Annotated in this window: 48 protein-coding genes (2 of these 48 only partly in view); 30 read left to right on the top strand and 18 right to left on the bottom strand. The window is 74.5% G+C overall.

Annotated elements, in window-relative coordinates:
- The 8 genes from GA0070610_RS10090 to GA0070610_RS10125 form a co-directional block, all read right to left on the bottom strand.
- Positions 1-861, bottom strand: the 5' portion of a protein-coding gene (locus GA0070610_RS10090) for an STM4011 family radical SAM protein (RefSeq protein ID WP_088999784.1). The gene continues 66 nt to the left of window position 1, outside the view; the window shows 861 of its 927 coding nt (coding positions 1-861); it begins with the start codon at positions 859-861; its stop codon lies off the left edge, out of view.
- Entirely contained in the window at positions 858-2,180 is a 1,323-nt protein-coding gene (locus tag GA0070610_RS10095) for an STM4012 family radical SAM protein (RefSeq protein WP_231926037.1), read from the bottom strand. Before GA0070610_RS10095 ends, GA0070610_RS10090 begins: the two co-directional genes overlap by 4 nt.
- On the bottom strand, positions 2,177-2,980 hold the full coding sequence (locus tag GA0070610_RS10100) for an STM4013/SEN3800 family hydrolase (RefSeq protein WP_088999786.1): 804 nt from the start codon (positions 2,978-2,980) through the stop codon (positions 2,177-2,179). Before GA0070610_RS10100 ends, GA0070610_RS10095 begins: the two co-directional genes overlap by 4 nt.
- Positions 2,968-4,101, bottom strand: a complete 1,134-nt coding sequence (locus GA0070610_RS10105; protein WP_172896510.1) for an STM4014 family protein — start codon at positions 4,099-4,101, stop codon at positions 2,968-2,970. Before GA0070610_RS10105 ends, GA0070610_RS10100 begins: the two co-directional genes overlap by 13 nt.
- Before the next feature lies 1 nt (position 4,102).
- Positions 4,103-5,053, bottom strand: a complete 951-nt coding sequence (locus tag GA0070610_RS10110; protein ID WP_088999787.1) for an STM4015 family protein — start codon at positions 5,051-5,053, stop codon at positions 4,103-4,105.
- A 6-nt stretch (positions 5,054-5,059) separates the two neighbouring features.
- Complete coding sequence (locus GA0070610_RS10115) at positions 5,060-5,932, bottom strand: STM4015 family protein (protein ID WP_172896511.1); 873 nt, start codon at positions 5,930-5,932, stop codon at positions 5,060-5,062.
- Between the two features lie 223 nt (positions 5,933-6,155).
- On the bottom strand, positions 6,156-6,947 hold the full coding sequence (locus GA0070610_RS10120; protein WP_088999789.1) for a shikimate dehydrogenase family protein: 792 nt from the start codon (positions 6,945-6,947) through the stop codon (positions 6,156-6,158).
- Between the two features lie 147 nt (positions 6,948-7,094).
- Complete coding sequence (locus tag GA0070610_RS10125; protein WP_088999790.1) at positions 7,095-7,568, bottom strand: aromatic ring-opening dioxygenase LigA; 474 nt, start codon at positions 7,566-7,568, stop codon at positions 7,095-7,097.
- 214 nt (positions 7,569-7,782) lie between these two features.
- Here GA0070610_RS10125 and GA0070610_RS10130 point away from each other — a divergent pair, with 214 nt between their 5' ends.
- From GA0070610_RS10130 to GA0070610_RS10155, 6 genes are all read left to right on the top strand, one after another.
- Positions 7,783-8,682 carry an alpha/beta hydrolase family protein gene (locus tag GA0070610_RS10130; protein WP_089003395.1) on the top strand — a complete coding sequence of 300 codons (900 nt, stop codon included), beginning with the start codon at positions 7,783-7,785 and terminating at the stop codon, positions 8,680-8,682.
- Positions 8,683-8,878: 196 nt separating this feature from the next.
- Positions 8,879-9,664, top strand: a complete 786-nt coding sequence (locus tag GA0070610_RS10135) for an ABC transporter ATP-binding protein (protein WP_088999791.1) — start codon at positions 8,879-8,881, stop codon at positions 9,662-9,664.
- Positions 9,661-10,383, top strand: coding sequence for an ABC transporter ATP-binding protein (locus GA0070610_RS10140; RefSeq protein ID WP_088999792.1), 723 nt, complete (start codon positions 9,661-9,663; stop codon positions 10,381-10,383). The genes GA0070610_RS10135 and GA0070610_RS10140 overlap by 4 nt, the downstream gene beginning before the upstream one ends.
- A gap of 26 nt (positions 10,384-10,409) precedes the next feature.
- Positions 10,410-11,288 carry a branched-chain amino acid ABC transporter permease gene (locus GA0070610_RS10145; protein WP_088999793.1) on the top strand — a complete coding sequence of 293 codons (879 nt, stop codon included), beginning with the start codon at positions 10,410-10,412 and terminating at the stop codon, positions 11,286-11,288.
- Entirely contained in the window at positions 11,285-12,400 is a 1,116-nt protein-coding gene (locus GA0070610_RS10150; RefSeq protein ID WP_088999794.1) for a branched-chain amino acid ABC transporter permease, read from the top strand. Before GA0070610_RS10145 ends, GA0070610_RS10150 begins: the two co-directional genes overlap by 4 nt.
- Positions 12,401-12,488: 88 nt before the next feature.
- Positions 12,489-13,769, top strand: coding sequence for an ABC transporter substrate-binding protein (locus GA0070610_RS10155; protein WP_088999795.1), 1,281 nt, complete (start codon positions 12,489-12,491; stop codon positions 13,767-13,769).
- Positions 13,770-13,868: 99 nt separating this feature from the next.
- Here the strand turns inward: GA0070610_RS10155 and GA0070610_RS10160 are convergent, their stop codons facing one another.
- Complete coding sequence (locus tag GA0070610_RS10160) at positions 13,869-15,089, bottom strand: acetyl-CoA C-acetyltransferase (protein WP_088999796.1); 1,221 nt, start codon at positions 15,087-15,089, stop codon at positions 13,869-13,871.
- Between the two features lie 133 nt (positions 15,090-15,222).
- Here GA0070610_RS10160 and GA0070610_RS10165 point away from each other — a divergent pair, with 133 nt between their 5' ends.
- The 3 genes from GA0070610_RS10165 (at position 15,223) to GA0070610_RS10175 (ending at position 19,573) form a co-directional block, all read left to right on the top strand.
- Entirely contained in the window at positions 15,223-15,990 is a 768-nt protein-coding gene (locus GA0070610_RS10165; protein WP_231926038.1) for an SDR family oxidoreductase, read from the top strand.
- A 97-nt stretch (positions 15,991-16,087) separates the two neighbouring features.
- Positions 16,088-16,699: a TetR/AcrR family transcriptional regulator gene (locus GA0070610_RS10170; protein WP_088999798.1), complete on the top strand. Its 612-nt coding sequence runs from the start codon at positions 16,088-16,090 to the stop codon at positions 16,697-16,699.
- Positions 16,700-16,786: 87 nt separating this feature from the next.
- Complete coding sequence (locus GA0070610_RS10175; protein WP_231926039.1) at positions 16,787-19,573, top strand: helix-turn-helix transcriptional regulator; 2,787 nt, start codon at positions 16,787-16,789, stop codon at positions 19,571-19,573.
- A gap of 124 nt (positions 19,574-19,697) precedes the next feature.
- Here the strand turns inward: GA0070610_RS10175 and GA0070610_RS10180 are convergent, their stop codons facing one another.
- The 3 genes from GA0070610_RS10180 to GA0070610_RS10190 are packed head-to-tail and all read right to left on the bottom strand — an operon-like array spanning position 19,698 to position 22,900.
- Complete coding sequence (locus GA0070610_RS10180) at positions 19,698-20,771, bottom strand: alcohol dehydrogenase catalytic domain-containing protein (RefSeq protein WP_088999800.1); 1,074 nt, start codon at positions 20,769-20,771, stop codon at positions 19,698-19,700.
- Complete coding sequence (locus GA0070610_RS10185; RefSeq protein ID WP_088999801.1) at positions 20,768-22,186, bottom strand: aldehyde dehydrogenase family protein; 1,419 nt, start codon at positions 22,184-22,186, stop codon at positions 20,768-20,770. Before GA0070610_RS10185 ends, GA0070610_RS10180 begins: the two co-directional genes overlap by 4 nt.
- 48 nt (positions 22,187-22,234) lie before the next feature.
- Positions 22,235-22,900, bottom strand: a complete 666-nt coding sequence (locus GA0070610_RS10190) for a TetR/AcrR family transcriptional regulator (RefSeq protein WP_088999802.1) — start codon at positions 22,898-22,900, stop codon at positions 22,235-22,237.
- An 89-nt stretch (positions 22,901-22,989) separates the two neighbouring features.
- Here GA0070610_RS10190 and GA0070610_RS10195 point away from each other — a divergent pair, with 89 nt between their 5' ends.
- The 10 genes from GA0070610_RS10195 to GA0070610_RS10240 all read left to right on the top strand — a co-directional run bounded on the left by GA0070610_RS10195 (position 22,990) and on the right by GA0070610_RS10240 (position 33,864).
- Positions 22,990-24,138: an acyl-CoA dehydrogenase family protein gene (locus GA0070610_RS10195; RefSeq protein ID WP_088999803.1), complete on the top strand. Its 1,149-nt coding sequence runs from the start codon at positions 22,990-22,992 to the stop codon at positions 24,136-24,138.
- A gap of 16 nt (positions 24,139-24,154) precedes the next feature.
- On the top strand, positions 24,155-24,913 hold the full coding sequence (gene fabG / locus GA0070610_RS10200; protein ID WP_088999804.1) for a 3-oxoacyl-ACP reductase FabG: 759 nt from the start codon (positions 24,155-24,157) through the stop codon (positions 24,911-24,913).
- Positions 24,914-24,947: 34 nt separating this feature from the next.
- A complete protein-coding gene (locus GA0070610_RS10205; RefSeq protein ID WP_088999805.1) occupies positions 24,948-26,120 on the top strand; it encodes an acyl-CoA dehydrogenase family protein in 1,173 nt (390 codons plus the stop codon).
- Complete coding sequence (locus GA0070610_RS10210; RefSeq protein WP_088999806.1) at positions 26,117-26,584, top strand: MaoC family dehydratase; 468 nt, start codon at positions 26,117-26,119, stop codon at positions 26,582-26,584. The genes GA0070610_RS10205 and GA0070610_RS10210 overlap by 4 nt, the downstream gene beginning before the upstream one ends.
- Before the next feature lie 180 nt (positions 26,585-26,764).
- Entirely contained in the window at positions 26,765-27,577 is an 813-nt protein-coding gene (locus GA0070610_RS10215; RefSeq protein WP_088999807.1) for a SigB/SigF/SigG family RNA polymerase sigma factor, read from the top strand.
- Between the two features lie 214 nt (positions 27,578-27,791).
- A complete protein-coding gene (locus GA0070610_RS10220; RefSeq protein ID WP_089003396.1) occupies positions 27,792-29,018 on the top strand; it encodes a M20/M25/M40 family metallo-hydrolase in 1,227 nt (408 codons plus the stop codon).
- Between the two features lie 155 nt (positions 29,019-29,173).
- Positions 29,174-29,773 (top strand): nitroreductase family protein, encoded by a 600-nt coding sequence (locus GA0070610_RS10225; protein WP_172896661.1) that lies wholly within the window; start codon positions 29,174-29,176, stop codon positions 29,771-29,773.
- Positions 29,774-29,996: 223 nt separating this feature from the next.
- The gene (locus GA0070610_RS10230) at positions 29,997-30,800 is read left to right on the top strand and encodes a TIGR03084 family metal-binding protein (RefSeq protein WP_088999809.1); all 804 of its coding nucleotides are present in this window, start codon (positions 29,997-29,999) and stop codon (positions 30,798-30,800) included.
- 267 nt (positions 30,801-31,067) lie between these two features.
- Complete coding sequence (locus GA0070610_RS10235; RefSeq protein WP_088999810.1) at positions 31,068-32,645, top strand: GMC family oxidoreductase; 1,578 nt, start codon at positions 31,068-31,070, stop codon at positions 32,643-32,645.
- A gap of 34 nt (positions 32,646-32,679) precedes the next feature.
- The gene (locus GA0070610_RS10240; protein WP_088999811.1) at positions 32,680-33,864 is read left to right on the top strand and encodes an acyl-CoA dehydrogenase family protein; all 1,185 of its coding nucleotides are present in this window, start codon (positions 32,680-32,682) and stop codon (positions 33,862-33,864) included.
- Between the two features lie 513 nt (positions 33,865-34,377).
- Here GA0070610_RS10240 and GA0070610_RS10245 read toward each other — a convergent pair.
- The 5 genes from GA0070610_RS10245 to GA0070610_RS10265 form a co-directional block, all read right to left on the bottom strand.
- Positions 34,378-36,009 (bottom strand): DHA2 family efflux MFS transporter permease subunit, encoded by a 1,632-nt coding sequence (locus tag GA0070610_RS10245; protein ID WP_157747116.1) that lies wholly within the window; start codon positions 36,007-36,009, stop codon positions 34,378-34,380.
- The gene (locus tag GA0070610_RS10250) at positions 35,993-37,084 is read right to left on the bottom strand and encodes a carboxymuconolactone decarboxylase family protein (protein WP_157747292.1); all 1,092 of its coding nucleotides are present in this window, start codon (positions 37,082-37,084) and stop codon (positions 35,993-35,995) included. The genes GA0070610_RS10245 and GA0070610_RS10250 overlap by 17 nt, the downstream gene beginning before the upstream one ends.
- A 174-nt stretch (positions 37,085-37,258) precedes the next feature.
- Positions 37,259-38,893, bottom strand: a complete 1,635-nt coding sequence (locus tag GA0070610_RS10255; protein WP_088999813.1) for an FAD-dependent oxidoreductase — start codon at positions 38,891-38,893, stop codon at positions 37,259-37,261.
- Positions 38,890-39,459, bottom strand: a complete 570-nt coding sequence (locus tag GA0070610_RS10260; protein WP_088999814.1) for a DUF5987 family protein — start codon at positions 39,457-39,459, stop codon at positions 38,890-38,892. The genes GA0070610_RS10255 and GA0070610_RS10260 overlap by 4 nt, the downstream gene beginning before the upstream one ends.
- Before the next feature lie 329 nt (positions 39,460-39,788).
- Positions 39,789-40,850, bottom strand: coding sequence for an NAD-dependent epimerase/dehydratase family protein (locus GA0070610_RS10265; RefSeq protein WP_088999815.1), 1,062 nt, complete (start codon positions 40,848-40,850; stop codon positions 39,789-39,791).
- 190 nt (positions 40,851-41,040) lie between these two features.
- Here GA0070610_RS10265 and GA0070610_RS10270 point away from each other — a divergent pair, with 190 nt between their 5' ends.
- From GA0070610_RS10270 to GA0070610_RS10310, 9 genes are all read left to right on the top strand, one after another.
- The gene (locus tag GA0070610_RS10270) at positions 41,041-42,114 is read left to right on the top strand and encodes a carboxymuconolactone decarboxylase family protein (protein WP_088999816.1); all 1,074 of its coding nucleotides are present in this window, start codon (positions 41,041-41,043) and stop codon (positions 42,112-42,114) included.
- A gap of 112 nt (positions 42,115-42,226) precedes the next feature.
- On the top strand, positions 42,227-42,805 hold the full coding sequence (locus GA0070610_RS10275; RefSeq protein WP_231926041.1) for a hypothetical protein: 579 nt from the start codon (positions 42,227-42,229) through the stop codon (positions 42,803-42,805).
- Entirely contained in the window at positions 42,763-43,401 is a 639-nt protein-coding gene (locus GA0070610_RS10280; protein ID WP_088999817.1) for a copper resistance CopC family protein, read from the top strand. Before GA0070610_RS10275 ends, GA0070610_RS10280 begins: the two co-directional genes overlap by 43 nt.
- A gap of 117 nt (positions 43,402-43,518) precedes the next feature.
- Positions 43,519-44,514 carry a DUF1702 family protein gene (locus GA0070610_RS10285; protein ID WP_088999818.1) on the top strand — a complete coding sequence of 332 codons (996 nt, stop codon included), beginning with the start codon at positions 43,519-43,521 and terminating at the stop codon, positions 44,512-44,514.
- A 208-nt stretch (positions 44,515-44,722) separates the two neighbouring features.
- A complete protein-coding gene (locus GA0070610_RS10290) occupies positions 44,723-45,685 on the top strand; it encodes a DUF1702 family protein (RefSeq protein WP_088999819.1) in 963 nt (320 codons plus the stop codon).
- A 73-nt stretch (positions 45,686-45,758) separates the two neighbouring features.
- Entirely contained in the window at positions 45,759-51,581 is a 5,823-nt protein-coding gene (locus GA0070610_RS10295; RefSeq protein WP_088999820.1) for a type I polyketide synthase, read from the top strand.
- 3 nt (positions 51,582-51,584) lie between these two features.
- Entirely contained in the window at positions 51,585-52,025 is a 441-nt protein-coding gene (locus tag GA0070610_RS10300; protein ID WP_088999821.1) for an acyl-CoA thioesterase, read from the top strand.
- A 20-nt stretch (positions 52,026-52,045) separates the two neighbouring features.
- The gene (locus GA0070610_RS10305) at positions 52,046-52,579 is read left to right on the top strand and encodes a flavin reductase family protein (RefSeq protein ID WP_088999822.1); all 534 of its coding nucleotides are present in this window, start codon (positions 52,046-52,048) and stop codon (positions 52,577-52,579) included.
- Positions 52,576-53,937, top strand: a complete 1,362-nt coding sequence (locus GA0070610_RS10310; RefSeq protein WP_088999823.1) for a cytochrome P450 — start codon at positions 52,576-52,578, stop codon at positions 53,935-53,937. Before GA0070610_RS10305 ends, GA0070610_RS10310 begins: the two co-directional genes overlap by 4 nt.
- A 262-nt stretch (positions 53,938-54,199) precedes the next feature.
- Here the strand turns inward: GA0070610_RS10310 and GA0070610_RS10315 are convergent, their stop codons facing one another.
- Complete coding sequence (locus tag GA0070610_RS10315; protein ID WP_088999824.1) at positions 54,200-54,976, bottom strand: helix-turn-helix domain-containing protein; 777 nt, start codon at positions 54,974-54,976, stop codon at positions 54,200-54,202.
- Positions 54,977-55,377: 401 nt separating this feature from the next.
- Between GA0070610_RS10315 and GA0070610_RS10320 the strand changes: the two genes are divergently transcribed.
- Entirely contained in the window at positions 55,378-56,073 is a 696-nt protein-coding gene (locus GA0070610_RS10320; RefSeq protein WP_269458870.1) for a MerR family transcriptional regulator, read from the top strand.
- A gap of 449 nt (positions 56,074-56,522) precedes the next feature.
- Positions 56,523-57,671 carry the 5' portion of a CRTAC1 family protein gene (locus tag GA0070610_RS10325; RefSeq protein ID WP_088999826.1) on the top strand. It continues 756 nt past the right edge of the window, so the window shows 1,149 of its 1,905 coding nt (coding positions 1-1,149); it begins with the start codon at positions 56,523-56,525; its stop codon lies beyond the right edge, outside the window.

The following is a 57,671-nucleotide window of genomic DNA, read 5'->3' on the forward strand; positions in this document are numbered from 1 at the left end:
CGGCCGGCGTACGGGCGGCCAGGCCGCCGGGATGCGCTCCAGCACCCCGCCGGCGAAGACGTCGCGCAGGCCGAGCGGCTTGAGGTGGACGTACCCGATGTGGCAGTCGCAGACCGCGTTGCCGCACGGCCGCGGCCGCAGGGCCGTGCGCCACGACCCGTCGTAGAGGTTGCCGATCGGCTCGTCGATGAAGTGGCAGCGGCGCACCGTGCCGTCGCCGCGCACCGAGATCGCCGTCTCGCCCGCATGGCACGGACGGTCGAGCGACACGTGCGGGCGCGCGCTGTAGCCGAACAGCGGATCCAGCTCCGTCCAGGTCGCCTCCTCGGCGGCGTCGTAGCGCCGGCCCTCGGCGGCGTTGACCCACAGGTAGACCTCGGCGGGCAGGGCGGCCCGCAGCGCCCGCGCCTCGGCGAGGTGCTCCGGCAGGCCGACCACCCCCACCGAGTAGCGCACGCCCAGCTCGGTCAGCCGGGCACACCGGCTCAGGAAGCGGTCCCGGTCGACCTGGCCGGGGTGGTAGGTGCTCCACAGGGCGACGGCGCGCGGGTCCGCGTCGGCCAGCCAGTCCACCCGGGCGGCGAGGTTGGTCTGGATGACCACCCGCTCGACGTGCGGCAGGTGCGACAGCGACACCATCGCGTCGCGGTACCAGTTGCGGGTCAGCCCCTCGCCCCACGGGGTGAACAGCACCGACAGCCGTACGTCGCCGGTGGCCGCCACCCAGCCGGCGAACCGCGCGAGCGCCGCCCGGTCGGCGCGCAGCAGCTCCGGCGGGTCACGCCGCTTGGCGAACGGGCAGTACGGGCAGTCGTAGTTGCAGCTCGCCAGGGGCCCCCGGTAGAGGATCGCGAGGTTCACCTCGGCACGTACCCGGTCATCGCGTCGCGGACCCGGGCCGAGGTCAGCCACGGGCCGATCGCGTCGGAGCGGGCCAGCCCGGCCGGCGTCAGCCGCAGCCCGCCGTCGCCGGCCCAGCCCCGCTCGGCCAGCCGGCCCAGCTCGGGAAAGTCGTCGCCCGGAAGCGCGCCGAAGCGGGCCCGGTAGGCCGCCGCGTCGACCCCCTCGGCGCGCAGCAACGACTTGAGCAGCCACCGGCGGCGCTGCTCCGCGCCGTCGAGGGCGAACCCGAACTCGGCGAAGCGGAAGTCGTCGGCCGGGCGGGCCAGGTAGTCGTCGAGCACCGCGCGCACCTGCGACACCCCGACCGCGTAGTCGAACGAGTAGTGCAGGGACGTGGTGTAGGAGCGGGCGCCGCAGCCCAGGCCCACCATGCCGTCGTCCTGGCAGCAGTAGTCCGGCCCGTCGGGGGTGGGCGCGTCGGAGCGGCGGAACTGGCGCATCGACTCCTGCCGGTAGCCGGCCGCGCCCAGCGTCGCCACCGCCTGCTCGTAGAGGGCGAGCCGCTGGGCGTCCCAGTCCGCCCGGGCGTGCGCCCGCCGCCCGAGCCCGGTCAGCGGGCGCACGTACAGCGGGTAGAGGTACAGCTCCTCCGGGCGCCACGCCAGGGCCGCGTCGAGGCTCTGCCGCCAGGTGTCGGCGCTCTGCCCGTCGATGCCGTAGATCAGGTCGATGTTGAGCACGGGGATGCGGGCGTCGCGGATCGCGGCCAGGGCCGCCTCCACCTCCGCGCGCCGCTGCGGGCGGCCGGCGGCCCGGGCCTCGGCGTCGAGGAAGCTCTGCACGCCGATGCTCACCCGGGTGGTGCCGTGCGCGGCGAGCACCGCGAGCCGCTCCGGCGTCGCGGTCGCCGGCGAGGTCTCCACCGACAGCGGTACGCCCGGCAGCCGGGCCCCCATCGCGGTGGCGACGGCGAACAGCTCGGTCAGCTCGTCGGCGGTCAGGTAGGTGGGGGTGCCACCGCCGAGCGCCGCGCGGGCGTAGCCGGCGGCGTCGCCCAGCGCGTCGGCGACCCGGCCTGCCTGCCGGCGCAGCTGCCGCAGGTACGCCGTCACCTGCTCGGCGGGCGCGTTGGCGCGGGTGAACAGGTTGCAGAACCCGCAGCGCATCTCGCAGAACGGCAGGTGCACGTAGAGGAAGAGCGCCTCGCGCGCCTCGGCCCGCCACACGTCCGCCAGCAGCGGGCGCGGGCGCAGCGGCCGGTAGGAGGTCTTGTGCGGGTACGCGTAGAGGTACTGCTGGTACGGCGAGCCGTCGAGGCCCGTGTCGGTGCTGGTCACCATTCCCCCGGTCGCAGGACGAAGTGGGCGTACGGGACCGTCCACACCACGTCGTGGCCGATCCGGTGGCCGGTGTGGCCGTCCTCGCCGTACGCGGTGCCGTGGTCGGAGCAGACGATCGCGAACACCGGCCGGCCCCGCCCGGTGAGCAGGGCGAAGAGCCGGTCGATCCGGCCGTCGACGTACTCCAGGGCGGCGGCGTGGCTGGCCAGGTCGTCGACCTGCGCGCCGGGCAGGTGGTGCCGGTTGGGCTGGTGCAGGGCGGCGACGTTGAGGAACGTGAACAGCGGCTGCCGCGCCGGCACCCGGGGCAGCACCTCGGCCAGCCGGTCGAGTTGGGCGTCCAGGCAGGTGGGGGAGGTGACCCCGAACCCGGGCTCCCAGTGCGCCTCGGCGAACAGGCCCGGCAGCACCGCCCCGAGCGGGCTGCGCCGGTTGAAGAACCCGACGCCGCCCAGGCAGAGCGTGTGGTAGCCGACGTCGGCGAGCGCCGTGGGCAGGTCGGGGGCGTCGAACACCCAGGTGTCGGCGCCGGCCGTCTCGCTGCCGGGGAACGCCGCCGCGTACAGCCGCTCGTGCCGGCCCGGGGTGACCGGGGTGGGCAGGAAACCGGCGAAGAACGCGTGGTGCGCGGCGTAGGTGAAGCTGGCGGGGGAGTGCCGGCGCTCCCACCGCCCGCCGGGCAGGGCCCGCGCCAGGTGCGGCGTGCGCCCGCGCGCGGCCAGGTCGGCGGCGACGTCGTGGCGCAGCGTGTCGAGGGTGAGCAGGAGCAGGTCGTGGCTGCCGATCAGACTGCGCACGTGAGCACCTCCCGCCCCGCCGACGGCTCCCGCACCGCAGCGTCCCCGCGCGACGGCCCGGCCGCCGACAGCCAGCGCGTCCACCGGCCGTCGGTCAGGGCGCGCACCTGCTCGGCGTACGTGTCCCGGCCGTCGGCGAGCACCCCCGGCAGCAGGTCGCCGAAGGCGTTGACCTCGGCCACCGCGTGCCGCCGCCAGCCGAGCAGGAACATCAGGTCGATGCCGACCTGGAGGGTGCGGGGGAAACACCGGGCCACCCGCTCGCAGGTCTCCATCGCCGCCGCCCACGCCGCCGGCCCGGCCGCCGCGCGCAGCTCGGCGAGGTCCCCGCGCGCGTTGCCCAGGTGCAGGTTGGTCAGCGGCCCCCGGGCGGCGCGCACCACGGCGTGGGTGGGCCGCCCCGCGACCGCCACCACCCGCAGGTCGACCACCCGGTCGCCGAGCCCCGCCTTGGGCAGCCACCGCTCCACGTGCAGGCCGTCGGCGGCGATCCGGTCGACGATGGCGGCGACCTCGGCCTCGTCGGTGTAGCGGCGCGGGCGCAGCGAGTTGAACAGCCCGTCCGGGGTCGCCTCGACCGTGGTGACCGCCTGCACCCGCCCCCTGGCCACGGCCAGCGCGACGACCCCGGCGGCCGACGAGCCGTGTGCGGGCTTGACGAACACGCGGCTCCAGCGGGCCGCCGCCATCGCCGACCGCAGCTGCGCCCACCCGTGCACCGGAGGCAGCGCGGCCGGCACCGGCACCCCGGCGGCCGACAGCCGGGCGTGGCAGCGCCGCTTGTCGCACAGCACCGCGACGTCCGCCGGGTCGTTGAGCAGTTCCGCGCCGCCGGCGGCGACCCGGTCCAGGCCCCGCAGCAGCCCGGCGTACGTGTCGGCCAGGCCGACCAGCTCGCCGTGCCGCGCCGGCGAGGCGGACCGGCGCAGCAGCCGGTCCACCTCGGCGTCCTCCCCGGGCGAGTCGATCCGCACCACCGCGTCGGCCCCGGGCGACGCCGCGCCGGTCAGCACGTCGGCCCAGGGCAGCACCTGCGGCCGGGGCAGGCCGGCGGCGAGGACCGCCCGGGTGAACAGGGCGACCCGACGGTTGCCGGGGTTGCCGACGACGGTCAGGCGCATGTCACTCCGACACCGCCGTGTAGCGGTAGCTCTCGCCGTCGTACTCGTCGGGCTCCTGCGGGTCGGACACGTCCACCCGGACGCCCGGCAGCGCGGCGACCAGCGACGCGGCCGTCTCCTCCGCCAGGTAGTGGTGGGACAGGTCCAGCTCCGCCAGGTGGGTCAGCGGCTGCCCGGCCAGGAGGGCCGCGGCGCCCTCGTCGCCGAGCGTGCCCATCGACAGGTCCAGCCGTCGCAGCCGGGGCACCACCGGCGCCGACGCCAGCGCCCGGGCGAGGTCGTCGGCGATCTCCGAGTTGCACAGGCCGAGCCGGCACAGCTGCGGGAACCGTTCCCCGGCCAGCAGCGGGGCGAGGTCGGTGACCTGCGCGTCGCCGCCGTAGTCGGAGGTGCCGAGCCACAGCTCCAGGTCGGTCAGCGCGGGCAGGTCGGAGTCGAGCACCGCGCCGACGAACTCCCGGGGCAGCCCACCGCTCTCCACCACCAGCTCGCGCAGCCGCGCGTGCCGCACGGGGGAGAAGGCGAAGGCCTCGCCGCCGCGCACCCGCAGCACCTCCAGCCGCGGGTACGCCGTCAGCAGCGCGCTGACGTCGCCCACCCTCATCCAGGAGACCTCGCACTCCTCGACGGTGATGTCACCGAGGAACAGGGCGCGCAGGGCGGGCAGGCGCGGCGCCGCCGCGCAGAGTTGCGCGATCGGGGCGCGGTGGAACGCCGCGTAGCCCCAGGAGCCGACGACCAGGGACTCCACGGACGGCCCGGCCTGCGCGACGAACCGGTCGAACGCGTCGCGGAACTCCTCCGAGAGCGCGTTCTCCGTGGTCTCCTCGTCGAAGTGCCAGTGGGCGATCCGCCACGAGACCGGGCCGTCCACCGTGGGCAGCGGCCCGTCGGCGGGGACGTCCACCACCGGACGGCCGGCGAAGTGGCGCGCGTGGGAACCGAAGGCCATCGCCGCTCACTCCCCGACGGCCGTGTAGCGGTGCGGCGTACCGTCGAAGTCCTCGGCGACCTGCGGGTCCGAGAGGTCCACCCGCACGCCCGGCAGGGCGGCGGCCACCGCCGCGGCCATCTCCTCGGAGAGGAAGTGGTGCTCCAGGTCGAGCCGGGTCAACCGGGTCAGCGGCTGCCCGGCCAGCAGCGCCTTCGCGCCCTCGTCGGTCAGCGTCCCCATCGACAGGTCGAGCGCCTCCAACCGGGGGACGACCGGTGCGGTCGCGACGGCCGCCGCCACGGCGTCGGCGATCTCCGCGTTGCAGAGCCCGAGGTGCCGCAGGGCGGGCAGGCCGGCGCCGGAGAGCACCCCCGCCAGGTCCTCGGCGCTCGCGTCGCCGCCGTAGTCCCTGCGGCCGAGCCACAGGTCCAGCCGGTGCAGGGCCGGCAGCTCGCAGGCGCCGACGGCGCGGACCACCCCGGCCGGCAGCCCGCCCGACTCGAAGCGCAGCTCGCGCAGCCCGGCGTGGCGGACCGGCTCCAGCCGCAGGCCCTGCGCGCCGCGCACCCAGAGCACCCCCAGCGACGGGTACGCCGCGAGCAGCGGGGTGATGTCGCCGTGGGTGAGCCAGGAGATCTCGCACTGCTCGTAGGTCAGGTCGGCGAGGAAGACCGCCCGCAGCCCGGTCCACTCCCCGGCGGCCTCGACCAGCGTCTCGACCGGCAGTGGCCGCTCGTAGGCCTCGCCCCACTCGCCGATCACCAGGGCGCGTACGGCGTCGGGCGGCACCTGCTCCCGCAGCGCCCGTACGAGGCCGGCGAACTCCTCGGGCTCCGCGTCGTGCTCCTCGACCTCCAACCGCCAGGCGACCGCCGAGGGATCGTCGGGAAGGCTCATCCCCGGGGTGAAGGGCACTACCGGTAATCCGACGAACGACGACACGTGCGAGCTGATCACGCCTACCTCCGGTCCGACTGGTGCAGCGGCGGCGCGACGGTAACAGGTCCGGCCGACAGGATGATCAGTGAGCCGGCCGGCCGGCGGGCGGCGCGGTCGCCGGCCGGGACCGGGCGGCGGTCGCCGGGAGCCGCCCGGGTCCCCGGCGCGGACCGGCGGTCGGTCACAGCCCGAAGAAGTCCAGGTAGGCGTCGATCTGGTGGGCGAGCATCGGCTCGCCCGGATGCGCCCGCAGCCCCCGGGCCCGCGCCTGGGCCAGCAGAAGCGTCTCCGCCGGCGTCATGATGATGTCGGCGACCACCGCGTGCGCCGGCAGCTCCGCCACCGCGAACGGTGGCGGGTCGTCGGGGCGCAGCCCCAGGGGCGTGGCGTTGACCGCGAGGTCGGCGTCGGCCAGTCGCGGTCGCGCCGTCGCGCCGACCCGGCCGGGGTACGCGGCGGACAGCCGCCGCCGCAGCGTCTCCAGCCGGTCCGGGTCGGTGTCGCTGAGGTGCAGGTGCGCCACGCCGGCGTCGAGCAGGGCCACCGCGATGGCGCTGCCCGCCCCGCCCGCGCCCACCACGCACGCCCGGCGGCCCCGGGGGTGGTGCCCGGCCCCGGCCAGCCCGCGGACGAACCCGTCGCCGTCGAAGGTGTCGGCGGTCCACGTCCCGTCGGGCTCGCGCCGCAGCGCGTTGGCGCTGCCCGCGAGGCGGGCGCGGTCGCTGGCGCGGTCGGCGAGGTCGAGCGCGGCGGCCTTGTGTGGCACGGTGACGAGCATCCCGTCCAGGTTGGCCACCCGTTGCAACCCCCGCACCACCTGGGTGAGGTCGGCCGGCGGCGCGTGGACCGGGACGAGCACCGCGTCGGTGCCGCGCCGGGCCAGCACCGGGTTGAGCAGCCCGGGGGCGCGCACCTGGGCGATCGGGTCGCCGAGCAGCGCGTACACCCTCGTGGCGCCGCCAATCTCGGTCATCAGGGCGCCTCCGCGGGCAGGGGTCGTCCGGCGCGGCCGGAGGGGGCGGTGCCGACCCTAACCGACGGCCGCACCCGCCCCGACACGGCCCGACCACGCGGCGGCCCGGCCACGCGGTACGGGGCGTGGCCGGGCCGCCGGCACGGATCAGGAGGTGGTGGAGGCCGGCGCGGGGAGGGCGTCGAGCCGGCGGGACAGGGTGAGCAGGGAGTACCCGATCAGGGCGAGCACCACCCCGAGGCCCATCGCCAGGGCGGCGACCCCGAAGGAGACGACGGAGGTGAACAGGGAGGCGCGCAGGAACGAGCCGTTCATGACGGTCTGCCGGGTGGGGTCCTCCCGGCCGAGTTCGGCGTACGTCTTGCCGCCGCTGGCCTCCAGCGAGTGCTTCTCGATGACCTCGGCCTCCGCGTACGCGGTGAGCGGGCCGTCGATCTTCTCGCCGGCGAACCAGTCCGCGTCGGCGGAGACGGTGATGCGTTCGTCGGCGAGCTGGCTCTGCACGGTGAACCAGGTGGCGGCCCCGCCGATCAGCATGACCAGGCCGGCGACGATGACCAGGACGGACAGCAGCCGGACGGTGGAGCCGACCGCTCGGGACTTCGCAGTGGTATCGCTCATGGTGTCTCCTCTCCCGCGCCCCTGGGCAGGTGCCCCGGGCGCGGATGTGTTTCCCGTGGAAGTGGGCCACAGTATCGGCAATCCGGCGACCGGCCGCATCCGTCGCCCCGGGCCTTTGTCGCCCGGGGACTGGTGATTTCACCGATGCGCCGCCGCCGGCACCACCCAAGACTGATGCATGTCGATATGCCCCGTCCCGTAGGGAGTGCCCGACGTGTCATCACCAACCACCACCGTCCGTCCCCGTCCCGCCGTCCGCCTCGCCGGGCTGGCCGTGGCCGCCGTCCTGGCCACGGCGGGCGCGTTCGCCGCGCCGCCGGCCGCCCAGGCCGCCGCCAACCCGTACGAGCGCGGTCCCGCCCCGACCGTCGCCCTGCTGGAGGCCAGCCGCGGCCCGTTCGCCACCGCGTCGCAGAGCGTCTCGTCGCTCAGCGTCACCGGCTTCGGCGGCGGCGTCATCTACTACCCGACCAGCACCGCCGAGGGCACCTTTGGCGCCGTCGCCATCTCGCCCGGCTACACGGCGGCCTGGTCCAGCATCGACTGGCTTGGGCCGCGGATCGCCTCGCACGGGTTCGTGGTGATCGGCATCGAGACCAACACCCGCCTCGACCAGCCGGACAGCCGGGGCCGGCAGCTGCTCGCGGCGCTCGACTACCTGACGCAGCGCAGCTCGGTGCGCGGCCGGATCGACGCCAGTCGGCTCGCCGTGTCCGGCCACTCGATGGGTGGCGGCGGCAGCCTGGAGGCGGCGGTCGCCCGGCCGTCGTTGCAGGCCGCCGTGCCGCTGGCGCCGTGGAACCTGGACAAGACCTGGTCCGACGTCCGGGTGCCGACCCTGATCATCGGCGGGGAGAGCGACAGCATCGCGCCGGTCTCGTCGCACTCGGAGCCGTTCTACAACAGCATCCCGGCCTCGTCGGAGAAGGCGTACCTGGAGCTCAACGGGGCGAGCCACTTCTTCCCGCAGACGGTCAACACGCCCACCGCCCGCCAGGCGGTGGCCTGGTTGAAGCGGTTCGTCGACGACGACACCCGCTACGAGCAGTTCCTCTGCCCGGGCCCGAGCGGCTCGGCCGTCCAGGAGTACCGCAACACCTGCCCGAGCGCCTGACGCGGTGCGGGGCGGTCGCCGTCGGCGGTCGCCCCGCGGCGCGTGGCTGCCCTTCCGGTGCAGAAACCGTCGGTCGCCGTCCGGCTCGGACGGCGACCGACGAGCGTGCGCGGCCAGGGTATCGAAGGTATTGACGGCCCACCTCAGAAACGTACACTCCCAGTGTAAATACTGGCGGCTGCCGGGGGGACGGGTGATGGAGCAAGGGCTCGCACTGCACCACATCGGGGTCCGCTTCGGCGGCCTCACCGCCCTCGACGACGTCTCGCTGCGGGTGCCGCCCGGCCGGGTGGTCGGCGTGATCGGCCCCAACGGCGCCGGCAAGACCACCCTGTTCAACGTGGTCTGCGGCTTCGTCACGCCGGACGACGGGACGCTGACCCTCGACGGTCGGCCGCTGCGCCCGCGCCCGCACCGGCTGACCCGCCTCGGCGTCGCCCGCACGTTGCAGGGCACCGGGCTCTTCGCCGGGCTCACCGTGCTGGAGAACGTGATGACCGGGGCCACCCACACGGCCCGCGCCGGTTTCCTCGCCGCCCTGCTGGGCCTGCCCCGCAGTGACCGCGACGAGCGCCGGCTGCGCCGGCACGCCCTCGACGTCCTCGACACCCTGGGCATCGCCGGGCACGCCGACGCCGTGCCGGGCACGCTGCCCTTCGCCGTACGCCAGCGGGTCGCCCTGGCCCGCGCGCTGGCCGCGCGGCCCCGGCTGCTCCTGCTCGACGAGCCCGCCGGGGGCCTGGGCGCCGACGACATCGCCGAGCTGGCGGAGCTGGTCCGGGGGCTGCCCCGGCGCGAGGCCGATCCCTGCGCGGTGCTGCTGGTGGAGCACCACATGGACCTCGTGATGTCCGTCTGCGACGAGATCGTGGTGCTCGACTTCGGCCGGGTGATCGCCGCCGGCACCCCCGACGAGATACGCGACGACCCGGCGGTCGCCGACGCCTACCTCGGCGCCGCCGTCGACGAGGCCGCGGCATGAGCGGCGAGGCCCTGCTCGAGGTACGCGGCCTGACGGCCGGCTACGGCGGCGCGCCGGTGCTGCACGGCATCGACCTCACCGTGCCGAAGGGCGCCATCGCGGCGGTCGTCGGCGCCAACGGGGCCGGCAAGACCACCCTGCTGCGCGCCCTCTCCGGCATGCTGCGCCCGACCGCCGGGCGGGTCGTCCTGGCCGGGGAGGACCTGCGCGGCGTCGCGGTGGAGCAGCTCGTGCGCCGCGGCATGGCCCACGTGCCGGAGGGACGCGGGGTGGTCGGCGAGCTGACGGTCGACGAGAACCTGCGCCTCGGCGGGCTGTGGCGGCGCGACCGGGCCGACGCCGCCCGCGCCCTCGACGAGGTCTACCAGCTCTTCGCGCCGCTGGCCCGACGGCGACGACATCACGGGCACCAGCTCTCCGGCGGCGAACGGCAGATGCTCGCCCTCGGCCGGGCGCTGGTCGGCCGGCCCCGCCTGCTGCTGCTCGACGAGCCGTCGCTCGGCCTGGCGCCGCGGGTGGTCGCCCAGACCATGGCACTGCTGCGCCGGCTGCGCGACGACACCGGGCTGACCGTGCTGCTGGTCGAGCAGAACGTACGCAGCGCCCTCTCGATCGCCGACGAGGGCGTGGTGATGTCCCTGGGCCGCGTCGTCACCACCGCCCCGGCCGCGCGGCTGCGCGACGACGCCGACCTACGGCACGCCTACCTCGGTTTCTGAACCCCTCGTCCCCGCAAGGAGGACCGTTGGACCGCTTCGTCTTCCTCACCCTCGACGGACTGTCCAGGGGCGCGGTCCTCGCCGCGTTCGCCCTGGCGCTGGTGCTCATCTGGCGGGCGGCCCGGATCGTCAACTTCGCCCAGGGCGCGATGGCCGTCGCGACCGCGTACGTCGCCTACAGCGTCTCCGCCGCGACCGGCTCCTACTGGCTGGGGTTCCTGGCCGCGCTGGCCGCCGGGCTGCTGCTCGGCGCGGCGGTGGACCTGGTCGTCATGCGCTTCGTCGACCACGCGTCGCCGCTCAACCCGGTGATCGTCGCGCTCGGGCTGGTGCTGCTGATCCAGGCCGTCCTCGGCATGGTGTACGGCAGCGAGTTCCTGCCCGCCGGCACGCCCTTCTCCCGCAATCCGCTGACCGTGGGTGGCGTCGCCGTCCTGTCGCCGTACGACCTGTTCGTCTTCGCGGCGGTCGCGGTGGTGGTCGTGGGGCTCGCCTGGACCTTCACCCGCACGGCGGTGGGCCTGCGGATGCGCGCGGCGGCGTTCGCCCCCGAGGTGTCCCGCCTGCTCGGGGTGAACGTGGGCGGCATGCTCACCCTCGGCTGGGCGCTGGCCTCCGGGGTCGGCGCGCTGGCCGGCATGCTGGTCATCCCCACCGAGCTGGGCCTGCACCCGCACGCGATGGACCTCGTCTTCGTCTCGGCGTTCACCGCCGCCGTGGTGGGTGGGCTGGACAGTCCACCGGGGGCGGTGGTCGGCGGCCTCGCGGTCGGCCTGCTGCTGTCCTACGTCAGCGGCTACGCCGGCAGCGACCTCACCCCGCTCGCGGTGCTGGTGCTGCTGCTGGCGGTGCTGCTGGTCCGGCCCGGCGGGCTGTTCGCCCCGGTCGCGGCGAGGCGGGTGTGAGCGCCACCCGGGCGGCGACCCCGCCGGGCACGCGGGCGCGGGTCGACGGCGCCGGTCCGGCCGGGGCGCGCCGTGGCTCGACCCTGCGGCGTCACGCCGGCCTCGCGGCCGTCGCCATGCTGCTGCTGGTGGCCGTGAGCTACGGGCTGGAGCCGTTCCGCAACTTCCAGCTCGCCACCGTGGCCGCCTACCTGTGCGCCACCGCCGGGCTGACCGTCCTCACCGGGCTCAACGGGCAGCTCTCCCTGGGACACGGCGCGTTGATGGCCACCGGCGCGTACACCGTGGCCCTGTGCCAGAACGCGTTCGCCGACGCCGGGATGACCGGCGGCTGGCTGCTCCCGGTCTCGCTGGGCGCGGCCGTCCTGGCCGCCCTCGCGGTGGGCGCCGTGGTGGGGGTGGCCGCCGCCCGGCTGCGCGGGCCCTACCTGGCCGGCGTCACCCTGGCCGTCGCGGTCGTGGTGCCGGCGCTGGCCGTCACCTTCGACGGCGTGTTCAACGGCGAGCAGGGGCTGGCGGTGCCGGTCGAGCCCCCGCCGACGTTCCTCGGCCAGTACTTCCCCTACGAGCGCTGGCAGCTCTGGGTCACCGCGGCGGCCACCCTGCTGGCCCTGCTGCTGCTGGCCAACCTCGTCCGCAGCCGGTACGGCCGCACCTTCCGGGCGGTACGCGACGACGAGGTCGCCGCCCGCCTCGCCGGCATCCACGTCGCCCGCACCCAGGTGCTCGCCTTCGTGGTCAGCGCGGCCGGCGCCGGGCTGGGCGGCGCCCTGCTCGCGGTCCTCGCGCAGAGCGTGTCGCCCGGGGCGTTCTCGCTGACGCTGTCGCTGTTCCTGCTGATGGCGGTCGTCATCGGCGGGCTGGGCAGCCTGGCCGGCGCGGCGTGGGGGGCCGTCCTGCTGGTCGCCCTGCCCGACCTGACGCACACCCTCACCGATCAGCTCACCCTGTCGCCGGCGCTCGCGCAGCGGGTCGAGGGCAACCTGCCCCTGGCCATCTTCGGGCTCACCCTCGTCGTCGTCATGATCGCCGCTCCCGGCGGCGTGCAGGGCCTGCTGTCCCGGCTGGCCCGGGCCGTCTCCGCGCGCCGGCCGGGCCGACGGCGGCCCTGAGCCGTCCCGGCCCGCCGGGAGCCCGCACCCGTCCCACCCGAGCACCCGCCCCACCACCAACCGGACCGAGGAAAGGTCGGTATCTGACATGACACGAACGGCACGGCGCGGCCTCGCGCTCGCCACCGCCATCACCCTGCTCGTCGCCTCCGCCGCCTGCACCGGGGACGACGGTGGCGGCGGGGGCACGGTTCCCGGCGTCACGGACACCGAGATCGTGGTCGGCACGCACATGCCGCTCACCGGTCCCGCCTCCGCCGGCTACTCCAAGATCGCCCCGGCCACGAAGGCGTACTTCGACCACGTCAACGCCAACGGCGGCGTGCACGGCCGCAAGATCACGTACAAGATCATGGACGACGGCTACAACCCGGCGAACACGCAGCAGGTGGTCCGCCAGCTCGTCCTCCAGGACAAGGTCTTCGCGATCCTCAACGGGCTGGGCACGCCGACCCACACCGGCGTGCTCGACTTCCTCAAGAGCAACCGGGTGCCCGACCTCTTCGTCGCCTCGGGCAGCCGCAGCTGGGACCAGCCCGACCGCTATCCGGGCACGTTCGGCTTCAACCCCGACTACACGGTGGAGGGCAAGATCCTGGCCCACCACGTGAAGACCAGCCTGCCGGGGCGCAAGGTCTGCTTCCTCGGCCAGGACGACGACTTCGGCCGCGACAGCCTCGTCGGAGTGGAGAAGGTGCTCGGCGCCGGCGCGGTGGCGGCGAAGCAGACGTACGTCACCAGCAACACCAACGTGGCGCCCCAGATCGGCGCGTTCAAGGCGGCCGGCTGCCAGGTGGTCATCCTCGCCACCGTGCCCGGCTTCACCGCCCTGGCCGTCGGCACCGCCGCCCGGCTGAACTTCAAGCCGCAGTGGTTGGTCTCCAACGTCGGCGCCGACCACCCGACGCTGGCCAAGCAGCTCGGCGCCGCGGCGGGCCTGCTCGAGGGCATGGTCGGCGCCAACTACCTGCCGATGCAGAACGACGCCGCCGACCCGTGGATCCAGCTCTTCACCAAGGTGAACAAGGAGTACAACGGCGACGCGCCGTTCGACGGCAACACCGTCTACGGCATGGCGGTCGGCTACCTCTTCGTGCAGGTGCTCCTCGCCGCCGGCAAGGACCTCACCCGCGAGGCGGTCACCGAGGCCGTCGCCAAGGGCGGCTACCAGGGACCGGGCCTGGCCCCGCTGCGCTACTCCGACACCGACCACTCCGGCTACGGCGGGCAGCGGCTGACCCGGGTGAGCGGCGGGACGCAGGCCTACTTCGGGCCCACGTACGAGACGGACGAGGGCGACGGGCCGGTACGCGAGCACCCCGCCGCGCCGGTGGCGCCGCCGGCCAACGGGGTGCCGACGGCCTCCTGAACCGGTCGCACCGGGCGGTTCCGACCAGGCCCGCAGCGGTGAGCCCGGTGACCGTGGCGTGGCGTGTCGGCTTCCCGGCCCGCCACGCCACGGTCGGGGTCAGCTCAGCCGCTCGATCACCATCGCCATGCCCTGGCCGCCGCCGACGCACATGGTCTCCAGCCCGATCTCCCGGTCGTGCCAGCGCAGTGAGTTGATCAGCGTGGTGGTGATCCGGGCGCCGGTCATGCCGAACGGGTGGCCCACCGCGATCGCGCCCCCGTTGACGTTGAGCCGGTCCCAGTCGACGCCCAGCTCCCGGGCGCTGGGCAGCACCTGCGCGGCGAACGCCTCGTTGATCTCGACGAGGTCGACGTCCCCGACGGACATGCCGGCGCGCCGCAGCGCCTGCCGGGACGCCTCCACCGGCCCGAGCCCCATGATCTCGGGGGAGAGGGCGCTCAGGCCGGTGGAGACGATCCGGGCCAGCGGGGCGACGCCCAGCTCCCGCGCCCGTACGTCGGACATCACCACGAGCGCGGCGGCGCCGTCGTTGAGCGGGCAGCAGTTGCCGGCGGTGACCGTGCCGTCGGGCCGGAACACCGGCGGCAGCGCCGCCACCGCCTCCAGGGTCACCCCGGCGCGCGGCCCGTCGTCGGCGGCCACCACCGCCCCGCCGGGCACCGTGACCGGGGTGATCTCGCGGGCCCAGAAGCCGTCGGCGATCGCCTTCTCGGCCAGCAGTTGCGACCGTACGGCGAACTCGTCCTGGCTCAGCCGGGACACCCCGCGCAGGTGGGCCACGTTCTCGGCGGTCTGCCCCATCGCGACGTAGACGTCCGGCAACTCGCCGTCCTCGCGCGGGTCGTGCCAGCCCGACAGCTCGCCGGCCGCCCGGCTCGCCGTTCGCGCCAGGGCCGGCGCGAAGGCGGGGTTGGTGGTGCCGGGGTGCCCGTCGGCGCGGCCCCGGTCGTAGCGGGAGACGCACTCGACGCCGACGGAGAGGAAGGCGTGACCCTCGCCCGCGCGGATGGCGTGCAGGGCCATCCGGGTGGTCTGCAACGACGACGAGCAGTAGCGGTTGACCGTCGTGCCGGGCAGGTGGTCCAGCCCGAGCAGGGTGCCGACGGCCCGGGCGAGGTTGTGGCCCTGCTCGCCCGCCGGCTGTCCGCAGCCGAGCATCAGGTCGTCGATCTCGCGCGGATCGAGCGCCGGCACCTGGTCGAGGGCGGCGCGTACGACGGTGGCGGCCAGGTCGTCGGCGCGCAGGTCGCGCAGGGAGCCCTTGTGCGCGCGCCCGATGGGCGACCGGGCGGCGGCGACGATGACGGCTTCGGGCATGACGGCGTCCTCTCCGGGATTCAACTATCTGCATCGACAGTGCGGTTAGGCGTGGAGGCTGTCAATGGAATGTGACGCTTCCATCGACGTTCCGTCGTTGACGGCGGTCCGCAGCCCTCCTACTATCTGCATCGTGAATGCAGATTCGGGGCGACTCGCGGGCCGGGTCGCCCTCGTCACGGGCGCCAGTCGCGGCATCGGCCTGGCCATCGCCCACCGGCTCGTGGCGGAGGGCGCCCGCGTGGGGCTGACCGCGCGACACCCGCAGGCCCTGGCCGAGGCGGTCGAGGCGCTCGGTGGGCCCGCCCGCGCCGTGGCCGTACCCGGCCGGGCCGACGATCCCGGGCACCGCCGGGCGGCGGTCGACGCCGTGGCCGAGGCGTTCGGGCCGATCGACGTGCTGGTCAACAACGTCGGGATCAACCCGGCGTACGGGCCGCTGGTCGACCTGGACCTGACGGCGGCCCGCAAGATCCTCGACGTCAACCTGGTCGGCATGCTCGGCTGGGTGCAGCAGGTCGCCGTGGGAATGGGCGGGCGCGGTGGCTGCGTCGTCAACGTCTCCTCGATCGCCGGGCGCGTCCCGTCGCCCGGCATCGCCTTCTACGGGGTGAGCAAGGCCGCCGTCGACCACCTCACCGCGTGCCTGGCCGTCGAGCTCGCCCCGAAGGTCCGCGTCAACGCGGTCGCGCCCGCCGTGGTGAAGACCCGCTTCGCGGCGGCGCTGCACGAGGGCCGGGAGGAGGAGGTCGCCGGGGCGTACCCGCTGGGGCGCCTCGGGCTGCCCCGCGACGTGGCCAGCGCGGTCGCCTTCCTCGCCTCCGACGACGCGTCGTGGATCACCGGGCAGACCCTCGTCCTCGACGGCGGGGTCAGCCTCGCCGGCCGGCCCGCCGGATGACCGCGCCGGGCCGGGGCCGGGCGGCCGGCGCGTCGCCCGTGGCTAGACTCGGCGCGGCGGTGCGGGCGACGTGAGGGCGATGAGGAGGCGGGCGACGATGGGCGGTGCCGAGGCGCCGGTCCGGGTCGACGGCCGGACCGCCCGGGCCGAACGCACCCGGGCGGCGATCGTCGAGGCGCACCTGGCGCTCATCTCCGAGGGCGACCTGCGGCCGACCGGCGAGCGCATCGCCGAGCGGGCCGGCATCTCGCTGCGGACGCTCTGGACCAACTTCAAGGACATGGAGACGCTCTTCGAGGCCAGTGGCGCGGAGCTGCTCCGGCAGCAGGACGCCGCCTACCGGCCGATCTCGCCGGCGCTGCCGCTGGCCCGGCGGGTCGACGCGTACTGCCGGCAGCGGGCCCGGCTGCTCCAGCTCATCGCGCCGTCCGCCCGTGCCGCCCAGATGCGCGAGCCGGTCTCGGGGCAGCTGCGTCGCAACCGCCTCAAGCACATCGAGCGGGTCCGCGAAGAGGTCGAGCACCTCTTCGCCGCCGAGCTGGAGCAGGCCGGCCCGCACCGGGCGCAGGTGGTCCACGCAATTGTGGCCGCGAGCATGTGGCCCGCCTGGTCGATGCTGCGCGACGGGCTGGGGCTGGGCGTGGACCAGGCCCGCGCGGTGATGGCCCGCACGGTCGCCGCGCTGCTGGCCGACATCGGCGCGCGCTGACGCGCGAGCGGGGTGGTCGGGCTTTCCATCGGGCTACCGATAGGTGACACTCGATGCATGGTTACTGCATCGTCAGTGCAATTAACCGTGTTGCGTGGCCGGACCGAGGAGCGCGCCGCCATCCGGCGGCTGCTGGGCGACCTGCCCACCGGCGGGGGAGCGCTGCTGCTCCAGGGCGAGCCGGGATCCGGCCGGAGCGCGCTCGTCGACTACGCGCACCGGCACGCCGAGGGCTGCGCCGTCCTGGCCGGCACGGGGCTCCCCGAGGAGGCCGACCTGCCGTACGCCGGGCTGCAACGGCTGCTGGACCCGGTGCTCGACCGCGCCCCGGCGCTGCCGGAGCACCAGCGGCGGGTGCTGCTGCGGGCGGTGGCGGGCGCGGGCTGCCCCGCCCACCGCCGCCTGGCGCTCTCCCTGGCCGTGCTCGGCCTGCTGGCCGCCGCCGCGCGGGAGACCCCCCTGCTGTGCACGATGGACGACGTGGACCGGGGCGACCAGCCCACGGCGGACGTGCTGGCGTTCGTCGCCCGCCGCCTGCACCGCTCGCGGGTGGCCGTCCTGCTCACCACCGTCGCGGACGTGCCGCTCGGCGGGATCGCCCGCCACCGGCTGCGCCCGCTCGACGACCGGGACAGCGCCGCTCTGCTCACCGACCGGCTGGGCGGCCGCCCACCCGCGCCACCCGTGGCCGCCGCGCTCGGTGCGGCTGCCGGCGGCAACCCGCAGGCCCTTCTCGACCTGGCCGGGGTGCTCACCCCCGGGCAGTGCCGCGGGGAGGAACCCGTGCCCGAGACGCCCCCGCCCGACGGCAGGCTGGGCCGCGCCTACCGGGCCCGCGTGGAGCGGCTGCCCGCCGACACCCGCCGCGTCCTGCTGCTCGCCGCGCTCGACGAGGACGGGGAGCCGGCCACCCTGGTCCGGGCGGCCCGCGCCGCCGGCACGGCGGTCGAGGCGCTCGCCCCGGCCGAACTCGCGGGCCTGGTCCGCGTCGAGCCGCGACGGGTCACCTTTCCGCAGCCCCTCGTCCGCACCGTCGTCCGGGCCGCCGCGCCGCTGGCCGAGCGGCGTGCGGCGCACCTGCTGCTCGTCGGCGTGCTGGACGGGACGCGGCACCGGCTGCGCCGGGCGGGACACCTCGCCGCCGCGGCCCCGGGCCCCGACCCCGCCCTGGCCGCCGAGTTGGAGCAGGCGGCGGCCGAGTACGCACGCGGGGGAGCGGTGGCCGCGGCGGCGCTGCACCGGGCCGCCGAACTCAGCGACGATCCGGTGCGCGCCGCCGCCCGGCTGGTGGCCGCCGCCCGGTACGCCTGGTCGGCCGGTCGGGCGCACCGGGCCCGACTGCTGCTGGGCGAACTGCCTCCGGCCGCGGAAGTCGCCGTCGCGGGCCGGGCCGAGGAGGCCGCCGTGGCGGGCCGGGCCGACCTGCTGCGCGGGGAACTGGAACTGCGCACCGGCCGACCCGGGCTCGCGCTCACCACGCTGCTGTCCGCCGCCGACACCCTGTCCGCCGCCGATCGCGAGTGCACCGGCACGGGTGGCGCGGACGGCGATCGCGCGCTGGCCCTCGGGGCGTTGGTGCGGGCGGGCGAGGCCGTCTGCTTCGCCGGCGACCAGTACCGCTACGCCGAGGTCGCGCGCCGGGCGGAGCTGTTGCGCCGCCCCGACGACCCGCCCGCGACCGAGCTGCTGAGCGCCTACGTCGCCGGAACGGCGGCGACCCTGCGCGGCGACCACGAGCAGGCCGGCCCGGCCCTGCGTCGGGCGGTCGTCCTCGGTGGACAGCTGACCGGGGCGGCGTCGACCCCCGCCGCCCTGACCTGCGCGGCGGCGGCCGGGCTGCTGGTGGCCGTGGACGGCGCGGCGCACCGGCTCGCCGAGCGCGCCGTCGAGCTGGCCCGCGAGCGGGGCGAGGTGTCCGCACTGCCGCGCGCGCTGGAGCTGCGGGCGGCCGCGGAGTACTGGCTGGGCCGGCACGACGCCGCGACGGACAGCTCCCGGGAGGGGCTGCGCATCGCCCGGGACACCGGCCAGGAGAACTGGGCCGGCGTACACCTGGGGATGTTGGCAGTGCTGGCAGCCGTGCGGGCCGATCGCGACACCGCCCTGCACCGGATCCGGGAGATCGGCGAGGACGCGGGCGCGCACAGCCGGCCGCGCGCCCTCGCGCAGTGGGCGCTGGCCGTGCTCGACCTGGTCGACAACCGGCCGGCCGCCGCCGCCGCGCGACTGGCCGGGCTGGCCTGTCCGGGTACGGGCCGGGGGCAGGTGCTGGTCCTGGTGATGGCCACCCCGTACCTCGTGGAGGCGGCCGCCGCCGTCGCGGACCGCCCGGTCGCCGGCGCCGCCCTCGCCGTCTTCGACCGGTGGGCCAGCAGTACGGCGAGCCCGTCGCGCCGGGCCCTCTCCGCGCGTTGCCACGGGCTGCTCGCGCCCCGGGGCAGCGCCGAGGCGGAGCGCGAGTTCCGCACCGCCCTGCGGCTGCACCCGACGGACGCCGACGCGTTCGAGCGGGCCCGCACCGAGCTGCTCCTCGGCCGGGAACTGCGCCGCAGCCGCCGACCGCGCGCGGCCCGCGAGCACCTGCACGCCGCGCGGGAGGCGTTCACGCTGCTCGGGGCGGCCAGCTGGGCGGAGCAGGCCACCACGGAGCTGCGGGCGGCCGGCGAGTCGGTCGGCCCCCCGGAGGAGTCGGCGGCGCGACTGCTGACCGGTCAGCAGCTCCGCATCGCGCAACTGGTCGCCGAGGGCGCCACCAACCGGGAGATCGCCGCCCGGATGTTCCTGTCCACCCGCACCGTCGACCACCACCTGCGCAACATCTTCCACCGCCTCAACATCCGCTCCCGCACCGAACTGGCCCGCGCCCTCTCCTGACCCGCCCCGCCCGCGTCGATCATGGACTTGTGCTGGGCGGTCAGTGCCACTTCGCGGCTTTCGTCAGGCACCACAACTGCATGATCGACGCCGGTGGGGGTGGGAGCGAGGGGCCCGGGCAGGGTTAGGGGAGGACCACGGTGCGGGCGCCCTCGCCGCGGGACATGCGGGCGAAGGCCTCCGGGGCGCCGTCGAGGGTGGTGCGGTCGGTGATCAGGTAGCCGAGGTCGAGGGTGCCGTCGAGCACGGCGCGGGCGAGTTCGGGCACGTCCCGGTCCGGGTCGGAGGAGCCGTAGACCGAGGAGCGCAGCGTCCGGGCCGAGTGGAAGATGTCCAGCGCGCCCAGCCCGACGATGTCGTCCTTGGCACCCATGCCGACGACGGTGACCTGGCCGCCCCGGCGGGTCGCCCGCCAGGCGGTGCGGATGGTGGCCGCCCGCCCGACGCACTCCAGCGCGTGGTCGACGCCGCGACCTTCGGTGCGCCCCCGGATCGCCCGGTTGAGCGACTCGTCGGCGAGCAGGAAGTCGGTGGCCCCGGCCGCGGTGGCCAGCGCCGCCTTGGTCGGGGAGACGTCGACGGCGAGCACCGGGTCGGCGCCGGCGGCCCGCGCGGCGGAGACCACCGACAGGCCCACCCCGCCGAGGCCGATCACGGCCACCGACTCGCCGGCGGACACCTTCGCCGTACGGCGGACCGCGCCGACGCCGGTGAGCACGGCGCAGCCGAGCAGCGCCGCCGCCTCGAAGGGCAGCTCCGCCGGGACTCCGATGACGGCGTCCTGCGGCACCACCACCTCCTCGGCGAGGGCGCCGAGGCCGAGCGTGACGTGCAGGGGCTCGCCGGACGACGTCCGCCCCCGGGGGGCCGAGGGCGCTCCGGTGCGTTCGCACAGCCACGGCTCGTCCCGCCGGCAGTACCAGCAGTCGCGGCAGGGCGGGGCCCAGTTCAGCACCACGTGCGCGCCCGGCGCGACCCGCGTGACCCCCTCGCCGACCTCGACCACCACCCCCGCCGCCTCGTGCCCCAGCACCAGCGGGTACGGCGGCGCGAGCGTGCCGTCGACCATGGACAGGTCGGAGTGGCAGACGCCGGCGGCCCGGACGCTCACCCGTACCTCGTGCGGACCCAGGGCGGGCAGCTCGATCTCCTCCACCCGCAGCGGGGCACCGACGGCCCGTACGACCAGCGCCCTCATCGCTGGATGGCCTTGACCTGGAGGAACTCCTCGAGCCCGTGCCGGCCCAGCTCCCGGCCGAGGCCGGACTGCTTGTAGCCGCCGAACGGGGCGAGCGGGTTGAAGGGGGCGCCGTTGACGTCGACGGCGCCCGTACGCATCCGCCGGGCCACCCGCAGCGCCCGCTCCTCGTCGGCCGACCAGACCGCGCCGGCCAGCCCGTAGCGGGAGTTGTTGGCGATGGCCACCGCCTCGTCCTCGTCGTCGAACCCGATGACCGCGAGCACCGGGCCGAAGACCTCCTCCTGGGCCAGGGCGCTGTCGGGGTCGACGTCGGCGATCACCGTCGGGGCGACGAAGAACCCCCGGTCCGGCACCGGCGCGTCGGGCCCGCCGCACACCAGTCGGCCCCCGTCGGCCAGCCCTCGGGCGACGTGCCCGAGGACCCGTTCCCGCTGCGCCGCGGAGACCAGCGGGCCGAGCCGGGTGGCCGGGTCGAACGGGTCGCCCAGCCGGTAGCCGGCCGCGACCTTGGCGGCCAGGTCGAGGGCCTCGTCGTAGCGGTCGCGGTGCACCAGCAGCCGGGTCCAGGCGGTGCAGGTCTGCCCGGAGTTGAGGAAGGCGTTGCCGACCCCCACCTTCACGGCCGTGCCCAGGTCGGCGTCGTCGAGGACGAGGTTGGCCGACTTGCCGCCGAGTTCCAGGGCGACCCGGGCGATCCGGTCGGCGGCGAGGTGGGAGATCCGCCGGCCGGTGGCCGTCGAGCCGGTGAAGGAGACCATGTCGACGTCGGGGTGCGCGGCGATGGCCTCGCCGACGACCGGGCCGGTGCCGGTGACCAGGTTGACCACCCCGGGCGGGAGACCGGCCTCGTGGATCGCGTCGAAGAGCAGGTACGCCGTCAGCGGGGTCAGCTCGCTCGGCTTGAGCACCACCGTGCAGCCGGCGGCCAGGGCGGGGGCCAGCTTCGCGACGACCTGGTGCAGCGGGTAGTTCCAGGGGGTGATCGCCCCGACCACGCCGACCGGTTCCCGGACCACCAGCGAGTTGCCGACGGTCTCGTCGGCCGGGGGGCGGGCGGCCAGCTCGACGTAGCTGTGCAGGACCGTCAGCGGCAGGCCGGCCTGGACCCGGGTGGCCACCTTCAGCGGGGTGCCCAGCTCCAGGGCGACGGTGCGGGCGACCTCGTCGGCCCGGGCGGAGAGCGCGGCGTGCAGCCGGTCCAGGCGGGCGGCCCGCGCGGCGGGCGCGGTGTCGGCCCAGCCGGGGAAGGCGGCCCGGGCCGCCGCGACGGCGCGGTCGATGTCGGCGGCGGTGCCGGCCGGGACGGCGGCGATGACCTCCTCGGTCGCCGGGTTCCGCACCGCGACGGTCTCCCCGGCGCCGGCGGCGACCCACTGTCCGTCGAGGTAGAAGTCGGTCCGTGCGAGATCCATCGTGCCCCTCACGTACGTCGGCCAAAACTAGCAGTGCAAGTTTTGACTCTAGTACGCGTCGCCGGCCGGCGGGAGGGGTGGCAGCGGCCCGATGTGCTCCTCGTAGGTGCGCGACAGCCCGTGGATCAGCGCGTCCAGGCCCAGCGCGAAGGCGCCCTCGTCCACCTGCTGCTGATGCTCGGCCAGTCGGTGGGCCTGGGTCAGGTGCGGGTACTGCTCCGCGTACAGCCCCGGGTCCTCGACGAAGCCCCGGGCGAACGAGCCCAGCGCCGAGCCGGCCACGAAGTAGCGCATGAGCGCGCCGATGTGGGTCGCCCGGGCCGGCGGCCACCCGGCGGCGACCAGTCCGCCGTAGACGGCGTCGGCCATGGTCAGCGCCGCCGGCCGGCGCCCCGGGCCCCGGGCCAGGTACGGCACGATGTTCGGGTGCGCCGCCAGCGCGGCCCGGTAGGAGTGCCCCCACCGGCGCAGCGCCTCGCGCCAGTCGACGGTGCCGAAGAACGACACGTCCACCTGGCCGGTGACGCTGTCGGCCACCGCGTCGAGGATCTCGTCCTTGGTGGCGAAGTGGTTGTAGAGCGACGGCCCGCGTACCCCGAGCTCGGCGGCGAGCCGGCGGGTGGAGAAGCCCTCCAACCCCTCGGCGTCGATCAGCGCGGCGGCGGTCTCGACGATCCGCTGCCGGCTGAGCAGCGCCTGCCGCGGCCGGGGCATCCGGTCCTCCTTCGCTCGGGTCGTCCCTCGCAGACTCTGCCACAACCGGGTCTGGACGGAATTAAACTTGCACCGCTAGTTTAAGGCTCATGGATCTGGAACTCTCCGCCGAGCAGGCGGCGGTCCGCCGGCTCGCCGCGGACTTCGTCGACCGCGAGGTGGTGCCGCACGCGGCCACCTGGGACCGCCGGGAGTCCGTCGACCCCGACATCGTCGGCAAGCTCGGCGAGCTGGGCTTCCTGGGTCTCACCATCGGCGAGGACGACGGCGGGTCCGGCGGCGACCACCTCTCCTACTGCCTGGTGCTGGAGGAACTCGGCCGCGGCGACTCCGCCGTACGCGGCATCGTCTCGGTCTCCCTCGGCCTGGTCGCCAAGTCCGTCGCCGCGCACGGGACCCCGGCCCAGCGGGAGCAGTGGCTGCCCCGGCTCTGCTCCGGCGCGGCGCTCGGCTGCTTCGCGCTGACCGAGCCGGACAGCGGCTCCGACGCCGCCGCGCTGACCACCCGGGCGGTGCGCGACGGCACCGACTGGCTGATCACCGGCGCGAAGATGTTCATCACCAACGGCACCACGGCCGACGTCGCGCTGGTCTTCGCCCGCACCGGCGGCCCCGGGCACCGGGGCATCAGCGCGTTCCTGGTGCCCACCGACGCGCCGGGCCTGACCCGGCGGGAGATCCACGGCAAGCTGGGGCTGCGCGGGCAGGCCACCGGTGAGCTGCGCTTCGACGGCGTACGGGTGCCGGACTCGGCGCGCCTGGGCGACGAGGGCGCCGGCTTCCGGCTCGCCCTCGCCACCCTGGCCAAGGGCCGGATGTCCGTGGCCGCCGGCTGCGTCGGCATCGCCCAGGGCTGCCTGGACGCGGCCGTCGGCTACGCCGGGCAGCGCACCCAGTTCGGCAAGCCCATCGCCGCCCACCAGCTCGTGCAGCAACTGCTCGCCGCCATCGCCGTCGACACCGACGCCGCGCGCCTGCTCGTGTGGCGGGTGGCCGACCTGATCGACCGGGGCGAGCCGTTCGCCACCGAGGCGTCGATGGCCAAGCTCTTCGCCAGCGAGGCCGCCGTGCGCGCGGCCAACAACGCGGTGCAGGTCTTCGGCGGCTACGGCTACATCGACGAGTACCCGGTCGGCAAGTACCTGCGCGACGCCCGCGTCGCCACCCTCTACGAGGGCACCAGCCAGATCCAGCAGCTGCTCATCGGACGCGCGCTCACCGGCGTCAACGCCTTCTAGAAGCCAGGGAGAAACCGTGACCAGATTCGCCGACCGGGTCGCCGTCGTCACCGGCGCCGCGCAGGGCATCGGCGCGGCAACCGCGCACCGGCTGGCCGCCGAGGGCGCGGCGGTCGCCGTGGTCGACCTCGACGCGGCGCGCGCCCGGGCCGTCGCCGACGAGATCGCCGCCGCCGGTGGCCGGGCCGTCGGCATCGGCTGCGACGTGACCGACGCCGCGGCGGTCGCCGCCATGACCGACCAGGTCCTCCAGGCGTACGGCGGGCTGCACGTGCTCGTCAACAACGCCGGGATCACCCGCGACAACCTGCTGTTCAAGATGCCGCTGCCCGAGTGGGAGGCGGTGCTGACCACCAACCTGACGAGCATGTTCCTGTGCTGCCAGGCGGCGCAGGAACACATGGTGGCGGCCCGCTACGGCCGGATCGTCAACCTCAGCAGCCGCTCCGCGCTCGGCAATCGGGGCCAGGTCAACTACGCGGCGGCCAAGGCGGGCGTGCAGGGCCTCACCGCCACCCTCGCCGTCGAGCTGGGCCCGTTCAACGTCACCGTCAACGCGGTCGCCCCCGGCTACGTGGCCACCGCGATGACCGCCGCCACCGCCGAGCGGGTGGGCAGCAGCCCCGAGGCGCACCAGCGGGCGGTCGCCGAGCACACCCCGCTGCGCCGGGTCGCCCAGCCCGCCGAGATCGCCTCGGTGATCGCCTTCCTGGCCAGCGACGACGCCTCGTACGTCAGCGGTCAGACCCTGTACGTCAACGGCGGCGCGCGCTGAGGCGCGTACCACCGCACCCGACCCCGGAGGGGACATGGACTTCGCGCTCTCGGACACCGAACGGGCCATCCGCGACACGGCCCGCGACTTCATCACCAGGGAGGTCATGCCGCTGGAGCAGGAGCTGCTGCGGCGCGAACGCGCCCACCGGCCCGGGCTGGAACCCGACGAGCTGCGCGAGTTGCAGCTCAAGGCGCGCGCCTTCGGCTTCTGGGGGCTGGCCACCCCCGAGGCGTACGGCGGCATGGACCTGCCGGCCGTCACCCAGTCGCTGATCTGGACCGAGCTGGGCCGCTCGTACGTGCCGTTCCGCTTCGGCGGCGAGGCCGACAACATCCTGTTCCGGGCCAACGAGGATCAGCAGCGGGAGTTCCTGATCCCGACGATCGAGGGGGAGCGGCGCAGCTGCTTCGCGATCACCGAGCCGGGCGCCGGGAGCGACGCCGCCAACATCCGGCTCAGCGCCCGCCGCGACGGCGACGACTGGGTGCTCAACGGCGAGAAGACCTTCATCACCGGCGGCAACGAGGCCGACTTCGCCATCGTCATCGCGGTCACCGACCGGGAGAAGGGGGCCCGCAACGGCGGTGCCACGGCCTTCCTGGTGGACCGGGCGATGGGCTGGCGCTCGGAGTTCATCCAGACCATGGGCGAGGGTGGGCCGGCGGCGCTGGTCTTCGACGACGTACGGGTGCCGCAGCGCAACATCCTCGGCGAGCCGGGCCAGGGGTTCGCCCTCGCGATGGAGTGGATCGGCAAGGGGCGCTACACCATCCCCTCGCACGCGGTCGGCATCGCCGAGCGCGCGCTGCGGATGGCGATCGACTACGCCACCACCCGCCAGACGTTCGGCCGGCCGATCGGCGACAACCAGGCGATCCAGTGGATGATCGCGGACTCCGAGACCGAGCTGGAGGCGGCCCGCTGGCTCATCCTGCGGGCGGCCTGGACGGTGGACCAGGGCATGGACCCGCGGCACGCCTCCTCGATGGCGAAGCTCTACGGCGCCGGCATGGTCAACCGCGTGGTCGACCGGGTGCTCCAGATCCACGGCGGCATGGGCTACACCCGGGAGCTGCCCGTCGAACGCTGGTACCGGCAGGTGCGGCTCTACCGCATCTTCGAGGGCACCGACGAGATGCAGCGGCTCATCATCGCGCGGGACCTGCTGCGCGGCTACACCCGGCTGGGAGGGCACCTGGCATGAGGACCTTCGACTCCCTCGACGAGCTGGCCGCGGCGGTCGGGCAGACCCTCGGCCCGGGGCCGTGGCAGCGGATCGACCAGGGGCGCGTCGACCTGTTCGCCGACGCCACCGACGACCACCAGTGGATCCACCTCGACCCGCAGCGGGCCGCCACCGGCCCGTACGGCGGCACGATCGCCCACGGCTACCTCACGCTGTCCCTGCTGCCGGCGCTGGTGGGCCGGCTCTACCGGGTGCGGGGCGTGCGGATGGGGGTCAACTACGGCCTGAACCGGGTGCGGTTCCCCGCCCCCGTACGGGTCGGCACGGCGGTCCGGGCCGTCGCCACCATCGCCGAGGTGTCCCCGGTGGCGGGCGGGGTGCAGCTGGTCACCGCCGTGACCGTGGAGTGCGACGCGGGTGGCAAGCCGGTCTGCGTCGCCGAGACGGTGAGTCGGCTCTACGGGCAGCCGCCGTCCCCCTGAGTGCCGGCGGCGCCGGCCGCGCGTGGCGGGAGCCACACCGTTCGCGCCTCCTTCGGGAGTTTCTGTCGCTTTTATCCATCGGCCGTTCGGTTGATATGGCGGCGGCCGTTGGTCTAGGGTGGTGGCACTGCGGTCGTCGGTTCCCGGCGCCGCCGCATCGGTAGGACAGGGAAGGGCAGCATGATCACCACGACGACCGCGCCGACCGCCAGCACCGACGCCGCCACCACGGTATCCGGTGACGAGACCCGCGCGAGCGAGCTGACCGCCGCCCTCGCCGCCCTGCCGGAGGGGCACCCCGACCGGCCGGCGCTGCGGGCACGGGTGATCGAGGCGTGGCTGCCGCTGGCCCACCACCTCGCCTTCCGCTACAGCGGGCGCGGTGAGCCCAACGGGGACCTGGCCCAGACCGCGGCGCTCGGGCTGATCAAGGCCGTGGACCGGTTCGACGCCTCCCGGGGCGTCGACTTCGCCGGCTTCGCCATCCCGACGATCCTCGGTGAGATCAAGCGCCACTTCCGCGACCGCACCTGGAACATCCGGGTCCCGCGTCGCCTCCAGGAGCTGCGGCTGCGCATCTCCGAGGCCAACGGCACCCTCACCCAGACGCTCAACCGCGCGCCGACGGTCGCCGACATCGCCACCCACCTCGGCGTCACCGAGGAAGAGGTCCTGGAAGGGCTCGAGGGCGCGCGTGCCTACAACGCCGTCTCCCTGTCCACCCCCATCGGCGACGGCGACAGCGCCACCGAGCTCGGCGACACCCTGGGCGCCGAGGACGGCGAGTTCGAGCTGGCCGAGCTGCGCGTCGCCCTCGGCCCGGCGCTGGCCACCCTCGACGAGCGCGAGCAGAAGATCCTCACCCTGCGCTTCTACGGCAACCTGACCCAGAGCGAGATCGCGGCGCAGGTCGGCGTCTCCCAGATGCACGTCTCCCGCCTGCTCGCCCGCGCGCTGGTCAAGCTGCGCGGCCAGCTCGAGATGAGCCACTGACGAATCGCGGGGTCGGCCCCGCCGGCACCCGCTCGAGAACGGCCTCCACGTCCGCCCCGCCGCACCCGGCGGGGCGGACGTCGCCGTCTGCGCCGCGTCGCCGTGACCCACCCCCGTCTTCCAGGATGCCGTGTCGGGCCCCGTACCACCGCGTCCGTGCGGTGTCGGGCGGCGTGCCCTGTGGCGGTCGGGGCGGCGGTGCCACCATCGGATGATGGTGGATGTCGATATATTTCGGCGCGGGGCGCAGGCGCGGGCCGGGGTGCTGACGCAGCGGTTGCGCCGGTTGGTGACCTGCGAGTCGCCGCCGGGCGCGGGCCCGGAGCTGGCCGCCTGCGCCGACCTGCTCCAGGCGTGGGGGGACGCCGCGCTGGGCCGGCGGGGGCGTCGCGTGGTCCTCGACGGGCTGCCGCACCTGCTCTGGTCGGCCCCTGACCAGCGCGTGCTGCTGCTGGGTCACTACGACACGGTGTGGCCGGCCGGAACCATCTCCGAATGGCCCTTCACGCTGACCGGGAGCACCGCGACGGGGCCCGGGGTCTGCGACATGAAGGCCGGGATCGTGCAGATGCTCACCGCGCTGGAACTGCTGCCGGACACCTCGCGGGTCGGGCTGCTGCTCACCTGCGACGAGGAGAGCGGTTCGGTCACCTCCCGCCCGCTGATCGAGGAGCAGGCCCGGCGTTCCGGTGCGGTGCTGGTCGGCGAGCCGAGCACCGAGGGCGGCGACCTGAAGGTCGCCCGTAAGGGCGGCTCCGTCTACCGGATCACGGTCGGCGGCCGGGCGGCCCACGCCGGCGTCGAACCGCACCGGGGCGTCAACGCCGGGGTCGAACTCGCCCACCACGTCCTCGCGGTGCAGGCCTTCGCCGTGGGGGAGACGAGCGTCACCCCGACGGTGCTCTCCGCCGGCACGATGACGAACGTGGTGCCCGAGTCCGCGGTCCTCTGCGTCGACGTGCGGGCCTGGACCCGCGAGGAGTTGCACCGGGTGGACCGGCTGGTCCGCGAGCTGACCCCCCGGCTGCCCGACGCGCGGTTGACCGTCAGCGGCGGGATCAACCGGTATCCGCTGCCGGCCGCCGTATCGACGCCCCTGCTGCGGATCGCGCAGTCGGCGGCGGCGGACCTGGGGCTGCCGGCCGTGCGCGGCGTCGCCGCCCCGGGCGCCTCCGACGCCAACTTCACCGGCGCCCTCGGCGTACCGACCCTGGACGGCCTGGGCGGGGTGGGCGGCCTGCCGCACGCGCGCGGCGAGTACGTCGACGTCGCGCGGATGCCGGAGCGCACCGCGCTGCTGGCCGCCCTGACGGCCCGGATCCTCGCCGCGCCGCCGGCCGGGCCCGCCGTCTCCCCGGAGCCGGGGACGAGCGCGGCGCTCGGCGGGCCCCGACCGCTCGACGCGGTACCGGCCGGGCAGGGCTCGTCGACGGACGGGTGAGGGCCGGGGGCCCGCGAGCGAGGCCGGCAAGTCCGCACGGTTGCGTAAACGCGCCCCGCGCCGCTGGGCGATGCTGGATCCGTCGATCGCACGGGGAGGCGCTCATGGCTGAAACGACCGGTGACCTGGAATCCGACTCGCAGACCTCGGGCGACATGGTGCGCACCGCACGCACCTTCGCCGACCGGATGGCCGCCAGGCGCTCCATCCGGCACTTCTCGCCACGGCCGGTGCCGTTGGAGGTGGTCGAGGAGGCGATCCGCGCGGCGGCGACCGCGCCGAGCGGCGCCAACCTGCAACCGTGGCGGTTCGTCGTGGTCACCGACGCGGCCCGCAAGCGCCGGCTGCGGGAGGCCGCCGAGGCCGAGGAGCGCGAGTTCTACGCCCGGCGCGCGTCGGCGCAGTGGCTGGAGGCGCTCGCCCCGATCGGTACGGACTGGCACAAGCCCTTCCTGGAGGTGGCGCCGGTCGTGATCGTGGTGTTCGAGGTGCACCAGGGCCCCCGCACCCCGAAGCCCTACTACGTCAAGGAATCCGTGGGCATCGCCGTCGGCGTGCTGATCACGGCACTGCACCACGCCGGCCTGGCCACCCTGACGCACACGCCGAGCCCGATGCGCTTCCTCAACGAGGTGTGCGAACGGCCGCCGGAGGAACGTCCGTACCTGGTCATGCCGGTCGGCTACCCGGCGCCCGACGCGACGGTGCCGGACCTGGTCCGCAAGCCGCTGCCGGAGGTGCTGATCCGGCGGTGACGGCCGGACCGGCGGCACCGCACGGCGGGAGAAGACGCCCGGCGGACCCGGGCCACATAGTGGAGGCACGTCGCCGGACGGGCGTACGACGGCCCCGTGCCGGACCGGATGAGTGAGTCATCCGTCCCGAGCGGCGAGCGGACATCCACCGGCAGCCTGCGACCACCGTGGCGGCTCGCGGTGCCGCGCACTCCTCGTCTGGCCCCTCAGGAAGGACAGAGACGTGACCGCCTCCCCGAACGTGATAGCCGCCCTGACGGCGGACGGCGAAGAGTTCGACAGCCTCGTCGCCGGCCTCGACGCCGACGGCTGGGCGCTGCCGACGCCCGCCCCCGGCTGGACGATCAGCCACCAGGTGGCCCACCTCGCCGCCACGTTCCGCCTCGCCGGGCTCGCCGCCGGCGCCCCGGCCCGGTTCACCGCGATGCTCTCGCAGCTCGGCGCCGACTTCGACGCCAACGTGCAGCAGGCGTTGGCCGAATTCCTGGCCGACCCGCCGGAGGTGCTGCTGACCCGGTGGCGGGCCGAGCGCGACAAGGCGATCGAGGCCCTCGCCGCCGTACCGCCGAAGCAGATGGTGCCCTGGCTGGTCAATCCGCTGCCGCCCGCGGTCCTCGCCAGCGCCGGGATGATGGAGCTGTTTGGGCACGGTCAGGACATCGCCGACACGCTGGGCGTGCGCCGCCAGGTCACCGACCGGATCCGCCACCTCGTCGCGTTCGCCGTGCGGGTCTGGGACTTCGGTTACCTGGCCCGGGGCCTGACGCCGCCGGACGAGGAGTTCCGCTTCGAGCTGACCGCCCCGTCCGGGGCCCGGTGGGACTTCGGGCCGCTCGACGCCGAGCAGCGGATCACCGGCCCGGCCCACGACTTCTGCCTGCTGGTCACGCGGCGCCGGCACCGCGACGACCTCCGCCTCACCGCCTCCGGCACGCTGGCCGACCACTGGCTGGACATCGCCCAGGCGTACCGGGGACCGGCCGGGGCCGGTCGTGCCCCCGGCCAGTTCGCCCTGGCCGGTCGCTGACCGCCTCCCGTCCCGGCAGTCCGCCAACGTCGCCCCGGCCGTCCCGGTCCGGGGCGACGACGGGTCCTCGACGACGCCCGCCGCAACGGCGACCGATCGTCGCCGCCGTTGCCGACGTGGCCGTCCCGCCGCCTCATTTTCGAATCGCCGACCGGGCCGGAACAAGGCAACTCGGTCGGACGGACGTCCCGCAGGAAAGCATTCTCGGAGGCGAACTCGGCGGCCCGTCGGCTCATCCTTGACCCAGCGCATTCTAAGGAGGAGTGAATGTACGACTATGTCGTCGTCGGCGGAGGAACCGCCGGGTGTGTGCTCGCGGCGCGATTGAGCGAGAATCCGGAGGTGACGGTCTGCCTCATCGAGGCGGGGCCGGCGGACAACGCGCCGAACATTCACATTCCGGCCGCCTTCGGCAAGCTCTTCCGCACCCGCCTCGACTGGGACTACGACACGCACGACGAGCCGTTCCTCGACCGCCGTCGCGTCTACCTCCCGCGCGGGCGGGTGCTCGGCGGCACCAGCTCGATCAACACGATGATCTACATCCGGGGGAACCGGCTCGACTTCGACGGCTGGCGGCAGCCGGGCTGGAGCTTCGACGAGCTGCTGCCGTACTTCAAGCGCTCGGAGGACAACGAGCGGGGCGAGTCGACGTACCACGGGGTCGGCGGCCCCCTCGCCGTCTCCGAGGGCCGGGCGAAGAACCCGATGTCGAAGGCCTTCGTGGAGGCCGCGGCCGAGGCCGGGCACGCCGTCAACCCGGACTTCAACGGGGCCGAGCAGGACGGGTTCGGGTTCTTCCAGGTCACCCAGCGGGACGGCCGCCGCGCGAGCGCCGCCACCGCGTTCCTGCACCCGGCGCTCGACCGGCCGAACCTGACGGTCGAGACGAACCTGCAGGTGCACCGGGTCCTGTTCGACCACGGGCGGGCCGTGGGGGTCGTCGGTCAGCGCCTGGACGACGAGATCACGGTCCGGGCGGAACGCGAGGTGATCCTCGCCGGCGGGGCCTACAACAGCCCGCACCTGCTGATGCACTCCGGCGTCGGTCCCGCCGACCTGCTGGCCGCGCTCGGCATGCCGGTCGTGCTCGACCAGCCCGCGGTGGGCCAGGGGCTCCAGGACCACGCCCTGGTGCCGCTGATCTTCACGCACTCCCACCCGATCAGCCTGCTCGTCGCCGGCGCACCGGCCAACGTGGAGCAGTTCATGGCGGAGGGCACGGGACCGCTGACGTCCAACGGCCCGGAGTCCGGCGGGTTCGCCCGGACCCGGGACGACCTGCCGGCTCCCGACGTGGAGTACCTGGGAGCGCCCGTCATGTTCGCCGACAGCGGCCTCGGCACGCCGACCCACCACGCCTTCTCGTACGGTCCGTCGATCCTCACCCCGCGTAGCCGGGGCTACGTGACCCTGGCCTCCGACGACCCGACGGCGAAGCCGAAGATCGTGCACAACTACTTCGCGGACGAGGCCGACATGCGGGTCGCGATCGACGGTGTGCGCATCGGGTTGGAGATCTCGCGGCAGCCGGCCCTGAAGCCCTACACGGAGGCGGCGTACCAGCCGCCTGCGTCGGAGTCGGACGACGACCTGCGCACCTACGTCCGTCAGTACGCGCACTCCATCTACCACCCGGCCGGCACCTGTGCCATGGGCACGGTCGTCGACGCCGACCTGCGGGTGCGCGGCGTGGAGGGGCTGCGGGTGGTCGACGCCTCGGTCATGCCGACGCTGATCCGCGGCAACCCGAACGCCGCGGTGATGGCCATCGCCGAGAAGGCGGCAGACCTGATCAGCGGGGCCCCGCCGCTGCCCGTGAACACGGCCGCGCTCGCGGCCTGACCGTAACGACACGACTATCTCGAAGGAGGACCGGGTGGAGGTCACCCAAGCACCGTCCAGGACCGAACTGGTCAAGCGGGCCACCGATCTGGTGCCGCTGCTGCGAAAGCACGCCGGTTGGTCGGAGGAGAATCGGCGCCTGCACGACGAGGTGGTCGACGCGATGGCGGAGGCCGGCTTCTTCAAGATGCGGGTGCCCACCCGGTACGGCGGATACGAGTCCGACACCCGTACGCAGGCGGAGGTCACCGCAGAACTGGCCCGCGGTGACGGCTCGGTCGGCTGGACCATGTCGGTCTGGACGATCCCCGGCTGGATGGTGGGCATGTTCCCGGACGAGGTCCAGGACGAGGTCCACGCCACGCCCGACGTCCGGGTGTGCGGCACGCTGAGCCCGTCCGCGATGGCCACCCCCAAGGAGGGCGGCCTGGTGGTCAACGGTCAGTGGGGCTTCATCAGCGGCGCCCAGCACAGCCACTGGCAGGAGATCATCGCCATGGCGCCGACTCCGGACGGCGCCGGGCTCTGGCCGGTGATGGCGCTGGTGCCGATGTCGGACCTGGAGATCGTCGACGACTGGTACACGGCCGGCATGCGCGGCTCGGGCAGCGTCACCACCGTCGCCCGGGACGTCTTCGTGCCCCAGGAGCGGGCGCTGCCGCTGCCGGCGGTCCTGCAGAACCAGTACGCCTCCGTCCTGAACGCCGACCTGCCGATGTACCGCACGACGCTGCTCGGCGTGGCCGCCGCCTCCTCGGTCGGCACCGTGGTCGGGCTGGCCAGGGCGGCCCGGGAGGTCTTCTTCGAGCGGCTGCCTGGCCGGAAGATCACCTACACCGAGTACGACAGCCAGCGCGAGGCCCCGATCACCCATCTCCGGGTCGCCGAGGCCGTCATGAAGATCGACCAGGCGGAGTTCCACGCCCACCGGGTCACCGGGCTGGTCGACGACAAGGGCCTGTCCGGCGAGTCCCTGACCCTGGAGGAGCGGGCCCGTTCCCGGGCCGACGTCGGCGCCGTCTGCCAGCTCGGCAAGGAGGCCGTGGACATCTTCAACATGGCCAGCGGCGGCTCGTCCATCTACAACAGCGTGCCGATCCAGCGCATCGCCCGCGACGTGCAGGTCGTCAACATGCACGCGCTGATGCTGCCGGAGACCAACTACGAGCTGTACGGCCGGGTCCTCTGCGGCCTGGAGCCCAACTCGCCGTACATCTGACGCACGGGCCCGCCGGGTGCATGGCGCGGGCGCGGCGGACGACGAGGTCCGCCGCGCCCGCGCCGCTCGTGTCGGGTCCGCTGCGGTGCGCCCCCCGAACCCGTCGTCCGGGTCCGGCGGGCGCCCTTTGCGTGCGCCCCTGGAAGCGGTCGGAGAGGCGGCCGGAGACCGCGCCCGCGGCCCTCTTCCGGCTCAGCGACGACGGCTGGCCCGATCCGTGCGCGAAGCGGCGGGGATTCGCGTGACCGGGTGGGGCCGGCCGGTTTCGCGCGACGGCGGACCGGACCCCGGAAACGCCGTCCCGTGCGCCATTTCCGCCCCGACGATTCGTCGACCGCCGCGTCAGACAGCGCCACCGTGAAAGGGCGTGCTGCGCGACGTCGCGCGCTTGGGGACGGCCACGCCTCCCGCCCTGCGCGGGCTCGACCTCACGACGGGAAGAACCGTCGGGCTCCCGGCCCGACGGTTCTCCCTGACAGTTCCCGGCCGGCCGCGGCTCGCCGCGACCGGAGGTCATACCTGGTGAGATGGCGACCGTCGCAGCCGCAGCGCGAACAGGCCGCCGAGCAGCAGGACGCCCACCACCACGCCCAGCGCCGGCCGCACGGCCGGCAGGAAGGCGTCGGCGAAGGCGGCCTGCGCCACCTCCCGGTACCGGTCGGCGAGCTCCGGCGGGGTCCCGGCCGGCACGACGAAACCGCCGGCCTGGCCGGCGCCCAGCTTGACGCCCTCGCCGGCGGCCACGCCGAATCCGTGCAGGAAGTCCGCCCGGGCCTCGGGAGGCAGCTGCGCCGCGCCCGCCCGGGCGGCCTCGGGCAGGGCGTCGGCCAGCCGGTGTTGCAGGACGGCGCCGACGACCGCCGCGCCGAGCGCCCCGCCGACCTGGCGCGCCGTGTTGAGCACGCCCGCGGCGGCGCCGGCCAGGTGGGCGGGGACGTGGCGCATGGCCTCGGTGGTGGTCGGCGCGATGGACGCCCCCATGCCGACGCCGACGGCGATCAGCGGCACGACGAACGTGCCGGCCGTGGAGTGCGGCGTGACCAGCAGCGCCATGCCCAGCACGCCGAGCGCGTACACGGTGAGCCCGCCGGCGAGCAGCCGCCGGCCGCCGAGGCGGTCGGTGAGCCGCCCGGCGACCGGCGCGACGGCGCTGAGCACCACCGTCCACGGCAGCGCGGCGAGTCCCGACTCCAGCGGGCTCATGCCGAGCAGCGCCTGCGTCTCGATGACGAAGACCAGCAGGAAGCCGTACAGCCCGAAGGAGCTGACGAGCGTGATCACCGTCGCCGGACCGAAGTTGGCGAGGCGGAACAGCGCGGGCGGGACGAGCGGCTCCCGCTGCCGGCGCTCGCGCAGCGCGAACACCACCGCGCACACCGCCGTGGCGACCAGGATCGCCGGGATGCCGACGGGCCCGCGTACCGTGCCCCAGTCGTGCCGTTCGCCCTCGATGAGGGCGTACATGAGGCCCACCAGCGCGGCCGTGGCCAGGAGCACGCCGACCACGTCGAGGTGACGCGGCCGGCGGGTACGCAGGTCGGGCACGAGCCACCAGGCCAGGGCGACGCCCGCCGCGCTGAGTGGCACGTTGAGATAGAAGATCCACTCCCAGCCGAGCCGGGTGATCACGAGGCCGCCGAGGGTGGGGCCGCTGACGGCGGCCACGCCGGCGACGGCGGTGAAGATCCCGAAGGCGGCGCCCCGCCGCGAAGCCGGGAAGATGCCGGAGATCAGGACCAGCGCCTGCGGCAGCAGCGCGGCGGCGCCCACGCCCTGCACCACCCGCGCGGCGATGAGCTGCCCCGGTGACTGGGCGGCGCCGCAGAGCACCGAGGCCACCGCGAACACCGCCATGCCGGCCATGAAGACGGTACGCGGACCGAACAGGTCGCCGAGGCGCCCGGCGACGATCAGCAACGACGCCAACGCCAGCAGGTAGCCGTTGAGCACCCAGAGCATGCTGTCGATGCCGGTGTCGAGGGACCGCATCATGTCCGGCACGGCCGTGTTGACGATGCTCGTGTCGAGCAGGATCAGGAAGTTGCCGAGGCACAGCACCAGCAGGGCCGCCCACGGGTTGCCGGGCCTCGCCCGCGGCGGCGTCACCGGGTCGACGGCCCGCCCCGGGTCACGCCTCGCCCGCACGCGAGGCCTCCTCCCCGACGGCGGCGTCGGCGCCGGGCACGCCGGCCGGGGGCGGCCCGAGGCCGCCACCGTACAGCCGCGCCCCGATCCGGCGGGCCGCGGCCAGGCTCGCCCAGGCCGTGATCGCGAGCAGCGCGGCGTCGTCGGCGCCGCCGTCGCGACAGGCGGCGACGTCGGCGTCGGTGACCCGGTACGGCGCGAGCGCGGTCAGCAGCGCCAACCGGGCGGCGGGTCGCTCGGGCGGCGACAGCTCGGCGACCACGGCGTCGAACCACCGCCCGCCCGGCTCCGGGGGCGGCGGGTCGGCCACGCAGGCCAGGACCCGCCGCCGGACGTGCTCCGGCAGGGCGGCCGCGCCGGCGCGACGAACGGCCTGGCCGGCCCGGGCGAAGGCGGCGGCCACGTGCGGCTGCCCGAGGGCCCAGGCCAGGTCGGCCTCCGGCGGCGCGGGCGGCAGCAGCTCCAGGGAACGACCGGGGGGCCGGCCGGTGCGGGCCAGCGCCCCCATGATGCGGGCGGCCGTGCGCCGGAGGCCGGCGCGGACCCCGGCCGGCGTGGGCGGCAACGGGGAGTCCTGGAGGAAGACGCTCACCATCCGGTTCAGGTAGTGGAAGGCCACCGCCACGCCGATCAGTTCCGGTCCGTGCTCGGCGGGGAACGGCGGGGGCCGGCGGCGCGCGAGGTCGTCGTCCCCGCTGTGCCGGGCCCAGTCGGCCAGGGCCCGCAGCCGGGGGTCGCCGATCCCGCCGACCCCGGCCGTCAGCCACCCGCCCGCGTCGCCCAGCAGCCCCGCCGCCGTCGCGCCGTGCACCTCCACGCAGTACGGGCACCGGTTGCTCTCGGAGACGGCGGCGGCGACCACCTCCTTCGCGTCGCGGCCGACCAGCCCCTCGGCGAGCAGCGTCTCGCGCAGCATCAGCCAGCACGCGCGCAGCACGTCGGGGGCGGGGGAGTGCAGCAGCACCGGGGGCGCGAGGACGCCGAAGTCGTCGGCCATCTGCCCGTAGACCCGCGCGACGGGCCCGTCGGCGGCGTCCGGGGCGACCGGCGTCACGTGCCGGACGTGGGTCAGCATGGTGCGGCTCGTCACCCGAGCCAGTCGCCTGCCCATCGGTTTCCTTCCTGGTCGGGCGGGCCGGGGCCGGGGGCGGGGCGCGCCCCCGGCCCGTTCTGGACGTAGGGCGGGTGTCGAAGTCCCTGGCCGGCCTGCGGCGGACCCAGGCGGCGCCCGAGGACTTCGACACCCGCCCTAACCGGGTACGACCTGGGGCACCGCGGTGACCGTCCCGTCGGGCAGCGAGCCGTGGTAGGTGACCGGCACGCCCCGCTCCTGCGCCGCCCGGACGATGCCGGGCACGGCGCGTTCGGCCAGCGCGGCGATGGTGAGGGCCGGGTTGACGGTGAGCGCGCCCGGCACCGCCGAGCCGTCGGTGACGAAGATGCCGGGGTGCTGGCGCAGCTCGTGCCGGTCGTCGAGGGCCGACGTCGCCGGGTCGTCGCCGATCCGGCAGGACGACAGCGGGTGCACCGTGTACGCGCCGACCACGTCGTTGGTCCACGGCATCACCCGGGCCAGCCCGTCGCGCTCCAGGATGTCCCGGGCGTCCGCGTCGGCGGCGGCCCAGCCCCGCAGCGTGTTGGCGGTGGGCCGGTAGCGCAACGGACCCCGGCCCAGCATCTGCTGGGAGATGCGGTCCGCGTTGCCGGTCGCCGGCGGCGGCCCGAAGACGCCCTCGTTGTCGTCCTCCGACATCGTGAACAGCGTCAGCCACGACTGCCAGCGGCGCAGCATGTCCTTCTTGGCCAGGCCGAACCAGCTCGGGCCCTGCGCGTCGGGCACCTGGGCGAGGATCGTGCCCAGCCCCAGCGGGAAGAAGAGCTGTTCCAGCGAGTACCGCTCGTACTCGGGCAGGTCCGGGTCGAGCCGGTCCCACGTCGCCACCGTCGGCCCGCGGCCGATCTGGTTGGCGTCGTAGCCCTTTCCGTCGGGGCGGCTGAGCCCGAGCACCTCCCGGACCCGGTCGTCGTCGAAGACGGCCGTGTTGAGCCGCTCCCCGTTGCCGGAGAAGTACCGACCGACGGCGGTGGGCATGGTGCCCAGGGTGGGCTCCGAGCGTTGCAGGATCACCGGGGTGGCCCCGGCCCCGGCGGCCACGATGACGATCTTGGCGTCGATCGTCCCGCTGTCGTGCAGGATCCGGTAGTCCTCCGCGTCGACGATGCGGTAGTGCACCCGGTACCCGCCGTCGTCGGTGCGGGAGAGGTGCTGCACCTCGTGCAGCGGCCGGATCTCGGCGCCGTGTGCCAGGGCCGCCGGCAGGTAGTTGAGCAGCAGGGAGCGCTTCGCGTCGAAGCGGCACCCGGCCATCATCCAGTTGCAGTTGGTGCACTTGTCGACGTCCACCGCCGACGGCACCGGGTTGGCCGTACGCCCGGCGTGCGCGCAGGCCGCCGCGAACAGGCCGCCGGCGTACGGCACCTTGTCCCAGCTCTGCATGGTCACCGGCAGCGACTCGCAGACCCGGTCGTACCAGGGGTCGAGCGTGGCGCGGGTGATGGCCGCCGGCCACATCCGGCGGCCGATGCTGCCCTGCCGCTCGAAGATGAACCGGGGCGCGCGCGGCATGGTGGCGAAGTAGACGACGCTGCCGCCGCCGACGCAGTTGCCGCCGAGCACGCTCATCCCGTCGCCCACGGTGAAGTCGAAGATCCGGGTGTACGACGAGCCGAGCTTGAAGTCGTGGTCGAACTCCTCGCTGGACAGCCACGGGCCCCGCTCCAGGACCACCACGCGCGCCCCGCCCGCGGCCAGGTGGTAGGCGGGGATCGCCCCGCCGAAGCCGCTGCCGATCACCACGACGTCGGTGCTTGCGTTACTGGTCATGCCGGGCTCCCTGTGGGCGTGGTGTGCGGGTGCAGTCGCGACAGCGGGCGTCCGTACGAGTACTCGGGGAAGCGCCACAGCCCGTCGGCGTCGGGCTTGGTGATGCCGATCGCCAGCAGCCCCGGGTGCCCGGCGGCGAGGGCGTCGACGGTGTTCATGTGCGCGGCGCTGTCGTAGGCCATGTTGCTGAACAGGGCGAGCCCCACCCACATCTCCTTCTCCGGGTTGTCCGGGGCGAGCAGGTGGCTCAACAGCGCGGTGCGGTGGTCGAACGCGAGCGCGACGAAGGGCGGCACGCTCGGATCGAGGGTCAGGCCGTTCGTCTCGGCGTACCCGCTCGCGTGCGCGTTGAGGGCCTCACTGAGCGTGCCCAGCATCAGCGACAGCCCGCCGGCCGGGTCCTCCATCAGAGCCAGCGCCCCGGACTCGACGGCGCCGCCGTCGGTCGAGACGCCCGCGATCGCCCGGTCGTCGGCGGACCGCTTCGCCCCGGGGATGATGGTGTCGGCGAACGCCTCCAGCGTCAGCACGCGCGCCTGCTGTTCCTCTGGTGTCTCCGGTTGCACGGCGGCTACCTCCTTTTGGGGCGGGCGCGTCGGTTTCCGGTCCCGCCAAGACGTTTTTCGGGCAGCCTTGACCACCGCTCGGTAAGCGACGGAATCAAGGAATGAAATGGTGGTCGCCCGGAGATTTCCGCGCGGTGTGGATGGTGCGTGAAGTTCTGCATCATCGTGGCGACCGACGCAGGTGGGACGCATCTTCCGTTTTGCTCAGGCCGATGTCGCGGTGGCCGGGACGATTGGCGGAAAATTGCGCGTGGGAAGGGCGGGCTGCAATTTCCACGCGCGGGTCGTACGTGCGGTGGCGGCGGCCGGGCCCGGTCCCGGGCAGGGGGTCAGGCCGGTTCGGCGGCCCGGTGCGGCGCGGCGGTCGCCGGGAGCGCGGCGCGCCCGGCCTGGCGGCGGCTCAGCCGCCCCGTCCGGTGCAGCCAGCGCACGGTGTCGGTCAGCGTCTCGTCCAGCGACCGGCTCGCCGGCCCGAGCAGTTCCTCCGTCGGCGTGCCGTCGATCGGGCGGGCGGTGGCGCACAGGTAGATGGCGCCGTGCTCGGCGGGCAGGTGCACGGGCGACAGCCGCTGCGCCGCGCTGACCAGGTGCCCCATCGGCAGCAGGGCCCGCGCCGGCAGCCGCAGGGTGGGCAGGGCCCGCCCGGTGACCCGGCGCAGCGCGTCGACGAACTCGCGGGTCGTGACGTACCGGCCGGGGGCCGGGAAGCGGCGGGGGCCGCGCCCCGGTTCGAGCACCGCGGCGTGCAGCCGGGCCACGTCCCGCACGTCGCCGACGGGGAAGCCGCCGGTGGGCCACATCGGCATCAAGCCGCGCAGCACGTTGCGTACCCGCGTCGTCTGGTCGCCCAGGTGCGGGTCGTCGGGCCCGAGCGAGGCGAGCGGGTACGTGACGACCACCGGCGCCCCGTCGCCCTGGTGCCGGCGTGCGACGTGCTCGGCGGCGGCCTTGCTGCGCAGGTACGCCTCCCGCGGCGCGCCGACCGGCGAGTCGACGGTCAGCGGCGAGCGCGCGGCCGGCAGCAGCACGCCGAAGGTGGAGACGTGGACGATCGGGTCGAGGCCCGCCGCCCGCGCCGCCCCGAGCACGACCTCGGTGCCGCGCAGGTTGACCGCCCGCATCCGCGCCCGGTCCCGGGAGTCGAAGCTGTACACGCCGGCCGCGTGCAGCGCGGCGGCGCAGCCGTCGGCGGCCCGGGCGACGTCGGCGGGGTCGGTGACGTCACCGACGACCAGCTCCACCCGCCCGGCGTCGGCGCCCGACGCGGTCAGCACCCGTCGGGCGCGGGCCGCGTCCCGCACGAGCATCCGGACCCGGTGGCCGGCGTCGAGGATGGCCGCCGTCGAGTGGGAGCCGATGAATCCGGTGCCACCGGTTACCAGGACCAGCATCGCGACTCCCGCGGGTGGGGGACTGGGTCGTCGCCCATCATTCGCGGGCGCCGCCGACCCCTCCTTCTCCCAGGGTGCTCAACCGGCGTCGATCGCGTTGCCCGCGCCCCCGCCTTCCCAATACTGGCATTGCCGCAGTCGTGGGAGCCGTCGTCGTGACCGCCCGGCGGCGCAGAGCAGGAGGCAGATCATGATCGCTCGTCGGGTGGCCTCGTCGGTGGTCCAGCGTCAGGTCAACTACGTCACGCCGGTGCCGCAGGGGTCCGCGCGGGGCCTGGTGGCGGCCGTCTACGCCCAGGTGGCGCAGGAGATGCAGCTGGTGGTGCCGCCGGCGCAGCTGCACTCCCCGTCGCCGGAGGTGCTGGCCGCGTACTGGATGGTCATGCGGGAGCCGCTGCTGCCGACGGAGAACGTGGACCGGGCGACGAAGGAGGCGGTGGCGGCCGCCGTGTCGGTGGCGAACATCTGCCCGTACTGCGTGGACATGCACAGCGTCGGGCTCTACGAGCTCTCCACCGAGCACGACGCGGAGGCGATCGTGGCCGACCGGCTCGCCGAGATCACCGACCGGCGCATCCGCGAGGCGGCGGAGTGGGCTCGTACGGCCCACCAGCCGCAGACCGCGCGCCCGGTCCTGCCGTTCGCGGAGCGGGACCGCCCGGAGCTGGTCGGCGTGGTGGTGGGCTTCCACTACGTCGCCCGCGTGGTCAACGTGTTCCTCGCCAACTTCCTGCTCCCGCCCGGGTTGACGCCGCGGGCGCGGCGGCGCCTGAAGCGCGGTATCGGCTGGTTGTTGCAGGGCACGCTGCGCGACGCCCGGGAGCCGGGTCGCTCGGTGGAGCTGCTGCCGCCGGCGCCGCTGCCGGCGGAGGCGGCCTGGGCGGCGGGCAGCCCGCACGTGGCCGGGGCGATGGCCCGCGCCTACGCGGCGTTCGAGGCGGCCGGCGAGCGGGCGGTCCCGCCTGCGGTGCGGGAGCTGGTCGTCGAACGTCTGGCCGCCTGGCGGGGGGAGGAGACCGGCCTGAGTCGACAGTGGTGCGAGCGGTTGATCGCGCCGCTGCCCGAGCCGGAGCGCGCCGCCGGCCGCCTGGCCCTGCTGACCGCGTTCGCCTCCTACCAGGTCGACGAGGAGGTGGTCACCGAGTTCCGCCGCCACCAGCCGGGCGACGCGGCCCTGGTCGACGCGGTCGCCTGGGCCAGCTTCGCCGCGGCCCGCCGCGTCGGCGCCTGGTACGCCCCCGCCGGCTCGCCCGAGCCGGTCTGACGGAGCCGCGACACGAACTGAGCACGCAGGAAGACGCGTCGACGTGTCGGTGTCGACACGCTGGGTGAGGGCGTGGCGTTCTCGCGCGTCCGTCACCCTTGGAGGAGGCAACGTGACCAGCTACCAGGCGACCCTGCCCGGATCGTCCGGGCGTTGGGCGGCACTCAACGGCACGCACCACCGGGCCGCCCTGAACGCGTTTCTCGTGATCGTGCTGGCGCACTGGGCCGAGCACCTGGTGCAGGCGTACCAGATCTGGGGCCTGGGTTGGTCGCGGCCGGAGGCGCGCGGGGTGCTCGGCATGCCGTTCCCGTGGCTCGTCAGCTCCGAGTGGCTGCACTACGGCTACGCCATCGTGATGCTCGTCGGGCTGTGGATGCTGCGTCCCGGCTTCGTCGGGCGCAGCCGGAGCTGGTGGACCGCCGCCCTGGCGCTCCAGTTCTGGCACCACATCGAGCACCTGCTGCTGCTGTTGCAGGCGCAGACCGGCCGGCACCTGTTCGGCAGCCCCGTGCCCACCAGCCTGCTCCAGGTCGTGATCCCCCGGGTCGAGCTGCACCTGTTCTACAACACGGTCGTCTTCGTGCCGATGGTGATCGCGATGTACCTGCACCTGCGGCCCTCCGCGGCGGAGGAGGAGCTGATGGCGTGCAGCTGCCGGCAGCCCGGGGCCGCCGCGCAGCCGGCATGACCACCATGGACGGTGCCCGCCCGCCCGCGCCGCCCGCGCCGGCCGGGAGGGTGCAGCGGGCGGCGATCGTCGTGGCGGCCGGTGTCGTGCTGTCGATCGTCGCGTTGCTGGCCTTCGGCAGCCCGGCCGCGAGCCGGCGGCTGATGCTCCAGCCGGGCGACGGGTCGGTCGTCGGGTCGGCGCCCGCCGAGGTGACGCTCACGCTCGGCGGGGCCGAGTCGGCCGAGGACCCGCACCTGGCCGTGACCGGACCGACCGGGGCGGTCGTCTCGACCAGGAGGCCGGCCGTCCGCGACGGCCGCCTGGTCGTGCCGGTACGCGACGCCGGGCCGGGCGCCTACCGCGTCGCCTACCGCGTCCGGTTGCCCGACGGCCGGCAGGTCGCCGGCCTGGCCGGCTTCACCGTGACCCCCGGAGCCGCACCGGCCGGGCCCGTCGCCACGCCGGTCGGGGAGGCGGCCGCCGGCCACGACCACGCCCGGATCGACGGCATCAACGGCGTGCTCCTCCTGCTGGACCTGGGCCTCGTCGGGGTGGCACTGCTGCTGATGTTCCTCCGCCCGCAGCGGGGGAGAGGGCCCGTCACCGGCCCGTGACCCCGGGCGCGGGTGGATGAGCGCACAGCAGAAGAGGCGGCCCCGGCCGGCGCGAGGTGACGATGAAGTCACCCGCCGGCCGGGGCCGGCGTCGTCGTACCGACAGGGGGATCTGCCATGCCGACGGTACTGGGCTCCGTACGTCGACTGCTGATGGCGCCGACGCTCGCGGACGTCACCTTCGCGCGTCGGGGCTTCCCCGGCCCCGCCACGGAGGTCACCCGCCGGCTGGAGGCGGTGCCGCAGTCGGTGATCTGCGGATTCGAGTGGGGCATCGACACCCGCGACCCGTGGGAGCTGGAGCGCCGGCTCGCGCTCGTCGACCGGGAACTGCTCGGCTTCGCCTACGAGGGCGCCACGATGGCCTGCACCATCCTCGACGTGATGGGGCCCCGGCGCGGTACCCGCACCCGTGACCTGCTGCGGGGGCCCGGCGCGCCCCATCTCTTCCTCGCCTACATCGGCATCGGGTTCGCGATGGCGCGCCTGCCGCGCCGCTTCTGGCGGCACGTCGTGCCCGACCTCACGGGCAACCCGTACCACCCGACGATGACCTGGCTGGCCGTCGACGGCTACGGGTTCGACCGCGCCTACTTCGATCTCGACCGGTGGGTGACCCGGCAGGAGCGGCTGGCGGCGTACCCGTGGCAGGGCCACGGCGACTACTTCCTGCGGGCCACGGACCAGGGCCTCGGGCGGGCGCTGTGGTTCATCCACGGCGCCCGCACCGCCGACGTGGCCGGGGCCGTGCGGGCCTTCGCCACCGACCGGCACGGCGACCTGTGGAGCGGGGTGGGGCTCGCCGCCACCTTCGCCGGGGGTGCCGACGCCGAGGCGCTCGTCGCGCTGCGCGCCGCCGCCGGTCCGTGCGCGCCGGACCTGGCCCAGGGCGCGGTCTTCGCCGCCAAGGCCCGCAGCCACGCCGGCTACGTGCCGGCGCACAGCGAGGCGGCGATGCACGCCCTCGGCGGGCGCTCCGTGGCCGCCGTCGCCGCGCTCGCCGACGACGTGGCGGTCCGCGCGGAGGACGCCGGGCGGCTGCCCGCGTACGAGGTCTGGCGGCGCAACGTCCGCGCGCACTTCGAGCCGGCCGACGTCGGCCACGACCGCTGAGAGCCGTCCGCGTCGTCCGCCCGGCGGTACGCGACCCCGGCGCGGACCGGGCCTCGTCGCGCCCGCCGCGCCGGCCCCGGCCGTGAACGCCTCGAATAATTGCGATGAATGCGCAAGGGTGAAGAAATCAACCCTTCCCACTTTTGCCATCATCGAAATGGATGTCCATCCCGGCAACGAAAACACCGACCCTTTGGGGGAACGTGCCATGCAGAGCCTGCGTGATCTGCGGCGCAGAATCCTGACGCCAAATATCTCCGAGACGAAATTGGACGTACGCGGCTTCCACGTGCGCGACGCGGAATCGAAGGCGCTGCTCGAAACCGTCGGCGCCTCATTCCTGGCCGGTTACGGATACGCCGCCGAGGCGCCGACGACCGCAGCGGCCGAACAGCGTCTGGAAACGGTGCCGACGCGCTTTCGTGGCTTCGCGTACGAGGGCGCCGGGATGGGCTTCGCCGTCCGGGACGCGCTGCGGCCGGGCCGCCCCCGGCACGTGGCGAGCCTGCTCGCCGGCCGGGGCGACGCGCACGTCTACATGGTGTACGTCGGCGTGGGCTGGGCGATGGCCCGGGTGCCCCGGTTCCGCTGGGGCCAGCTGTACGCCCCGGACCCGCTGCTGCGGTGGCTGGTCCTCGACGGCTACGGCTTCCACCAGGCGTACTTCCACACCGACCGGTACGTGTACGGGCAGTACCGCCACCCGCGGTTCCCGTGGCCGGCCGAGGGCCCGCGCGAGTACGCCGACCGGGTCATCGACCAGGGCATCGGCCGGGCCACCTGGTTCGTCGGGGGCACCGACGTGGACCGGGTGACGGAGATCTTCGCCGCGTTCCCCGCGCACCGGCGGGCCGACCTGTACGCCGGGGCCGGCCTCGCCGCCACCTACGCCGGCGGGGCCCCCGAGGCGGACCTGCACCGGTTCCGCGACCGTGCCGGCGACTACCGCGTGGACCTCGCCCAGGGCAGTGCCTTCGCGGCCGGGGCCCGGGTACGCGCCGGCCTGGTCGCCCCGCACAACGAGGTCGCCACGCAGGTGTTCTGCGGCATGTCCACCGTCGAGGCGGCGAAGGTCACCGACGTCACGCTGCCCCGCGGCCAGGACGGCGCCACGCCCGCCTTCGAGCGGTGGCGCCAGGCCATCGCCGCGGAGTTCGAGGGGCGGTGCTGACCGTGGCGCCCCTCCCACCGGCCGTTCCCGCGCCCCGGCGGTCCACCACCGCACGCAACGAAGGAGAGACCTCGTGACCAGGATCGCTGTCGTGGGGATGGCGTGCCGCTACCCGGACGCCACGTCACCCCGCGAACTGTGGGAGAACGCCCTCGCCGGGCGGCGGGCCTTCCGCCGGCTGCCCGCCGAGCGGATGAGTCTGGACGACTACTGGGATCCGGACCCGGCCACACCCGACCGCTTCTACGCCCGCAACGCCGCGGTCATCGAGGGCTACGAGTTCGACCGGATCGCCTACAAGATCGCGGGCAGCACCTACCGCTCGACCGACCTCACCCACTGGCTCGCCCTCGACATGGCGGCCATGGCGCTGGCCGACGCCGGCTTCCCGATGGCGGAGGGCCTGCCCCGCGAGCGGACCGGCGTGGTCGTCGGCAACACGCTGACCGGCGAGTTCTCCCGGGCCAACCAGCTACGGCTGCGCTGGCCCTACGTACGCCGCATGGTCGCCGCCGCGCTCAAGGAGCAGGACTGGGACGACGACCAGCTCACCGCGTTCCTCGACGAGTTCGAGGCGACGTTCAAGGGTCCGTTCCCGGAGGTCGACGAGGACACCCTCGCGGGTGGACTGTCGAACACCATCGCCGGGCGCATCTGCAACCACTTCGACTTCAAGGGCGGCGGCTACACCGTCGACGGCGCCTGCTCCTCGTCCCTGCTCTCCGTCGCCACCGCGTGCAAGACCCTCTCCGACGGCGAGGTCGACGTGGCGATCGCCGGCGGCGTGGACCTGTCCATCGACCCCTTCGAGATCATCGGCTTCGCCAAGACCGGCGCGCTGGCGCGCGGCGAGATGCGCGTCTACGACCGTGGCTCGAACGGCTTCTGGCCGGGCGAGGGCTGCGGCATGGTGGTGCTGATGCGCGAGGCCGAGGCCCGCCAGGCGGGGCACCGCGTCTACGCCACCATCGCGGGCTGGGGCATCTCCTCCGACGGCAAGGGCGGCATCACCCGGCCGGAGGTCGCCGGCTACCAGCTCGCCCTGCGCCGGGCGTACGACCGGGCCGGGTTCGGCATCGAGACCGTCGGGCTCTTCGAGGGCCACGGCACCGGCACGGCGGTCGGCGACACCACCGAGCTCCAGGCGCTGTCGCTGGCCCGGCGCACCGCCGACGGGAACTCCCCGCAGGCCGCCATCAGCTCGATCAAGGGCATGATCGGGCACACCAAGGCGGCGGCCGGCGTCGCCGGGCTGATCAAGGCCGCGATGGCGGTCCACCACGAGGTCCTGCCGCCCGCCATCGGCTGCGTCGACCCGCACGAGATCCTCACCGCCGAGCAGTCCGCGCTGCGCGCCCTGCGCAAGGCCGAGGCGTGGCCGCGCGGCGTGCCCGTACGCGCCGGCGTGACGGCGATGGGCTTCGGCGGAATCAACACCCACATCGTGCTGGAGAACGGGCAGCCGCGTCGCTCGTCGCGGCTGGACAGCCGCTTCCGCAACCTCGCCGCGTCGATGCAGGACGTGGAACTGCTCCTCGTCGACGGTGGCAGCCCACAGGAGCTGCGCGAGCGGTTGCAGCGGCTCGTCGACTTCGTGCCCACGGTGTCGTACGCCCAGCTGGGCGACCTCGCCGCCACCCTGCACCGGGAGCTGCGCGACCTGCCCTACCGGGCGGGCGTGGTGGTCTCCTCGCCGGAGGACGCCGAGCGGCAGTTGCGCCGCGTCTGCGACGCCCTCGACGCCGGCGAGGCGCGCCTGTTCTCCGCCGACGGCGGCTGCTTCCTGGGCCACGTGAGCGGGCCGGGTCGCATCGGCTTCCTCTTCCCCGGGCAGGGCTCCGGCCGGGGCACCTCGGGCGGCGCGCTGCGCCGGCGCTTCGCCGACGTGGAGGAGGTCTACCAGCGGGCGGCGCTGCCCAGCAGCGGCGACATGGTCGCGACCGCGGTGGCCCAACCGAGGATCGTCACCGGCGCGCTGGCCGGCCTGCGGGCGCTGTCGCTGCTCAACCTCGACGCGACCGTCGCCGTCGGGCACAGCCTCGGCGAGATCGCCGCCCTGCACTGGGCCGGCGTGCTCGACGAGGAGGCGCTGCTGCGGGTCGCCGGGATCCGTGGCCGGACGATGGGGGAGCACAGCGCCTCCGGCACGATGGCCAACATCGGCGCCCCGCCCGAGCGGGTGGTCGGGCTCATCGCGGACCTGTCCGTGGTGATCGCCGCGTACAACGGGCCGGAGCAGACCGTGATCGCGGGTTCGGAGGCCGCGGTGGAGGACGCCTGCGAGCGGGCCCGCTCCGCCGACCTGCGGACCACCCGCCTCGCGGTGTCCCACGCGTTCCACTCCCCGCTGGTCGAGCCGGCCGCGGACGCCCTCCTCGAGGCGCTGGCGGGGGAGCGGTTCGGGCCGGTCACCCGGCGGGTCGTCTCCACGGTCACCGGCGAGCCGCTCGCCTCCGACACCGACGTCGCCGCCCTCCTGCACCGCCAGATCACCGATCCGGTGCTGTTCAGCCAGGCCGTGGCCCTCGCCGCCAAGGAGGTCGACCTCTTCGTCGAGGTCGGTCCGGGGCAGGTGCTCTCCGGCCTGGCGTCGGCCAGCACCGACCTGCCGGCGGTGGCCCTCAACACCGACGACGAGTCGCTGGCCGGCCTGCTGCGCGTCGCGGCGGCCGCGTACGTGGTCGGCGCCGGCGGAGTGGAGGGCGCCCTCTTCCACGACCGGCTGGTCCGGCCGCTCGAGGTGGGCCAGGACTTCCGGTTCTTCGCCAGCCCCTGCGAGTCCGCCCCGGTGGTGAACCTGCCCAAGGGCGCCGGTGGGCGGGCGGCGGCTCCGTCGGCGGCGGAGGGACAGCGGCCGGAGCCGGAGCAGCCGGCGGGCGAGTCGAGCCTGCAACTGCTGCGCCGGTTGGCCGCCGAGCGGGCCGAGCTGCCGCTGGAGATGGTGCACGACGGCAGCCAGCTCCTCGACGACCTGCACCTCAGCTCGATCACCGTCGGCCAGCTGGTCAACCAGGCGGCGCAGCAGCTCGGTGTGCCGGCCGCGCAGACCCCGACGAACTTCGCGACGGCGACCGTCGGTCAGCTCGCCGAGGCTCTGGAGCAGCTCGCCCGCACCGGCCGGGAGGCCGACGCGTCCGGCCCGGCCTTCGTGCACGGTGTGGCCGACTGGTGCCGGGCCTGGTCGGTCGACCTCGACGAGGCGCCGTCCCCGGTCGCCGCGGGGGCCGAGGCCGACGGGCCCTGGCAGCTGTTCGCCCCGGCCGGGCACCCGCTCGCCGAGCCGCTGCGCGCGGCCCTGCAGAGCGCCGGTGTCGGCGCGGGTGTGCTGGTGTGCCTGCCGCAGCCGTGCGCCGAGGCCGACCTCGAACTGGCCCTGCGGGGCGCGCAGGCGGCGACGGCCGCCGCCCCCGGCACCCGCTTCGTCCTCGTCCAGCAGGGGCCGGGCGCGGCCGGGCTGGCCAAGACGCTGCGGCTGGAGGCGCCGCACGTGCGGACCACCGTCGTGCACACCCCGCCGGCGCCGCAGGCCGTGGCGAGGGTGACCGCGGAGGTCGCCGCCACCGACGGCTTCGCCGAGGTCCACCTCGACGCCGACGGGCGCCGGCGGGTGCCCACCCTGCGTGGGCTGCCGGTGCGGCCAACCGAGACGCGGCAGCCGCTGGGCGCCGAGGACGTGCTGCTGGTCACCGGCGGTGGCAAGGGCATCACCGCCGAGTGCGCCCTGGCGATGGCGGTGGACAGCGGCGCCCGCCTCGCCGTGCTCGGCCGCTCGGATCCCGCCCAGGACGAGGAGCTGGCCGCGAACCTCGCGCGGATGGCGGACGCCGGCGTACGGGTGCGCTACGCCCGGGCCGACGTGGCCGACCCCGCGCAGGTACGCCAGGCCGTCGACGAGCTGGTCGCCGAGCTGGGACCGGTCACGGCGGTGCTGCACGGCGCGGGCCGCAACGAGCCGGCGGCGTTGACGGGCCTCGGCATGGACGAGTTCCGCCGCACCTTCGCGCCGAAGGTCGACGGCCTGCGCGCCGTGCTCGACGTGGTCGACGCCGACCGGCTGCGCCTGCTGGTGACGTTCGGCAGCATCATCGGCCGGGCCGGCCTGCGCGGCGAGGCCCACTACGCGACCGCGAACGACTGGCTCGCCGAGCTGACCGTCGACTTCGGCCGACGCCACCCGGACTGCCGCAGCCTCTGCCTGGAGTGGTCGGTCTGGTCCGGCGTCGGCATGGGCGAGCGGCTGTCCGTGGTCGAGGCGCTGACCCGCGACGGCATCACCCCGGTCACCCCCGACCAGGGGGTGGCGATGCTCCGGCGCCTGCTCGCCGACCCGCACGCGCCGTCGGTGGTGGTCGTCAGCGGGCGGACCGAGGGCATCGACACCGTCCGGATGGACCTTCCGGAGTTGCCGCTGCTGCGCTTCGTGGACCGGCCGCTCGTGCGTTACCACGGCGTCGAGCTGGTCACCGAGGCCGAACTCAAGCCGGTCGCCGACCTCTACCTGGACCACCACCGGCTCGACGGCAACCTGCTGTTCCCGGCGGTGTTCGGCATGGAGGCGATGGCCCAGGTCGCCGCCGCGGTGACCGGACGGACCGACACGCCGGTGGTCGAGCGGGCCGAGTTCCTGCGGCCCATCGTGGTGCCGCCGGAGGGCAGCACCACCATCCGGATCGCCACCCTCGTGGTCGACGACGACGTCGTGGACGCGGTCGTCTACAGCGCGGAGACGGAGTTCAGCGCCGCGCACTTCCGGGCGCGGCTGCACTTCACCGGGACGCGGCCGCCGGCCGGCCCGCCCGAGCAGGTGTCCGCCGGGCTGCCGGCGGTGCCGCTGGACCCCGCCACCGACCTGTACGGCGACATCCTGTTCCAGGGCGGACGGTTCCAGCGGCTGCGCAGCTACCACCGCTCGGCCGCCCGGCACGTCGACGCCGACGTCGTCACGGCTCCGCAGACGCGGTGGTTCGCCGACTACCTGCCCGACGCCCTGCTGCTGGGCGACCCCGGCGTGCGGGACGCCCTCATGCACGGCAACCAGGTCTGCGTCCCCGACGCGACCCTGCTGCCGGCCGGGATCGAGCGGCTCCACCCGGCGGGGCCCCGGCTGGCCGAGGCGGAGGAACTCCGCTACTGCGCCGAGGAACGCAGCCGCGACGGCGACACCTACGTCTACGACATCGCGCTCCGCTCCGCCGACGGTGCGGTCGTGGAGCGGTGGGAGGGCCTGCGGCTGCGGGCGGTGCGCAAGAAGGACGGCCGCGGGCCGTGGGTGGCCCCGCTGCTCGGGTCGTACCTGGAGCGGACCGTGGGTGACCTGGTCGGCGGTGACGTCGCCGTCGCGGTGGAGCCGGCCCCGACGGAGCGGACCGGACGCGGCGAGGCGGCCGGGCAGGGCACGCCGGACGAGACCCGCCGGCGGCGGGCCCGCACCGCGGTGGCCGCCGGCCGGGCCGCCGGCGGACCGGTCGAGGTCACGTACCGGCCGGACGGCCGCCCCGAGCTGGCCGACGGCCGGTCGCTCTCGGCCGCGCACGCCGAGAACCTGACGCTGTGCGTGGTCGGCACCGGGCCGCTCGCCTGCGACGTCGAGGCGGTACGCGCCCGGGAGGAGTCGGTCTGGCAGGGGCTCCTCGGCACGCACGTCGACCTCGCCCGGCTCTGCTGCGCCGACGGCGGGGAGTCGCTGGACGCGGCGGCGACGCGGGTGTGGGCGGCGATCGAGTGCCTGCGCAAGGCGGGGCTGTCGCACCGGGCGCCGCTGGTCGCGGTGCCCTCGGACCGGGCCGGCTGGCTGGTCTTCGCCTCCGGCGACCTGCGGATCGCCACGCTCGTCACGACCGTGCGGGACCTGCCCCAGCCGATGGCGTTCGCGATCCTGACGGAAGGACGGGGCTAGGCGATGGACAAGTACTTCGAGTACCTGCACACGGTGGGCTTCGAGGAGACCAACCTCGTCGGCAACGTGTACTACGTCAACTACCTGCGCTGGCAGGGCCGCTGCCGGGAGATGTTCCTGAAGGAACGGGCCCCGGACGTGCTCGCCGACGTACGCGAGGACCTGAAGTTGTTCACCCTCCGCGTCGACTGCGAGTTCTTCGCCGAGATCACCGCGTTCGACGAGCTGTCCATCCGGATGCGCCTGGTGGAGCTGGCGCAGACCCAGCTGGAGTTCAGCTTCGACTACGTCAAGCTCGACCGGGACGGCGGCGAGACGCTGGTGGCCCGGGGCCGGCAGCGCATCGCCTGCATGCGCGGCCCGAACACCCGCACCGCGCCGGCGAGGGTGCCGGAGGCACTGGTGACGGCGCTCGCGCCGTACACCTCGGCGCGGCGCTCCTGACGGCGCGAGGAGGAGACGTCGTGGACGTACAGCGAACACTCACCGTCGGGACGCCCGACGTGACGGCACTGCGGCGGGCGTACGGTGCGTTCGCCACCGGCGTCACGGTGGTGACCGTCGGCGGCGCCACCCCGCACGGGATGACCGCCAACTCGTTCACCTCCGTGTCGCTCGACCCGCCGCTGGTGCTGGTGTGCGTCGACCGGAACGCGGTGATGCACGCCTGCCTCTCCCGGACGCGCGAGTTCGCGGTCTCGGTGCTGACCGACGACCAGGAGAAGGTGGCCCGGTACTTCGCCGACGGGCGGCGGCCGCTCGGCGGCGAGCAGTTCGACCAGGTGGACTGGCGCCCGGGCGCGACGACGGGCGCGCCGCTGATCAGCGGGGCCCTCGCCCACTTCGAGTGCGAGGTGTGGCGCTCCTACGACGGCGGCGACCACACCATCTTCCTCGGCCGGCTGCTCTCCCTGGAGCGCCGCACGGACGGGGAGGCGCTGCTCTTCCTCTCCGGCCGTTTCCGTCAGGTCGAGCAGGAGCGGAGTGAGGCGGCATGACGACCATCCAGGGCGGGGCCCGGCGTACGCCGCCGGGCCCGCCCCGCCCCGCCGCCCTGCACATGCTGATCCTGATGGGCCGGGACCGGCTGCGGATGATGACCCTGGCGGCGGAGCGGTACGGCGACGCGGCCCGGCTGCCGGTCGGGCCCAAGCAGCTCTACTTCTTCAACCATCCCGACCACGCCAAGCACGTGCTGTCCGACAACAGCGCCAACTACCAGAAGGGCATCGGCCTGGTGCACGCCCGCCGGGCGCTCGGCGACGGGCTGCTCACCAGCGAGGGCGAGCTGTGGCGCAAGCAGCGCAGGGTGATCCAGCCGGCGTTCCAGAACCGGCGGCTCGCCCAGTACGCGGGCGTGATCGGCGAGGAGGCCGCGCTGCTGGTCGAGCGGCTGACGGCGCGGGCCGACGGCCCTCCGGTCGACGTGCTGGAGGAGATGACCACGCTGACCCTCGGGGTGCTCGGGCGGACCCTGCTCGACGCCGAGCTCAGCGGTTTCCACGGCGTCGGCGCGTCGTTCGCGGCCGTGCAGGACCAGGCGATGTTCGAACTGGAGACGCTCAGCGCCGTGCCGCCGTGGATCCCGCTGCCCCGGCAGCTGCGGTTCCGGCGCGCCCGCCGGCACCTCCAGCGGGTCGTCGACGAACTCGTCGCCGGCCGGGGCCGGGACGTGGACGGGCGCGACGACGTCCTGTCCCGCCTGATCGTCTCGACCCGGCTGGAGAAGGATCCGCGGGTGGCCCGCCAGCGGCTGCGCGACGAGCTGGTCACGCTGCTGCTGGCCGGGCACGAGACGACCGCCAGCACGCTGGGCTGGAGCCTGCACCTGCTCGACCGGCATCCCGAGATCCGGCGGCGGGTCCGCGAGGAGGCCGTGACGGTGCTCGGCGACCGGCTGCCCGAGTACGAGGACCTGCACCGGCTGCGGTACACGGCGATGGTGGTGGAGGAGGCCATCCGGCTCTATCCGCCGGTCTGGCTCCTGCCCCGCAAGGCACAGCAGGACGACGAGATCGGCGGCTACCACGTGCCGGCGGGGGCCGACATCCTCATCTCCCCGTACACCCTGCACCGGCATCCCCGGTTCTGGGACGAGCCGGAGCGGTTCGACCCCGACCGCTTCGACCCTTCGCGCAGAACGGAGCGCCCCCGCTACGCGTACATCCCGTTCGGCGCCGGCCCCCGGTTCTGTGTGGGCAACAACCTGGGCATGATGGAGGCCACCCTCGTCCTGGCCATGCTGCTGCGGGACGTGCGCCTGGCGGGGGTGCCCGGTCGTCCGGTGGTGCCCGAGCCGATGCTGTCGCTGCGGGTGCGCGGCGGCCTGCCGATGACGGTGCACAAGGTTGACTGAACTCCGTGCCGGACCCGCGGGCGCCACGGCGGCGCCCGCGGGTCCGGCACGTGCCCGCCCGGTGGCCCGGGGCGGCATCCCGCGCGGAGGCGCTCGCGGCGCCTGGTCCCGCCGGGCCGTGCGTCGGGCATCATGGCGGGACCCCGGCCGGCGGCGCCCGTCACGGGCGCCGGCGGCCGGGGTCCTCGTGTCCGGCCCCGGGTGGAGGCGACGGTGCGCGGTGCCGCCCGGGGGGTACGCGGTGCTCCCGCCGGTGGCGGGGTCAGGCCGCGTACATCTGGGACCGGTTCTCCCGCTGGGCCTGGCGTTCGCTCGCGGCCTTGCGGCTGTCGAGCAGCGCCAGGAGGACCGGCGGGTCGATCTTGGACACCTGCTTGAGGTGGGCGTCGGCGGTCAGGGTCTGACGTCCGTGCACGACCAGCGGGCCCACCGCGGCCACCATCATCATGTCCTGCTCGAGCCGGAGCACGTCGCCGGAGACCGAGTGGCACAGCAGGTACCAGGTGCCGTCGGGCACGTTGGCGAAGTGGTACGCGCCCGGCGACTCGAGGATGGCGCAGCGTACCGGTGGGCCCTCGGGGATGCGGTGCTGGAACAGGCCCAGGAAGATGAGCCCGGGCGCCGGCCCACGTGCCGGCGCGGTGACCTGCCCGGTGATGGTGCCCTGCGTCTGACCCGTCGGGCGCTGGGTGGGGATGCGGGGAGTGAAGCCGCCCATCCGCCGGTAGGTGGTGGGTGGCAGGCCGACGCTCCTCGTGAACCGGGTGCTGAACGTTCCCACGCTGTTGTAGCCCACCCGCAGGCTGATGTCCGTGACGTTCAGCCTCGTCGTGGTCAGCAGCCGCTTGGCCTCTTGGAGGCGGATCGCGGACAGGAACCGTCCCGGCGAGATGCCGGTCACGCGCTGGAAGATCCGTGTGAAGTGGAACTTGCTGAACATGGCTGCGCGTGCCATGTCATCCACCGTCAACTGTTCGGATAAATTGCTGCGCATGGTGTCGATGGCCCGTTCCACTGCCTGTTCTGCGCTGTCGTGCATTTGTCTCCCCCGGATTGCGGACAATCCCAATGAGTGGATGTGATGAATCGACTGAGGTCTATAAGGGATGCCAGTCGGTCACCATTCACCGCTAACCGCAGTTGATGCTAGCCGAGCCCGGGCGGGCCGGTCAACACTTTCTGCGTTCGGAGCGTAGCGCGGAGTGACGGAGGGGGGCTTATCAATTCATGCGCAGAATCGGTGCGTGCCACTATCGGCCCAGGTGGAGATCGTTTGGACTGCTAATTGTATTGTGGAACTCGCCAGTATCTGTGCTGCCGGGCTGTCGATCCTTAGCGTACTTTTTCGGACATCGGTGGCCCGTTCCGATGCGTGCCGATCGAGGGGGTCGCGCCGTCGCCGCCGGCCCCGCCGATCCCGACGGCGACGAGTGTCGATCAATGGCTAATGATCGATCTCTATGGCAAGATTGCCCAAACGTTCGCCAGGGCGGAGGACGCGTGCGTATCTCGGAGCTCAGTAGACAGAGTGGCGTGTCAGTCCCGACGATCAAGTTCTATCTGCGTGAGGGTCTGCTCCCCGCAGGCCTGCCGACCGGTCGCAACCAGGCCGACTACAGCGAGCGGCACCTGCGGCGGATCCGGCTGATCCGGACCCTGACCAGCATCGCCGGGCTGGACCTGTCGTCCGTCCGGGAGATCCTGGCCGCCATCGACGACGAGGACCTCACCCTGCGCGACGCCTACCAGGTCCTCGATCAGGCTCTCTACCTCGACGGGTCCGAGACCCTGGGCCGCGAGGCGGTGGACTGCGCGCGCGAGGAGGTGGCGGACCTCGCCGAGGCGCTCGGCTGGTCGCGCGAGTCCAGCCTCTCCGGCGGGGAGGTGCTGGCGCACGTGCTGGCCGGGCTGCGCAGCCTCGGCTGTGAGGCCGAGGTGTCCTTCTTCACCTCCTACGCCCGCGCCGCCGAGCAGCTCGTCGTCTCGGAACTCGACCTGGTCGCCGCCGAGGGCGGTACCGAGAAGGGCCCGGCGATCGTGCGCAGCGTCCTGTTCGGCGTCGCCCTGTCCGCCCTGCGCCGCATGGCGCACGAACACCACGTCGCGCTTCGATTCCCGTTGAATACGGTTGAGTGAGGGCCTCGAACGGGTGAGATGGCGGATCCGCCCCGCCCGAAACGCACACGGTGCAGTCGGCCACTGAGCAACCTTTGAGAAGAACTCGGGCCGTGGTCCCGCCACGATAAGTGGGCCGGTGGCGACTTTCGCAGCCGGTTCGCCAGGCATCGTGAAGGGACGCACGACATGCCTCGATCGGCTGGGAATGGGCGGCGCCGGCAACGAACGCCGTAGCGCCGCGTGTTGGATGCCCGTTCCGTCGGTGATGAACTGTCCATGAATGACAGGAAAAGAACGCGCCGCTGGACGATTCATTCATTTCTCAGTCGCCGACACTGCCCGTCGCCAGACCCGGCCGCAGCACGGTGGATCCGCCGCTGCGGGCACGGGTGGTGGCCGAATCTGGAGGGGAACCCTTGCCATCCCAACCCGTCGGCGCGATCCGCCGAATCATTCCCGCTGCCTTCGTGCTGGTCCTCGTGGCGGCGTTCTTCGCCGTGGCCCGGCTGCCCAGCGCGTCGGCCGAGGAGCGTCAGACGCTGGCGTCGCGGTTCGGCTTCACCGAGCTGCCGATCGCGCTGCCGCCCGGCCTGCCGGAACGCAGCGTGCGGCCGGTGAACCCCGAGTACGAGCACATCCGCGCCTGGGTGTCCTCGGTCGGCGCCGCCGTCGCGGCGAACGACCTCGACGGCGACCTGATCGCCAACGACCTCTGCCTGGTCGACACCCGCAGCGACAGCATGATCGTCACGCCGTCGCCCGACGGGCCCGCCCGGTACGCGCCCTTCGTGCTGGACCCCGCGCCACTGCCCACCCACAAGGCGATGGCGCCGATGGGCTGCGTGCCCGGCGACTTCAACGGCGACGGCCGCACCGACCTGCTCGGCTACTACTGGGGTCGGACGCCGGTGCTGTTCCTGCACCGCGCCTCCGCCACGGGGCCGCTGACCAAGGCGACCTTCCACCCCACCGAGCTGGTCGGTCAGCCGTCCTCCTCCAGCGGCGAGTACCAGGGCAAGCTCTGGAACACCAACGCGGTCGCGGTCGCGGACTTCGACGGTGACGGCCGGCCGGACATTGGCGTCTTCAACTACTTCCCCGACAGCCAGGTGCTCGACCCGGCCGGGCAGCCCAACGTCGAGATGAACCACTCGCTGTCCCGGGCGCAGAACGCCGGCGGGGCGCACGTGCTGCGCTGGACCGCCGCCACCAGCGGCGACAACCCGAGCGCCACGTACGTCGAGCAGTCCGCCATCCCGCCGGAGTACGCCACCGGCTGGACCCTCGGCGCCGGCTCCGCCGACATCGACGGCGACCTGCTGCCCGAGCTGTACCTCGCCAACGACTTCGGTCGGGACCGCTTCTTCCACAACGTCTCCACGCCGGGCCAGATCCGCTTCGCGATGGCGGAGGGCCGCCGCGGCGCGCTGACCCCGAAGTCCATGGTGGTCGGGCACGACTCGTTCAAGGGCATGTCGATCGAGTTCGGCGACCTCGGCGGCACCGGCAAGTTCGACATGTTCGTCAGCAACATCACCACCTCCTGGGGCCTGGAGGAGAGCAACTTCGTCTGGCGCAACAACTCGTCGAGCCTGGCCGACGCCCGCAAGCGGTTG

The organism is Micromonospora echinofusca, from assembly GCF_900091445.1.
Classification (GTDB): domain Bacteria; phylum Actinomycetota; class Actinomycetes; order Mycobacteriales; family Micromonosporaceae; genus Micromonospora; species Micromonospora echinofusca.

Bases quoted from the DNA above. Each gene is read 5' to 3' on its own strand.
- GA0070610_RS10105 (WP_172896510.1), bottom strand. From the start codon at position 4,101: ATGCGCCTGACCGTCGTCGGCAACCCCGGCAACCGTCGGGTCGCCCTG.
- GA0070610_RS10110 (WP_088999787.1), bottom strand. From the start codon at position 5,053: ATGGCCTTCGGTTCCCACGCGCGCCACTTCGCCGGCCGTCCGGTGGTG.
- GA0070610_RS10115 (WP_172896511.1), bottom strand. From the start codon at position 5,932: ATGAGCCTTCCCGACGATCCCTCGGCGGTCGCCTGGCGGTTGGAGGTC.
- GA0070610_RS10120 (WP_088999789.1), bottom strand. From the start codon at position 6,947: ATGACCGAGATTGGCGGCGCCACGAGGGTGTACGCGCTGCTCGGCGAC.
- GA0070610_RS10125 (WP_088999790.1), bottom strand. From the start codon at position 7,568: ATGAGCGATACCACTGCGAAGTCCCGAGCGGTCGGCTCCACCGTCCGG.
- GA0070610_RS10135 (WP_088999791.1), top strand. From the start codon at position 8,879: ATGGAGCAAGGGCTCGCACTGCACCACATCGGGGTCCGCTTCGGCGGC.
- GA0070610_RS10140 (WP_088999792.1), top strand. From the start codon at position 9,661: ATGAGCGGCGAGGCCCTGCTCGAGGTACGCGGCCTGACGGCCGGCTAC.
- GA0070610_RS10155 (WP_088999795.1), top strand. From the start codon at position 12,489: ATGACACGAACGGCACGGCGCGGCCTCGCGCTCGCCACCGCCATCACC.
- GA0070610_RS10160 (WP_088999796.1), bottom strand. From the start codon at position 15,089: ATGCCCGAAGCCGTCATCGTCGCCGCCGCCCGGTCGCCCATCGGGCGC.
- GA0070610_RS10170 (WP_088999798.1), top strand. From the start codon at position 16,088: ATGGGCGGTGCCGAGGCGCCGGTCCGGGTCGACGGCCGGACCGCCCGG.
- GA0070610_RS10180 (WP_088999800.1), bottom strand. From the start codon at position 20,771: ATGAGGGCGCTGGTCGTACGGGCCGTCGGTGCCCCGCTGCGGGTGGAG.
- GA0070610_RS10185 (WP_088999801.1), bottom strand. From the start codon at position 22,186: ATGGATCTCGCACGGACCGACTTCTACCTCGACGGACAGTGGGTCGCC.
- GA0070610_RS10190 (WP_088999802.1), bottom strand. From the start codon at position 22,900: ATGCCCCGGCCGCGGCAGGCGCTGCTCAGCCGGCAGCGGATCGTCGAG.
- GA0070610_RS10195 (WP_088999803.1), top strand. From the start codon at position 22,990: ATGGATCTGGAACTCTCCGCCGAGCAGGCGGCGGTCCGCCGGCTCGCC.
- GA0070610_RS10205 (WP_088999805.1), top strand. From the start codon at position 24,948: ATGGACTTCGCGCTCTCGGACACCGAACGGGCCATCCGCGACACGGCC.
- GA0070610_RS10210 (WP_088999806.1), top strand. From the start codon at position 26,117: ATGAGGACCTTCGACTCCCTCGACGAGCTGGCCGCGGCGGTCGGGCAG.
- GA0070610_RS10215 (WP_088999807.1), top strand. From the start codon at position 26,765: ATGATCACCACGACGACCGCGCCGACCGCCAGCACCGACGCCGCCACC.
- GA0070610_RS10220 (WP_089003396.1), top strand. From the start codon at position 27,792: ATGGTGGATGTCGATATATTTCGGCGCGGGGCGCAGGCGCGGGCCGGG.
- GA0070610_RS10225 (WP_172896661.1), top strand. From the start codon at position 29,174: ATGGTGCGCACCGCACGCACCTTCGCCGACCGGATGGCCGCCAGGCGC.
- GA0070610_RS10235 (WP_088999810.1), top strand. From the start codon at position 31,068: ATGTACGACTATGTCGTCGTCGGCGGAGGAACCGCCGGGTGTGTGCTC.
- GA0070610_RS10250 (WP_157747292.1), bottom strand. From the start codon at position 37,084: ATGCTGACCCACGTCCGGCACGTGACGCCGGTCGCCCCGGACGCCGCC.
- GA0070610_RS10255 (WP_088999813.1), bottom strand. From the start codon at position 38,893: ATGACCAGTAACGCAAGCACCGACGTCGTGGTGATCGGCAGCGGCTTC.
- GA0070610_RS10265 (WP_088999815.1), bottom strand. From the start codon at position 40,850: ATGCTGGTCCTGGTAACCGGTGGCACCGGATTCATCGGCTCCCACTCG.
- GA0070610_RS10270 (WP_088999816.1), top strand. From the start codon at position 41,041: ATGATCGCTCGTCGGGTGGCCTCGTCGGTGGTCCAGCGTCAGGTCAAC.
- GA0070610_RS10285 (WP_088999818.1), top strand. From the start codon at position 43,519: ATGCCGACGGTACTGGGCTCCGTACGTCGACTGCTGATGGCGCCGACG.
- GA0070610_RS10290 (WP_088999819.1), top strand. From the start codon at position 44,723: ATGCAGAGCCTGCGTGATCTGCGGCGCAGAATCCTGACGCCAAATATC.
- GA0070610_RS10300 (WP_088999821.1), top strand. From the start codon at position 51,585: ATGGACAAGTACTTCGAGTACCTGCACACGGTGGGCTTCGAGGAGACC.
- GA0070610_RS10310 (WP_088999823.1), top strand. From the start codon at position 52,576: ATGACGACCATCCAGGGCGGGGCCCGGCGTACGCCGCCGGGCCCGCCC.
- GA0070610_RS10315 (WP_088999824.1), bottom strand. From the start codon at position 54,976: ATGCACGACAGCGCAGAACAGGCAGTGGAACGGGCCATCGACACCATG.
- GA0070610_RS10320 (WP_269458870.1), top strand. From the start codon at position 55,378: ATGGCTAATGATCGATCTCTATGGCAAGATTGCCCAAACGTTCGCCAG.